At 59.9% G+C, this 56,778-nt stretch carries 56 protein-coding genes, 1 tRNA gene and 2 pseudogenes (1 of these 59 only partly in view); 40 read left to right on the forward strand and 19 right to left on the reverse strand.

Annotation, left to right across the window (positions count from 1 at the left end; translation table 11 throughout):
* Positions 1–10: 10 nt before the first annotated feature.
* Positions 11–472, forward strand: coding sequence for a hypothetical protein (locus tag M8997_RS04130; protein WP_250014004.1), 462 nt, complete (start codon positions 11–13; stop codon positions 470–472).
* Positions 473–601: 129 nt separating this feature from the next.
* On the opposite strand, the gene M8997_RS04135 is transcribed toward M8997_RS04130, so the two are convergent.
* Positions 602–1,057: a carboxymuconolactone decarboxylase family protein gene (locus M8997_RS04135; RefSeq protein ID WP_250014007.1), complete on the reverse strand. Its 456-nt coding sequence runs from the start codon at positions 1,055–1,057 to the stop codon at positions 602–604.
* A gap of 164 nt (positions 1,058–1,221) precedes the next feature.
* Between M8997_RS04135 and M8997_RS04140 the strand changes: the two genes are divergently transcribed.
* Positions 1,222–2,106 carry a sigma-70 family RNA polymerase sigma factor gene (locus tag M8997_RS04140; RefSeq protein WP_250014010.1) on the forward strand — a complete coding sequence of 295 codons (885 nt, stop codon included), beginning with the start codon at positions 1,222–1,224 and terminating at the stop codon, positions 2,104–2,106.
* Between the two features lie 107 nt (positions 2,107–2,213).
* Here M8997_RS04140 and M8997_RS04145 read toward each other — a convergent pair whose 3' ends face one another.
* Positions 2,214–2,642, reverse strand: a complete 429-nt coding sequence (locus M8997_RS04145; protein WP_250014013.1) for a hypothetical protein — start codon at positions 2,640–2,642, stop codon at positions 2,214–2,216.
* Positions 2,643–2,842: 200 nt separating this feature from the next.
* Complete coding sequence (locus tag M8997_RS04150) at positions 2,843–3,022, reverse strand: hypothetical protein (protein ID WP_250014015.1); 180 nt, start codon at positions 3,020–3,022, stop codon at positions 2,843–2,845.
* Between the two features lie 61 nt (positions 3,023–3,083).
* On the opposite strand from M8997_RS04150, the gene M8997_RS04155 reads away from it, so the two are divergent.
* Entirely contained in the window at positions 3,084–3,566 is a 483-nt protein-coding gene (locus M8997_RS04155; protein WP_250014017.1) for a GFA family protein, read from the forward strand.
* A 40-nt stretch (positions 3,567–3,606) separates the two neighbouring features.
* Here M8997_RS04155 and M8997_RS04160 read toward each other — a convergent pair whose 3' ends face one another.
* Positions 3,607–3,843, reverse strand: a complete 237-nt coding sequence (locus tag M8997_RS04160) for a hypothetical protein (RefSeq protein WP_252597182.1) — start codon at positions 3,841–3,843, stop codon at positions 3,607–3,609.
* A 408-nt stretch (positions 3,844–4,251) separates the two neighbouring features.
* On the opposite strand from M8997_RS04160, the gene M8997_RS04165 reads away from it, so the two are divergent.
* Together M8997_RS04165 and M8997_RS04170 are read left to right on the forward strand one after the other, a co-directional pair.
* Entirely contained in the window at positions 4,252–4,485 is a 234-nt protein-coding gene (locus M8997_RS04165; protein ID WP_250014021.1) for a hypothetical protein, read from the forward strand.
* A 366-nt stretch (positions 4,486–4,851) separates the two neighbouring features.
* On the forward strand, positions 4,852–5,028 hold the full coding sequence (locus M8997_RS04170; RefSeq protein WP_250014023.1) for a hypothetical protein: 177 nt from the start codon (positions 4,852–4,854) through the stop codon (positions 5,026–5,028).
* 28 nt (positions 5,029–5,056) lie between these two features.
* On the opposite strand, the gene M8997_RS04175 is transcribed toward M8997_RS04170, so the two are convergent.
* On the reverse strand, positions 5,057–5,308 hold the full coding sequence (locus M8997_RS04175) for a hypothetical protein (RefSeq protein WP_250014025.1): 252 nt from the start codon (positions 5,306–5,308) through the stop codon (positions 5,057–5,059).
* Between the two features lie 443 nt (positions 5,309–5,751).
* Here M8997_RS04175 and M8997_RS04180 point away from each other — a divergent pair.
* Together M8997_RS04180 and M8997_RS04185 are read left to right on the forward strand one after the other, a co-directional pair.
* Positions 5,752–6,033 (forward strand): annotated as a pseudogene (locus M8997_RS04180) (transposase); the annotation flags it as partial.
* Between the two features lie 402 nt (positions 6,034–6,435).
* Positions 6,436–6,867 (forward strand): GFA family protein, encoded by a 432-nt coding sequence (locus M8997_RS04185; RefSeq protein ID WP_250014395.1) that lies wholly within the window; start codon positions 6,436–6,438, stop codon positions 6,865–6,867.
* 103 nt (positions 6,868–6,970) lie between these two features.
* On the opposite strand, the gene M8997_RS04190 is transcribed toward M8997_RS04185, so the two are convergent.
* Both M8997_RS04190 and M8997_RS04195 read right to left on the reverse strand, forming a co-directional pair.
* Positions 6,971–7,267: a hypothetical protein gene (locus tag M8997_RS04190; protein ID WP_371929489.1), complete on the reverse strand. Its 297-nt coding sequence runs from the start codon at positions 7,265–7,267 to the stop codon at positions 6,971–6,973.
* 235 nt (positions 7,268–7,502) lie between these two features.
* Positions 7,503–8,312, reverse strand: coding sequence for an SDR family NAD(P)-dependent oxidoreductase (locus M8997_RS04195; RefSeq protein WP_250014028.1), 810 nt, complete (start codon positions 8,310–8,312; stop codon positions 7,503–7,505).
* 46 nt (positions 8,313–8,358) lie between these two features.
* On the opposite strand from M8997_RS04195, the gene M8997_RS04200 reads away from it, so the two are divergent.
* The gene (locus tag M8997_RS04200) at positions 8,359–8,730 is read left to right on the forward strand and encodes a helix-turn-helix domain-containing protein (RefSeq protein ID WP_250014030.1); all 372 of its coding nucleotides are present in this window, start codon (positions 8,359–8,361) and stop codon (positions 8,728–8,730) included.
* 307 nt (positions 8,731–9,037) lie between these two features.
* On the opposite strand, the gene M8997_RS04205 is transcribed toward M8997_RS04200, so the two are convergent.
* The 3 genes from M8997_RS04205 to M8997_RS04215 form a co-directional block, all read right to left on the reverse strand.
* On the reverse strand, positions 9,038–9,364 hold the full coding sequence (locus tag M8997_RS04205) for a hypothetical protein (RefSeq protein ID WP_250014032.1): 327 nt from the start codon (positions 9,362–9,364) through the stop codon (positions 9,038–9,040).
* 1 nt (position 9,365) lies between these two features.
* Complete coding sequence (locus M8997_RS04210; protein ID WP_250014034.1) at positions 9,366–9,563, reverse strand: hypothetical protein; 198 nt, start codon at positions 9,561–9,563, stop codon at positions 9,366–9,368.
* Positions 9,564–9,796: 233 nt separating this feature from the next.
* Positions 9,797–10,306, reverse strand: a complete 510-nt coding sequence (locus M8997_RS04215) for a hypothetical protein (protein WP_250014037.1) — start codon at positions 10,304–10,306, stop codon at positions 9,797–9,799.
* Between the two features lie 516 nt (positions 10,307–10,822).
* Here M8997_RS04215 and M8997_RS04220 point away from each other — a divergent pair.
* Together M8997_RS04220 and M8997_RS04225 are read left to right on the forward strand one after the other, a co-directional pair.
* On the forward strand, positions 10,823–11,080 hold the full coding sequence (locus tag M8997_RS04220; protein WP_250014039.1) for a hypothetical protein: 258 nt from the start codon (positions 10,823–10,825) through the stop codon (positions 11,078–11,080).
* Positions 11,022–11,522, forward strand: a complete 501-nt coding sequence (locus tag M8997_RS04225) for a DUF2335 domain-containing protein (RefSeq protein ID WP_250014041.1) — start codon at positions 11,022–11,024, stop codon at positions 11,520–11,522. The genes M8997_RS04220 and M8997_RS04225 overlap by 59 nt, the downstream gene beginning before the upstream one ends.
* Positions 11,523–11,665: 143 nt before the next feature.
* Here the strand turns inward: M8997_RS04225 and M8997_RS04230 are convergent, their stop codons facing one another.
* On the reverse strand, positions 11,666–12,217 hold the full coding sequence (locus tag M8997_RS04230) for a GGDEF domain-containing protein (protein WP_250014043.1): 552 nt from the start codon (positions 12,215–12,217) through the stop codon (positions 11,666–11,668).
* 429 nt (positions 12,218–12,646) lie between these two features.
* Here M8997_RS04230 and M8997_RS04235 point away from each other — a divergent pair, with 429 nt between their 5' ends.
* From M8997_RS04235 to M8997_RS04265, 7 genes and pseudogenes are all read left to right on the forward strand, one after another.
* A complete protein-coding gene (locus M8997_RS04235) occupies positions 12,647–13,321 on the forward strand; it encodes a protein-L-isoaspartate O-methyltransferase (RefSeq protein WP_250014045.1) in 675 nt (224 codons plus the stop codon).
* A gap of 139 nt (positions 13,322–13,460) precedes the next feature.
* Entirely contained in the window at positions 13,461–14,861 is a 1,401-nt protein-coding gene (locus tag M8997_RS04240; RefSeq protein WP_250014047.1) for a TolC family outer membrane protein, read from the forward strand.
* 863 nt (positions 14,862–15,724) lie between these two features.
* A pseudogene (locus M8997_RS22225) lies at positions 15,725–15,931 on the forward strand (PopZ family protein); the annotation flags it as partial.
* A 196-nt stretch (positions 15,932–16,127) separates the two neighbouring features.
* Positions 16,128–18,914, forward strand: a complete 2,787-nt coding sequence (locus M8997_RS04250; RefSeq protein ID WP_250014051.1) for a valine--tRNA ligase — start codon at positions 16,128–16,130, stop codon at positions 18,912–18,914.
* 373 nt (positions 18,915–19,287) lie between these two features.
* On the forward strand, positions 19,288–20,580 hold the full coding sequence (locus M8997_RS04255; RefSeq protein ID WP_250014053.1) for an OmpP1/FadL family transporter: 1,293 nt from the start codon (positions 19,288–19,290) through the stop codon (positions 20,578–20,580).
* Positions 20,581–20,832: 252 nt separating this feature from the next.
* Positions 20,833–21,135, forward strand: a complete 303-nt coding sequence (locus tag M8997_RS04260; RefSeq protein WP_250014055.1) for a hypothetical protein — start codon at positions 20,833–20,835, stop codon at positions 21,133–21,135.
* Complete coding sequence (locus tag M8997_RS04265) at positions 21,129–21,923, forward strand: tetratricopeptide repeat protein (protein ID WP_250014057.1); 795 nt, start codon at positions 21,129–21,131, stop codon at positions 21,921–21,923. The genes M8997_RS04260 and M8997_RS04265 overlap by 7 nt, the downstream gene beginning before the upstream one ends.
* 14 nt (positions 21,924–21,937) lie before the next feature.
* Here the strand turns inward: M8997_RS04265 and xth are convergent, their stop codons facing one another.
* Both xth and erpA read right to left on the reverse strand, forming a co-directional pair.
* Entirely contained in the window at positions 21,938–22,717 is a 780-nt protein-coding gene (xth, locus tag M8997_RS04270; RefSeq protein WP_250014059.1) for an exodeoxyribonuclease III, read from the reverse strand.
* Between the two features lie 117 nt (positions 22,718–22,834).
* Positions 22,835–23,170 (reverse strand): iron-sulfur cluster insertion protein ErpA, encoded by a 336-nt coding sequence (erpA, locus tag M8997_RS04275; RefSeq protein WP_250014061.1) that lies wholly within the window; start codon positions 23,168–23,170, stop codon positions 22,835–22,837.
* A 172-nt stretch (positions 23,171–23,342) separates the two neighbouring features.
* Here erpA and M8997_RS04280 point away from each other — a divergent pair, with 172 nt between their 5' ends.
* From M8997_RS04280 to M8997_RS04340, 13 genes are all read left to right on the forward strand, one after another.
* Entirely contained in the window at positions 23,343–24,545 is a 1,203-nt protein-coding gene (locus M8997_RS04280; protein WP_250014063.1) for a deoxyguanosinetriphosphate triphosphohydrolase, read from the forward strand.
* 64 nt (positions 24,546–24,609) lie between these two features.
* Positions 24,610–26,367, forward strand: a complete 1,758-nt coding sequence (gene argS, locus M8997_RS04285; protein ID WP_250014064.1) for an arginine--tRNA ligase — start codon at positions 24,610–24,612, stop codon at positions 26,365–26,367.
* Between the two features lie 99 nt (positions 26,368–26,466).
* Complete coding sequence (locus M8997_RS04290) at positions 26,467–28,947, forward strand: SPOR domain-containing protein (protein ID WP_250014065.1); 2,481 nt, start codon at positions 26,467–26,469, stop codon at positions 28,945–28,947.
* A 129-nt stretch (positions 28,948–29,076) separates the two neighbouring features.
* The gene (gene nagZ, locus M8997_RS04295; protein ID WP_250014066.1) at positions 29,077–30,096 is read left to right on the forward strand and encodes a beta-N-acetylhexosaminidase; all 1,020 of its coding nucleotides are present in this window, start codon (positions 29,077–29,079) and stop codon (positions 30,094–30,096) included.
* A 68-nt stretch (positions 30,097–30,164) separates the two neighbouring features.
* Positions 30,165–30,962 (forward strand): ScpA family protein, encoded by a 798-nt coding sequence (locus M8997_RS04300; protein ID WP_250014067.1) that lies wholly within the window; start codon positions 30,165–30,167, stop codon positions 30,960–30,962.
* The gene (gene scpB, locus M8997_RS04305; protein WP_250014068.1) at positions 30,955–31,668 is read left to right on the forward strand and encodes an SMC-Scp complex subunit ScpB; all 714 of its coding nucleotides are present in this window, start codon (positions 30,955–30,957) and stop codon (positions 31,666–31,668) included. Before M8997_RS04300 ends, scpB begins: the two co-directional genes overlap by 8 nt.
* Positions 31,669–31,851: 183 nt before the next feature.
* Positions 31,852–32,079, forward strand: a complete 228-nt coding sequence (locus tag M8997_RS04310) for a twin-arginine translocase TatA/TatE family subunit (RefSeq protein ID WP_250014069.1) — start codon at positions 31,852–31,854, stop codon at positions 32,077–32,079.
* Between the two features lie 64 nt (positions 32,080–32,143).
* On the forward strand, positions 32,144–32,764 hold the full coding sequence (gene tatB, locus M8997_RS04315) for a Sec-independent protein translocase protein TatB (protein ID WP_250014070.1): 621 nt from the start codon (positions 32,144–32,146) through the stop codon (positions 32,762–32,764).
* The gene (tatC, locus tag M8997_RS04320; protein ID WP_250014071.1) at positions 32,761–33,579 is read left to right on the forward strand and encodes a twin-arginine translocase subunit TatC; all 819 of its coding nucleotides are present in this window, start codon (positions 32,761–32,763) and stop codon (positions 33,577–33,579) included. Before tatB ends, tatC begins: the two co-directional genes overlap by 4 nt.
* A 69-nt stretch (positions 33,580–33,648) precedes the next feature.
* Positions 33,649–34,932 (forward strand): serine--tRNA ligase, encoded by a 1,284-nt coding sequence (gene serS, locus M8997_RS04325; protein WP_250014072.1) that lies wholly within the window; start codon positions 33,649–33,651, stop codon positions 34,930–34,932.
* A gap of 15 nt (positions 34,933–34,947) precedes the next feature.
* Positions 34,948–35,706, forward strand: coding sequence for a 5'/3'-nucleotidase SurE (gene surE / locus M8997_RS04330; RefSeq protein WP_250014073.1), 759 nt, complete (start codon positions 34,948–34,950; stop codon positions 35,704–35,706).
* Positions 35,703–36,356, forward strand: a complete 654-nt coding sequence (locus tag M8997_RS04335) for a protein-L-isoaspartate(D-aspartate) O-methyltransferase (protein ID WP_250014074.1) — start codon at positions 35,703–35,705, stop codon at positions 36,354–36,356. The genes surE and M8997_RS04335 overlap by 4 nt, the downstream gene beginning before the upstream one ends.
* 137 nt (positions 36,357–36,493) lie before the next feature.
* Positions 36,494–37,762, forward strand: coding sequence for a peptidoglycan DD-metalloendopeptidase family protein (locus tag M8997_RS04340; RefSeq protein ID WP_250014075.1), 1,269 nt, complete (start codon positions 36,494–36,496; stop codon positions 37,760–37,762).
* A gap of 70 nt (positions 37,763–37,832) precedes the next feature.
* On the opposite strand, the gene M8997_RS04345 is transcribed toward M8997_RS04340, so the two are convergent.
* Positions 37,833–38,696 carry an ATP-binding protein gene (locus tag M8997_RS04345; RefSeq protein ID WP_250014076.1) on the reverse strand — a complete coding sequence of 288 codons (864 nt, stop codon included), beginning with the start codon at positions 38,694–38,696 and terminating at the stop codon, positions 37,833–37,835.
* 155 nt (positions 38,697–38,851) lie between these two features.
* On the opposite strand from M8997_RS04345, the gene yajC reads away from it, so the two are divergent.
* The 4 genes from yajC (at position 38,852) to M8997_RS04365 (ending at position 42,815) form a co-directional block, all read left to right on the forward strand.
* Positions 38,852–39,193 carry a preprotein translocase subunit YajC gene (yajC, locus tag M8997_RS04350; RefSeq protein ID WP_250014077.1) on the forward strand — a complete coding sequence of 114 codons (342 nt, stop codon included), beginning with the start codon at positions 38,852–38,854 and terminating at the stop codon, positions 39,191–39,193.
* Between the two features lie 57 nt (positions 39,194–39,250).
* Positions 39,251–41,518: a protein translocase subunit SecD gene (gene secD, locus M8997_RS04355; protein WP_250014079.1), complete on the forward strand. Its 2,268-nt coding sequence runs from the start codon at positions 39,251–39,253 to the stop codon at positions 41,516–41,518.
* Positions 41,519–41,908: an Mth938-like domain-containing protein gene (locus M8997_RS04360; RefSeq protein WP_250014080.1), complete on the forward strand. Its 390-nt coding sequence runs from the start codon at positions 41,519–41,521 to the stop codon at positions 41,906–41,908.
* A 70-nt stretch (positions 41,909–41,978) separates the two neighbouring features.
* Positions 41,979–42,815 carry a phytoene/squalene synthase family protein gene (locus tag M8997_RS04365; RefSeq protein WP_250014081.1) on the forward strand — a complete coding sequence of 279 codons (837 nt, stop codon included), beginning with the start codon at positions 41,979–41,981 and terminating at the stop codon, positions 42,813–42,815.
* 96 nt (positions 42,816–42,911) lie between these two features.
* On the opposite strand, the gene parE is transcribed toward M8997_RS04365, so the two are convergent.
* Positions 42,912–44,999 (reverse strand): DNA topoisomerase IV subunit B, encoded by a 2,088-nt coding sequence (parE, locus tag M8997_RS04370; protein ID WP_250014082.1) that lies wholly within the window; start codon positions 44,997–44,999, stop codon positions 42,912–42,914.
* A gap of 130 nt (positions 45,000–45,129) precedes the next feature.
* On the reverse strand, positions 45,130–45,504 hold the full coding sequence (locus tag M8997_RS04375; protein WP_250014083.1) for a helix-turn-helix domain-containing protein: 375 nt from the start codon (positions 45,502–45,504) through the stop codon (positions 45,130–45,132).
* A gap of 150 nt (positions 45,505–45,654) precedes the next feature.
* Here M8997_RS04375 and M8997_RS04380 point away from each other — a divergent pair, with 150 nt between their 5' ends.
* The gene (locus tag M8997_RS04380) at positions 45,655–46,623 is read left to right on the forward strand and encodes a DMT family transporter (RefSeq protein ID WP_371929490.1); all 969 of its coding nucleotides are present in this window, start codon (positions 45,655–45,657) and stop codon (positions 46,621–46,623) included.
* Positions 46,624–46,668: 45 nt separating this feature from the next.
* Positions 46,669–48,681 carry an acetyl/propionyl/methylcrotonyl-CoA carboxylase subunit alpha gene (locus M8997_RS04385; protein ID WP_250014085.1) on the forward strand — a complete coding sequence of 671 codons (2,013 nt, stop codon included), beginning with the start codon at positions 46,669–46,671 and terminating at the stop codon, positions 48,679–48,681.
* A gap of 1,191 nt (positions 48,682–49,872) precedes the next feature.
* Here M8997_RS04385 and lipB read toward each other — a convergent pair.
* Positions 49,873–50,604, reverse strand: a complete 732-nt coding sequence (gene lipB / locus M8997_RS04390; protein ID WP_250014086.1) for a lipoyl(octanoyl) transferase LipB — start codon at positions 50,602–50,604, stop codon at positions 49,873–49,875.
* A 223-nt stretch (positions 50,605–50,827) separates the two neighbouring features.
* Here lipB and M8997_RS04395 point away from each other — a divergent pair.
* Positions 50,828–50,912 (forward strand) — tRNA-Leu (locus tag M8997_RS04395).
* A gap of 93 nt (positions 50,913–51,005) precedes the next feature.
* On the opposite strand, the gene M8997_RS04400 is transcribed toward M8997_RS04395, so the two are convergent.
* Positions 51,006–53,231, reverse strand: a complete 2,226-nt coding sequence (locus tag M8997_RS04400; RefSeq protein ID WP_250014087.1) for a rhamnan synthesis F family protein — start codon at positions 53,229–53,231, stop codon at positions 51,006–51,008.
* Positions 53,232–53,505: 274 nt separating this feature from the next.
* Here M8997_RS04400 and M8997_RS04405 point away from each other — a divergent pair, with 274 nt between their 5' ends.
* Together M8997_RS04405 and M8997_RS04410 are read left to right on the forward strand one after the other, a co-directional pair.
* On the forward strand, positions 53,506–54,222 hold the full coding sequence (locus tag M8997_RS04405) for a class I SAM-dependent methyltransferase (RefSeq protein ID WP_250014088.1): 717 nt from the start codon (positions 53,506–53,508) through the stop codon (positions 54,220–54,222).
* Positions 54,222–54,617 (forward strand): GtrA family protein, encoded by a 396-nt coding sequence (locus tag M8997_RS04410; RefSeq protein ID WP_250014090.1) that lies wholly within the window; start codon positions 54,222–54,224, stop codon positions 54,615–54,617. The genes M8997_RS04405 and M8997_RS04410 overlap by 1 nt, the downstream gene beginning before the upstream one ends.
* A 16-nt stretch (positions 54,618–54,633) precedes the next feature.
* On the opposite strand, the gene M8997_RS04415 is transcribed toward M8997_RS04410, so the two are convergent.
* On the reverse strand, positions 54,634–55,476 hold the full coding sequence (locus tag M8997_RS04415) for a sulfotransferase family 2 domain-containing protein (RefSeq protein ID WP_250014091.1): 843 nt from the start codon (positions 55,474–55,476) through the stop codon (positions 54,634–54,636).
* A 127-nt stretch (positions 55,477–55,603) separates the two neighbouring features.
* Between M8997_RS04415 and M8997_RS04420 the strand changes: the two genes are divergently transcribed.
* Positions 55,604–56,778 carry the 5' portion of a DUF4422 domain-containing protein gene (locus M8997_RS04420; RefSeq protein WP_250014092.1) on the forward strand. The gene runs 685 nt beyond the window's last position, so the window shows 1,175 of its 1,860 coding nt (coding positions 1–1,175); its start codon is at positions 55,604–55,606; the stop codon falls past the right edge of the window.

Here is a 56,778-nt window from a genome sequence, read left to right on the forward strand (position 1 = left end):
AGCGTGTAATGTGAAACTTCGGTGGCAACAACTAAAGGATGATGGCAAGCCAGTTGCCGACCATTTCATCGCGACTGTCCTCCGCGTGCCGGTAGGCTCTATCCACAAGACCCATTCACCAATACTGAAAGAGGCTTGGAGTTGGAGTTTCTGCAGATACGACGTTGGCGCGTTCGCAAGGGACGCCAACGGCGGCATTGAGCCATCCAAACAAGCTGCGGCCGACAAGGTGCGCGAGCGCTTTGAATGCTACCTGAAGACGCCGACGGAGGACGGCGGCGGTATGGGGTTGGAACCGGAAGAATTCGGTTGTGGCTCATCCGTGGACCGGCTGCGGGGAATGAAGAAGCATGATCCTGCTGCATTCTGGAAGCGCATTGCAGACATTCGAGCCGGCAAGGTGGACTGGAACTTTCACAGATGGGTGAACGACAAGTCGCCGCTGCATGAGGTGACGGAGGAAGATTACTGATTGTTGGAACTGCCGCCGTCGAGAGGGTTGAAGGACCGTGCGCGACAAAACCTTGGCGAGATACTGCAAGCAACCGATTCACAAGCACAGTGGCGCCGTCGTGGCTAAGCAAACGGCGCCAGCGCGTTTTCAGGGCTGCGCCTTCACCGGAAGCCGGAATGGCGCGCCTAGACGGTTGAAGGCGTTCATAGCTGCGATCGTGATTGTAAGATCTACCAAATCTTTAGGCTCAAAAACTGCTGAGACAGCAGCATAGGCTCGGTCGGAAGCATGTGTCTCGCTGACAAGCGTCACCTCTTCCGCCCAGGCCAGCGCCGCGCGGTACTGTTCTGAGAAAAGATGCGGCACCTCTTCCCATACCGGGACGAGGGCGACCTTGTCGGCTGCCATGGTCTTCAGCAGATCGCGGGTGTGCATGTCGATACAATGTGCGCAGCCGTTGATCTGCGATACGCGCAGGAACACGAGATGGATAAGTTCCTCATGCAAATTGGTGTTGTGGATGACGTAGTGATGCACACCGAACAGGGCCTTGGCTCCAGCGGGTGCTACCTCGTACCAGTTGAGGCGCGTCGTTTCATTCATGATGGTCTCCTTTCAGTTGCGCCAACAGCCGGCGCTGCTCGAATGACGACGCGGCGATGGAAGGCGTGACATCTCGACCTGATTTTATTTTGGCCTGTGCCATGTCACACTTGCGCGAACTCGCTCGTCCACGGGGCAGGCGATCGAGTGAGAGGGAAAGTGGCATGTGTGAAGCGAGCGCTGATGTGTCGCTTAGCGAGCAAAGAACCGTAGAATTCGAACTGAATCGCAAACGATTGCTGCGTCTGAGCTACCGGATGCTAGGGTCGATCACGGAGGCGGAAGATGTTGTGCAGGATGCGTGGTTGCGTTGGGTACGCGTTGAAGTTGAAGTCCATGCTCCGACCGCCTATCTCACTCGTATCGTCACCCGACTATGCCTTGATCGGATGAAGTCGGCGCGAGCGCGCCGCGAGATCTATGTCGGCCCATGGCTACCAGAACCTTTGGTCGAGCCTCTTGATGCGCAAGAAGCCATTGCTGACGATGTCACTGTGACGCTCATGTTAGCGTTGGAACGACTTTCGCCGCTAGAACGAGCGGCTTTCCTGCTCCACGAAGTGTTCGATGTGGCGCTGACCGAGGTCGCGGTCGTGCTTCATCGTGAACCTGCCGCCGTTCGGCAACTTGCTTCTCGCGCACGCAAGAATGTTCAGAATGCGCGACCACGATACAGCGTCGGGGCGGCAGAGGCTGATGGAATTGCGCGCGCTTTTTTTGCTGCTTCGCGTGACGGCGACGTCACCGCGCTTTCGGCGTTGCTCGCGCGCGATGTTGAGATACATAGCGACGGCGGCGGCAAGGTGCTCGCGTTCCGTGAAGTCATCCGCGGCTTTGAACGTGCACTGCGATTGTTCGTTTCCGCTCAGCGAAAGGCCGCGACTCCGCCCACCCTGCTGCGAACCGCAACTATTGATGGCCTGCCCGGGTATGTAAGCCTTGATCCAAATGGTGTGCTGCAAACAACAGCTCTCGGCATTCGCGACGGTAAGATCTTCGCGATCTACATCGTCAAAAATCCGGATAAGCTGACGCATATTGACGTCTAAGATCGATCACCGCTGCGGCCTTCGAGCGCTCGGCCGCACGGCATCCATCCAAGCGGTGTCCTCTGGCCACTGGCTTGGTTTCTGGCTTATCGGCGTACGCGCAAGGATCACTCGATCCGCTTGAACGCGATCTCGGATGTAACCGAACCTTCTTTTGTTACTGCCAGGGTCAACTCTTCGAGTGGCTCGTACACTTCCTTTACCTGTCGGAATAAATCTAGGAACTGTTGCTCGGTGATCTCATCTGTGCCGTCGTGTGCAAAAGCGTTTCGATGTTTGTTGAGTGTTCTCAGCGGCTGGATTAATCGGTCGCTGACTCCAAATAGACGACAAAGGCGCAAGCGTTCCGTCAAATACTTGTCGTCTTGTGGCTTGTATCGCCCGTGCGTCAGTTTTTCCAGCACTGCTATCGCCGCCCGATCTGCTTCGAATTGACAACGCACCAAGGAACCAATGTCATCGTCACCACGCAAGGCTTTCAAGAGTCGCTGCCCGTTGGGATTGAAGTTCAACGTCATGTCCAAAATGTCTGTCAAAGCGTCCTCCAGCCTCTTAAGTGTCTTTAATGTCTGGCAGCCATTGATTATTACGGCAAACATGATCTTCGTCCGCTGGACACTATTCGAAAAAGATATGTAAAAACATTGAGAGTAAAAATGTCCAGATGTCACGCAAGGTGTTGATTTTCGACAAAATGTACAGTCCGCGTCTGGGCACAATGTGTTAGAAGTTAATTCTAGCAAAGCTTGATCGTTGGGTCTTTAGCCGCGGCGGACACCCCGAACCTGAACCTGTCATAAATTACGCGATGTGCGGTCAGGCGATAGACATGCGCGATCTCAGCGCCGTGTTCCACCACGGCTATCTCGATCATGAGCCGATCGATATACGGCAACGATGGGCGAACAGCGGTCATTGCAGTTCCAACTCGCGGGGTTCAATCTGACCAAAGATTCAATCTGCGAAGGAAGCCCAATATGCTGGTACGCCTAGAGAGAGGGTCCTGTTTTTGTGGAGCGGTAGTAGCGGAACTGGAGGGTGAACCTTTCTGGATTAATTACGATCATGACGACGACTGCAGAAAGGCGATAGGCAGCCCCCTCACAGTCTGGATTGGCTACCCGCAAAACAAAGTTACGTTCACGAACGGAACCCCCAAGACGTTCAGTAAAACTCCTGGTATCAGCCGAGGGTTCTGTCCCAATTGCGGTTCATCCATCAGTTACGTTGATACAGGGCTTAGGGAGGAGATTTGGATATCAGTCGGATTTATGGATCATCCTGAGCGCTTTGAGCCTGTTGCACACGGCTATTGGCGGATGAAGTTGCCATGGGTAAACTTCGCCGACGCCCTTCCGCGCTTCGAGACGTACACTCGAGAACGGGATGCCACCATTGGCTACCCCCTCGAACGAAAGGGTGGGGAGAAAAAGAGTGAGGTGAAAAGGCTTCTGCGCTAAAATTTCTCGCATTGTCGGCTGCCTCACCTAACCCCTTGAACTAAGCATGGCGAAGCTTGCCGTCGCCGTTCCAAGCTCGAAACTCGACCTCGGCGGCAAGAGTGGGCACGACGAACACGTGGTTCTTACCGCGCAGCTTCACCGCCGGCGTCGTCTTTATCTTGCCGTGCTGCTTCTCGATGTCCTTGGCTTCTTGCGATTTGCTCAGGACACTACAAAGGGCTGCCGGGCGATCTTGATTGACTCTGTTCGCTATGAGCGTAGTGTGATTTAGCATCAGAACTCGTCTAACGGCTGATGCATGAGAGATAATTCGCGCTCCCGGGATAGCGGCAGGAGCGGCGACCCGCTCCGGATAGGGAGCGATGATGGTTTACCTCAAGTATGCGAGTCAAAAGCCAGCAAGGCTGTTCGCATTGACGATGGCACACGGTATAATATTGCGAAAAGCGCCTTGCCCGATCTGCGAGGCCACGGCTGTGCACACGGTCTCGTCGAACCTGACCAGGGTCGTCTGCCTCAACTGCGGTCGATTTCAGCTCTGCGATGCGGAACTCCAAAAGATGAGACAGTATGCTCCGTCCGCGCGTGATTTGGTGCTGACGATCGCTCGCGATGCCGCCAAGGCAACAGAATTGCATCCCTTCGTGCGTGCTAGTGAGAGTTCAATCGGCCGGCCACTACCATGACGCAAGATGAAGATTCCGCCAAGCCGCATGTCTCTGGTGACCTGGCTGCCCATATGTCCGCAACTGCGACAGCATTCCAAATGCTTGTGATCTGTCTTCAAAACAATGGTGCACTGGAGCGAGGTCAGTTTTCTCGAGCATTGGGCTCCTACATCGAGGAAGCCGCGGGGCAGACCGACTCTGCGACGATCCGGCTTCTTGAAGACCTAAAGTCGGCTTTGTCCGATTGAGTGCGGCCAGCATGGCGTACCGGCCATGATCAGAGCAGTTACACTTACTTAAACCGCAATGTCGTGGCAGTTGTGGCTATTACTTCATTCATTCGAAGAAATTGCTTCTCCGCACCGAAATCGCGCGGAGAATTTATCACGCATCAATTTGAGGAGCGACTTTATGAAAGCTACGGCAAAACTTTTGGGAACACTGCGTTCCGCCACCAAGGCGACGCTCGCGGGTCGGACTGCTGCAGGGACAAACCAGTTGCGCGTAGCGCGTGACTTGAACCATACGCCTTCAAGCGACTGGACAAAACTTTCGAACATCCTGCGTCGTTCAGGTGGGGGATTCTCCCACTCGAGAACGCGGCCGGAATAATGATGGTAGCACAGCACATTCAAGAGATCGACGCGGCAATAGAAGAGCTTGTTCTGTCTAGACGGCAGGAGATCATTCAGATTGCTCGTAACGGTGCGAATCCTGGCCCGTTGAAGAATCTAATGGATATTCAGGCGGCGATCGATGCATTGATCCGCGTCAAGGAGCAGTCGATTTGATGCGGCTGAGTCCGGCAACGCCTTGAACCTAAAGCTTTCCCCGCTTGTCAGCATTCCGCCGAAATCTCTTCAGTTCTGTTTCCTCAGATAGCAGCTTATTCTCTTGCAAAGCCAGAGCGGTTTTGTCAGCAACATCAACAATCGCTGCGAGTACTTCGTCTCTATCCCAACCCGCCTCGGTTGCTTCGGTTAAGAGAGCGATCAATTCATCTTCGATCGCTCGCTGGCAATCTGAGAAACGATCGGGGTCGCTGCGGGTCCGGCTGGGCGGGAGGATCATGCTGCTACCTTCTTTTGTGGGACGATGAAAAAGACCGTCGTCGCATTTGCAACTCCAGTATCTCTGCGAGCGATGAATGGTTGGCGCCGCTTGCGATCCGCCGACTTACCGCTGCCGTAAGCAGTACTTAGCGACTATCTTCGGTCGCTATAACAGGAGGTTGGAGCCGTTGCGGTTCTGTTTTTCTCGGAGCGTATGCCCAGCCTATGGCCATGGCGCTTGCTGCCAGAATCACGAACGCAATCATGTAGGGCCACGTCGGAGTCAGGTATGGCACATATTCTTCGCGATCGCGCTCTCGAAAATCACGGAAAGGCATATTATCCTCTCGGTCACCCCCGATTATTATACAAGCTGCAGTGTGCTGGCACAACGGGACGTTAAAGGTGCCTCTTTTGACGGGAAATTATGCCGCCACCTTCTCCTGTGGGACAATGACATCCGAGCTTCGCCCCGGCGACATCGTGGTCATGAACAATTTGCCGGCCCACAGGATCGGCGGGTGCGCGAGGCGATCGAGAAGGTGGCGCGGCTCCTGTTCTTGCCGCCATACTCGCCCGACTTCAACCCGATCGAGGTGGATTTCTCGAAATATAAGGCCCTCTGAGAAAGGCTGCAGCCCGAACCATCGACGAACTCTGGTGGGTCGTGGCCAACGACCTCGCAGCTTTCACAGCCGAGGAATGCAGGCACATTTCGAGGCAGCCGGCTATGGCCCGGAGTAAGTCGAATCTGCTCTAGTTTCGGCCGTCCAAGGCAAGAAGTGGCGGCCCCGAAAGCGAACCTCGTAGATGGCCGTCATCAGGATCACATCTGTCGCAGACGGCTGGGTCCGAAACGCCGCTTGATCAGGATTATTGCGGCATGCCCTATTGAGATGTAGTTTGTCACCGGGATGCCCTCAACATGGTCCGGCCGATCTTGCTGGCGGGATGAGCATGAAGAAGTCTGTCGTCGGGATCATAAAGGCGTCATTTGCGGCAGGGGGCGAAATGACACTATAAACGCCCGTATACTCGTGCTGGAATCGACCCTTTGCAGTCGTTGGGCATTGTGCTCAGACAGCTTCTTCAACATCAACAGCGGAGGAAGTTCGATTGACTTCGAAAAAACTAGGGCTGCAAACCCTGAACAAGGATATTGATCAGATCAACGGATCGTGTCACTGCGGCTCAGTTCGCTTCCATGTTCGTCTGACAAATGGCCTGCACTCAGCGCGCCGATGCACCTGTTCCTATTGCCGTATGCGGGGTGCTGTCGCTGTATCGGCGGACATTTCCGACATACAAATCCAGCAAGGCGCAGACATGTTAACGCTTTACCAATTCAACACCAGGGTGGCGAAGCATTACTTTTGCTCGAAATGCGGCATCTATACCCACCATCAGCGACGGTCGAATCCGAACCAATATGGTGTCAATGTCGCATGCTTGGATGGCTTAAGTCCTTTTGACTTCGATGAAGTCCCGGTAAATGACGGAGTTTCTCATCCATCTGACAAAGGAAAGCAGACTGGCCCGGCATTGGCAGGGATATTGAAGTTCTTACCTTCTGTGTGACCTCCCACCCTCTCCAGCCGCGCTCAGCCCGCTTGGCGTCGCCGATGACGGTTACCGGCATCGTTCTGGGGTGGATGGGCTTCACCGCTGCATTCGCGTTCAATCAGATCGCAGCGGTTGCCGTATAGGTCTTCAAAAACGGCAACCTTCCCGTAAGGCTCTGTTCTTGGCTGCTCGTGGAAAGTGACCCCTGCTGCAATATATCGAGCATGATCGCGATCCTGCCGCCGCCCTGTTGTCCAATGGTCGCGATCTGGTGTTCCCCAACAGCTTTGGCGAGAAGCGGCGATGCTTGGCCACCTTTTGGACCAACGACCACCCAACGCGTCTCGGGGGACAATCTCGTGTCTTCTTTAAGTTCGAAGCCGAGCTTGCCGACATAGAAGGCGTCGCCACTCAACACTGGGCTATCTCAGCCCGAACGATTTTGAAACCAAAGTGGGATTAGCTTAACCTCGTGTCCGAAAAACCGGCAGCAGGCCATGTTGACGAAGCTTCTGGAGAAGGGGTTTCCGGTCTATACGATCGACCCGGAAGTGTCAGAATCACTTGGAATGCCGCTCTGGAATACCGATCCTATGCCCTTGGCCGCTTAGATACACGCTGCCTTCAGCCGTAGCGGCTATTTCTGGAGGCTAAAGCCCTGGCCACATTCCGCCATCGAGCCTCAGGTTTGCGCCGGTGATGTAGCTGGCTCTTGGACTGGCGAGGAATGCAATGGCATCGGCGAGTTCTTCAAGCGTTCCAACCCTACCCATGGGAACCTGAGCAAACATGGGCAGCGCTATTTTCTCGATTTCGGTCCATGGTGCGTTGGGCGCAAGGCCTTGGCCGGTTGCGACCTTTCGGAAGCTTTTTTCTAACTTGTCGCTATGAATTGTTCCGGGCGATACCGTATTCGCCGTAATGCCATCCAATGCCACTTCCTTCGCGAGTGAAGCTATCATGGCGATCATCGCGGCCTTGGCGGCAGCATAATCGGGCCTTTTGGATGGAGGCATCAACGCTGCCAAGCTGGAGATGTTGACAATTCGTCCCCATTTGGCGGCCCGCATGCTTGGCAATAGTCGAGCGGTCACCCTTACTGCCGCGAGCACGTTCCGATCGTAACAGGACGCCCATTTCTCGGGGCGTGTCGTGGACCATTCTTCCGGATCGCCCGAACCGCCTGCATTGTTCACCAAAATGTCGACGGGCTTGATGAAGGCCTGTGCATCTTGGACCAGTTCCTCGACCTCGTCGTCGTTTGTCAGATCGCCAAAAACTGCGTAGGCACGTCCACCCTGGTTGACGATGTTATGGGCGACTTCTTCAGTTGCTATCTTGTCGCGGCCGTGGACGATAACAGTGGCGCCTTCACGTGCTAGGCCTTGGGCAATTCCTTTGCCTATGCCCTTGCTGCTTCCCGTGATCAGCGCAATTTTTCCATCAAGTTCCAGATTCATCCGTTCGTTCCTATGTTACCTAGAGAATGGATAAGAGGACACGGCAATGAACGAGGCAATTACGCACTTTAAGGTGCCTGTCGAACGTGAAACCAGAGATGTGTGTCTTGGCCCCGATGGGTCGGTCGCACATGTCGTCAAGGTGCTTCGAATGATCACTGGCCGCTGGAAGCTGCCCATCCTGTTCCGGCTGTTCGCAGAGCCGTCGATGCGAACATCTGAGTTCATGCGGGAAATTCCTGGCATTTCTCAGAAGATGCTGACACAGCATCTACGGGAACTGGAGCATGATGGACTGGTCACGAGGCGCGACTTCGGCGAGCAGCCACCGCGTGTTGAGTACAGTCTTTCGAATGCTGGCCGTGGTTTGATGCCGGTCTTGATGTCAATGCGGGAGTTCTCCCGGGATCATTCGTAGCGAGGGCTGACGCGATAGATATCTTCAAGAAGGGAGCGTGCATACAAACACTCAGCGATCCATGCTGGCGGTGCCAAACATGTTTCCCTTTCTTGTTCTTGCACTTGATGTTCTGGCACACCAGCCTCGATCGAAGGGTGTTTATCTTGGTATTAGAACCGAAGTGCTGGCCCAGGTTGTATTTGTCGAGCCTGGTGCGCCTTTCGCATTCGATGCAGTAGCCGTAGAGCTCTTCCCATTGAGCCAGTCCGGCGAAGGTTGCGCCGTCAAGAACTTTCTTCATGCGCCTGGGTCTGGCCATTTCCCATCACCATCCGCGAACCACTGGTAGCGGCGAGCGCGGCCGAAGGTTGGCCTTCTTCCTGTCTGCCGGCGTGATAAACTCGCCACCGAACATCTCGGCGAAGGTCTCCGCTGCCTCCTTGGTCGGAAAGCAATAGATATCGTAGTAGGTTTTCTCTTCGTCATAATAGACCGAGAAGCCGAGAGCATAAGCGCCGAGCTCGTACTTCGCTTTCATCACGTTGTCGACGCGCTTCCATCGCTCTGACACGTCGTGGTTGAGCATGACCTGAAACGGGAATTGCGCATCAATCATGCTTGTGGGAAGGGCGCCGCGGCTGCGTGAGGCCATCTCAATGCATCCCTTGCAGCAGTTTTGGCTTCCAGCCGCGCGTATAGCCATGTCCCATCGCCAGGGCGGCATACTGCAGTTCCCTGATGAGGAACTCGCGGTCGGACAGCAGCGTCTTAATGGCGGCATATACATCGCCACCATGCTCGGCGATCAGTTCATCAACCTCATTGTCATGTTTCAGTTCTGGTTCGTTCATATTGGCTTCTCTCCTTCGAGACAACGCCTGTCCGCCCCGTCAAAAGACAGGTTTTGTTAGCTCTTCAATTGTCGTGAAACGGCTCGCCGCTGCCGTATGTTCTATATTTGTTCTCGTTTGGCAGGAGAGTCAATATCGGAATAGCTTCAAGGACGCCGTTCAGTGCAACCGGAGCTAAGGTTGTTGATAACTATCCCATGACAGCAAGCACGCCCAATGGGCGAGATCTATCGTCAAGACGACGTTCTGTGGGCAAAGTGTTCAAAGGTGACCTGCCACGGATCACTATCCAACGAGCGCTCTTCGCCGATCCAATGAAAGCTGTTTGCGGTGATCTCCGTGAACCGCCACCGCGCTTTCAGCCCGCGTGAATCCTCGCCCAGTTGAACAATGTCCTTGCCCTCTGCCCGACCAATCTGGCGCGAGTAATCCTGATTGAGCGGATCACTCCAGATGATGTGCCAACCATCGATTTCAGGGTCGAAGACCCGTAACGTCGTGCCATACATGGTGGATGGAGCAGGGCGCTTGGGCCTGATCCAGATGTCCTGAATTGCACGGCCCTCGAGTACCCAGTCGAAATGGATTTCACCCGTCGACGTCTGTGTCGTGCCGTCATGGAGATGATGAATGGTCTCCATTTCCCAGCTTCCGATTAGCCACCCATAAAGCTCCATGTCCTTCTCATGTTCAGGTGTCGGACCGTCTGAACCAAGAGCGGCGAGAAGCGGTGAAATCATCATAGCCAATCCATCGTGTTAAGCGGTGTCCAATTGAAAGCATCTCACAGTCTACCTGACAGCCTCCTGTCACTAGTGGTTTCCCATCCCTCAGAGAGACAGCGCTTGAGCCAACATAGACATTAAAGGAAACGTGTGCGTGATCACGACGTCGCTGCATGAGGTGACGGAAGAGGATTATTGAGCCGCCAAGGTGTGGCAGTGCACCTGCTAAGTCATTGATATTTGGTGCGCTAGTTTCCTGCCACACCCGAGCGTAAGTCAATGATTTTGTTCACTTTGACGACCTCGGGCGAGGCCTCCAAAATGTTTCTTGATAGTATCAATGTAGTATGAGCGACCGCAGACCAGTACGGGAATAATGGCGATCGATTGGATCACGCGGCTTGCCTGGATTGAATATAGGAAATTATTGCTATTAAGATGCACTGATATGGATGCGACGCTGGAAGCATGATGGCCAGTCCGCACAACAAACCTTAATTTGATTTTTACCCCATCGGGGCCTATGTAATGAGCATGGACAAACACAGCGAAAGCAAACCAATAAGAGCAGATGCCTTCAAACAAGGCTTCATGCGCGGGTTTACTGCACCGTTTTTGTTCTTCTCGCCAATAAAAGTCCGGCGCCCAACACAGTTCAATGGAAGTGTTGCCAAGGCATGGGCTGACGTCGGCAAGGCCCTTTCTTTAGCGACAAAAGAACAAGGGTCCTATATTGAGCAAAAAACCGGCAGGCAAATCCCCCGACACAAGTCAAGACGCAAAGCCGCCTGACCAGGCTTTACAAGAGCAAATCGAGCGTGAAATTGGTTCGTTGGTGCCGCAAGGCCAGCGAACTCAGATCGTAGCCAGACTGACCAGGGTCGTCAGCTCGAACGAGAATTTTTCGGGCCCCATCGCTCACCCCAAGCATTTTCGTGAGTATGAGGAAATTCTGCCCGGATCGGCGGAGCGAATAATTTCCATGGCCGAGAGCGCTCAAGCTCACAACCAGGACATGGAACGAGCAATCGTGCAAGGTTCAATTCGTACAAGCAGGGATGCCATGTACCTTGGCTACTCCGTGCTTCTTATTTTGATTTGTTCTGGCTTCTATGCTGGCCTGAATGGCAACAACATCCTCGCTGGACTGTTGCTGGGAACCGGCATCCTCGGGGGCGCTGCTACGCTGATCAGAGGCGGGTCCATCGATAGCTCAAATCCGGATAAAGCCTGATCCGTATTGCCAGTGAATGCCCGCGTTACGCCAACTGGGCAAAAGCCGTGCGCCATATGAACATCGACCACGAGACGGGCGCACACCTGCCCGTTTCGGCCGCCTGTCTCGCCGCCGCCCACGAAATTTCCCTGATGCCGGAATCAGCTCGAACGGCGTTCCGAATAGCGCCGATAGACGCCTCTGCCGGCCTTCTTGGCGATATAGAGCGCGGCATCGCCGCACCAGAGCAGGCTTTCCGGCGTGTCGCCATCGCGCGGGGCGAGCGCCGCGCCGACGGTTACGGTGATGTCCGCCGTCTTGCCGTCGGCAAGCTGGTAGGGGTGGGAAACATAGCCGATGATGCGGTCGGCGATGCTCGCCACTTCATTGGCGGTCACCTGCAGCAGCACGATCGCGAACTCGTCGCCATCGATGCGGTAGACCACGTCGTTCTTGCGCATACATGATTGCAGCCGGTCGGCCACGAGCTTCAATACGAGGTCGCCCTCGGCCCGGCCATGCTGCTCGTTGAATGATTTGAACCCGTCCAGGTCGATGCACAGGATGGCGAATTGCAGCCGGTCGTCGAAATCGCTGTCGGCATAGGAGCCGAAAAGACTGTCGAGATGTTCCTGAAGCGCGGCGCGGTCGGCGAGGCCCGTAAGTTCATCCTGGCTGACCGGAAAGTCGCCAAATCCTCGAGACTCGATCATCGGTTTTGAATTCCTATCGTCCACGAGAACGACTCCATTTCTCCCAGTATAGAATGACAGGAGCAGCGCTTATGTTCAATAGACATTAGCTTCTAGGGTTAAAACTATCGAATTGCTTCAAATTTGAGCAAATCTATAATGAAAATTGCATCAGGTTGAAATTATTCGCCGGATGGTCGCAGCGGCGGAAATCGGCGGCATCCTCCACTGCCGTCGCAGCACCTTCATCTGCCTGGCAGCATCGTCCTCTGCCTGCCAAGTTCTTCCTCTCCTTCATTGACGATGCGACGATTTTTTGCCACATCCTTGATGAAAGTGTGCTGCAGTCAAAATCCGGTTTGCAAGAACCTGGGGGCAATCGCCCGGCGGCAGCGTTTTACCCTGTGCGGCGGTCAAGTCCGGCAGGGCGTTTAGGAAAGCTCGTAGGACATGGTACTGAACTTTGAAGATCTCCGGACCAAGATGGTCGACAATCAATTGCGCACGACCGACGTGACCGACAAGGCCGTGCTGCAGGCATTCCTCGCAGTGCCGCGCGAAAAGTTCGTACCAAGCGTGCGCGAGGCACTCGCCTATATCGATGACGACGTGATGGTCGCCACGGCGACGGCCGAAACGCCGGCGCGCTACCTGATGCAGCCATCGCCCTTCGCCAAGCTCGTCCAGCTCGCAAATGTCCAGCCCGAGGATGTCGTCCTGGATATCGGCTGCGCCACCGGCTATTCGGCGGCGGTGCTCTCCCATCTCGCCACCTCGGTCATCGCGGTGGAATGCGACACCAATCTTGCCGGACAGGCGACCTCGCTCCTGTCCTCGCTCGGCTGTGACAATGTCGTCGTCGTCACCGGCCAGCTCGAGAACGGCTATGCCTCCGAAGCCCCCTTTGATGTAATCATAATTGAGGGTAGCGTTGACTACGTTCCTGGTCCACTATTTGAACAGTTGAAGGACGGTGGGCGTCTGGTGGTCGTTGAGGGTAGGGGAAACTCTGGCAAATCAATGGTTTACGTGAAAAGCGAGGGAATCATTTCCGGTCGTCGCGCTTTCAATTCGGCAGTGAAGCCGCTGCCAGGCTTTGAGAAAAAGCCGGAATTCGAATTCTAGACCGGGTTGTACCTGAGGCATAAGTGCAACGGTCGCCTACTTTGTTTGTGGAATGGGGATCAGGCCTGTAGTCATTTCGCAACCGGACGAGTATTGAAAATTCCGTCGAACCGATTGGTTCGGTCGGCGATTAGAGAGAATGAAGGGGTTTATAGTGTTCATAGCGGGCAAGCGATTATTAACCGCAGCGCTGATGTCAGCCACGGTACTAGCCTCTACGCCTTCAATGGCTGAGACCATCTTTGGCGCCATGGCCAAAGCCTACCAGAACAATTCCACGCTCAATGCCGACCGGGCCGGCGTCAGGGTTACCGATGAAGGCGTCGCCATCGCCAAATCCGGCTACCGCCCGGTCATCAGCAGCACGGCAAGTCTGAGCGTTGCGAATACCCGTTTCGACTCGGGCATCAATGGCACGAGCCGCACCGGTACGTTCGGCGTGTCGATCAACCAGATGCTGTTCGATGGTTTCACCACCAGGAACAATGTCGCCGGCGCCAAGACGCAGGTCCTTGCCGCCCGTGAAAACCTGCGCAACTCCGAGCAGAACAGACTGTTCGCGGCGGCACAGGCCTATATGGATGTCTACGTTACCCGGCAGATCGTGGCGCTGCGCCAGCGCAATATCGAAGCACTGGACGAGCAGTTGCGTGCAGCGCGCGCCCGCTTCGATGTCGGCGAGGGAACGAGGACGGACGTGGCCCAGGCCGAGGCCGGAAAGGCAACGGCCATCGCCGAGCTCAATCTGGCAAAGTCCAACGCCAAGACCGCCGAAGCGACCTATATCCAGGTAATCGGCGACAAGCCAACCAAGCTCGCAACGGCAAAACCGGCCTCCAAGAACCTGCCACGTTCCATGGATCAGGCCTATGAGATCGCTTCCAACACCCATCCGGCCATCCTTGCCACACGTTATGCGGTGGATGCCGCCGGCTACAACGTCAAGGCGGTAGAGGGCGAATTGCTGCCGCAGGTCAGCCTCACCGGGGAAATCTCCCGTGATGAGATCTGGGAGACGCCGAGCTATTCCACCTCCGCAGGAGACGATTCCGTGACGGCAAGCGCGGGTTTGAGAGTGACGGTGCCGATCTATAGCGGCGGCCGGACCTCGGCACGCGTGCGGCAGAACAAGGAAACCGTTGCGCAGCGCCGTATCGAAGTCGATGTGACGCGCGACAGCGTCCGCCAGGCCATTGCCTCGTCCTTTGCCGAGTTGGAGTCCGCAAAGGCCTCCACCATTGCGCAGCGTACTGCGGTCTCTGCCGCGCAGCTCGCGCTCAACGGCGTCATCGAGGAGCGCAAGGTCGGCCAGCGCACGACGCTGGACGTGTTGAACGCCCAGAACGATGTGATCACGGCGCAGATCCTGCTGGTTCAGGCCGAGCGCGATGCGGTCGTCAGCAGCTATGCCGCCCTGTTGGCGACGGGTCGCCTCTCGGCGAAGCAGCTTGGTCTCCAGGTCGCCGAATACAGGCCGGAAGAGCATTACGATGCAGTCAAGGACAAGTGGGGCGGTCTGCGCACGCCGGACGGTCGCTGATAGCAGGCTGATTTTCATTATCGGGCAGGGCCGCCGGAGGCAATTCGGCGGCCTTTGCTTTTGCACGGCGCGTCATCAAAAGTCTGTGGGTTAGTTTCAATCCCGCAATGCAGGGATTCTCAAACGACACGCCAGCCACTACACTCCATGCAGATTCGCTGCACAGCACCGAAACAAGATGTAGTAGGCATTATCTCATGGCACAATCATCCAGCCTGGCGCGTGAACCCTCGATGGAGGAGATTCTCGCCTCCATCCGCCGCATCATCGAAGAAAGCGATACGGGCAAGCCGGACGATCTGCCTCCGGTGGCTGTGAATTCCGATGCGCCGCGTTTCGCCAGAGCCGACGATCTGGAGAGGGGCGAGGAGCCGGAGGCAGAGCAGGAATTGCCGCCGCGCGAGGGTATTGCGCTGTCGAGGCCGTTTACCCAGCCGGCCGAACCGGCCGCGGAAGCAATATTGACGGACGCGGTGTTGAAGCCTGCCATCGACGACGAGGCGGTGGAGGCGGACGAACTGCCATCCGCTCCGGCACATTCGGCCCCGGCACCAGTAGCCCCGGCACCAGTGGCCAAGGCTCCGGAAGTCAAAGCTCCGGAAGTCAAAGCTCCCGAAGCCAAGGCGCCTGAAGACGAGATGCCCGAACTGGCTGAAGACGAGGCTCCCACGGCTCACCCCGTCAGCGAGGCGGTGCAGCCTCCGGCCGAGAAGGACGAGCAGCCGTCGCAGCCGGAAGCCGTCAGCAAGCCGCCTGTTCCCGAAGCGACGCAGCAACCGGCGCCCGGCCGTCCGGAGATCGAAGACGAGCTCAATCACGCCGTATCGAGCAATCTGGGCCAGGCCCTGGAACCCATCCTTTCGGCGGCGGCGGAGCGCCAGGTGAGCGCGGCATTCGATGATCTGTCCTTTGCCGTCCGCAGCGAGCCGCGGCGTTCCTTCGACGAGATCGCACAGGACATCATGCGCCCGCTGCTGCAGGAGTGGCTGGACGACAATCTCCCGACCCTCGTGGAAAGGCTCGTGCGCGAAGAGATCGAGCGGGTCGTCCGTGGCGGCGTGAAGCGCTGAACCTCTCCTGCGCCCGTGATACGGCAGGCAACGCCCGGGAACTGCCAAAGATGCCGGCCTGAGCTATCCGCCAAAGACTGACGCGTAGCGCGGCCGCGCAGAAACGGCCGGGCCGAATATAGTCGGCATTGACTTATCTCCGTCGTTTGGGTTTACACCAGTACAACTCCCCCTTCCGCAAATGACGGACAATTAAATGCTTGATAAGACATATGACGCCGCTGCCGTAGAGCCAGAGATCGCCAAACGCTGGGACGAGGCCGGCGCCTTCAAGGCCGGTGCGGGTTCGAAGCCGGGCGCCGATCCTTTCGCGATCGTCATACCGCCGCCGAACGTCACCGGATCGCTGCATATGGGCCATGCGCTCAACAATACGATCCAGGACATATTGGTGCGCTTCGAGCGCATGCGCGGCAAGAACGTGCTCTGGCAGCCGGGCATGGACCATGCGGGCATCGCGACGCAGATGGTCGTGGAGCGGCAGTTGATGGAGCGCCAGCAGCCGGGCCGCCGCGAGATGGGCCGTGAAAAGTTCATCGAGCGCGTCTGGGAGTGGAAGGCCGAGTCCGGCGGCATCATCGCCGGGCAGCTGAAGCGCCTCGGCGCATCCTGCGATTGGTCGCGGGAGCGGTTCACCATGGATGAGGGCCTGTCGCGGGCTGTCCTCGAGGTGTTCGTCACGCTCTACAAGCAGGGCCTCATCTACAAGGACAAGCGGCTCGTCAATTGGGATCCGAAGCTTCTGACCGCCATTTCCGACGTGGAAGTGGAACAGCACGAGGTCAAGGGCAATCTTTGGCATTTCCGCTACCCGCTGGAGAATGTCGCCTTCGACCCGGAAAATCCGCACACCTATATCGTGGTGGCGACGACGCGGCCCGAAACCATGCTCGGCGACACGGGCGTTGCCGTCAATCCGGACGATGCGCGCTACCATGCGCTGGTCGACAATAATGTGGTGCTGCCGCTCGTCGGCAGGCATATACCGATCGTCGCCGACGACTATGCCGATCCGGAGGCTGGATCGGGTGCGGTCAAGATCACGCCGGCGCACGATTTCAACGATTTCGAGGTCGGTAAGCGCAACAATCTGCGCCAGATCAATATCTTCAATACGGATGCGTCGGTCTTCCTCAAGGACAATAATGATTTCCTTGAAGGGCTGGAGCAGTCGAGCAAGCTCGACCAGCTGATCCATGCGCTCGATGGCAAGGACCGCTTCGCGGCGCGCAAGCTTATCGTCGCGATGATGGAGGAAGGCGGCTATCTCGAGAAGATCGAGGACCATGTCCACTCGGTGCCGCATGGCGACCGGGGCGGCGTGCCGATCGAGCCCTACCTCACCGACCAATGGTATGTGAATGCGGCCGAACTCGCCAGGCCGGCCATTGCCAGCGTCAGGGAAGGCAGGACGAACATCATCCCGAAGAACTGGGAAAAGACCTATTTCGACTGGATGGAGAACATCCAGCCCTGGACCATCTCGCGGCAATTGTGGTGGGGACACCAGATTCCCGCCTGGTACGGGCCTGATGGCCAGGTCTTCGTCGAAAAGAGCGAAGAAGAAGCCTTGAGCGCGGCGGTGCAGCACTATCTGGCGCATGAGGGCCCGATGAAGGCGCATGTGCAGTCGCTGCTGGAAGATCTGAAGCCCGACCAGATACTGACCCGCGACGAAGACGTGCTCGACACCTGGTTCTCATCGGCGCTCTGGCCGTTCTCGACGCTCGGCTGGCCGGACAAGACGCCGGAACTCGCCACCTATTACCAGACCGACGTGCTCGTCACCGGCTTCGACCTCATCTTCTTCTGGGTCGCCCGGATGATGATGATGGGCCTGCATTTCATGAATGAGGAGCCGTTCCACACCGTCTACATGCACGCTCTCGTTCGCGACAAGAACGGCGCCAAGATGTCCAAGTCGAAGGGCAATGTCATCGATCCGCTCGAGTTGATGGACGAATACGGCGCCGATGCGCTGCGCTTCACCCTGGCGATCATGGCGGCGCAGGGCCGGGATGTTAAGCTCGATACCAGCCGCATCGCCGGTTACCGCAATTTCGGCACCAAGCTGTGGAATTCGACGCGCTTCGCCGAAATGAACGGCGTCACGGGGGATCGCGCCTTCAGGCCGGAAGACGCGAAGCTGACGGTCAACCGCTGGATCCTGACCGAGCTGACCAATACGGTGCGCGAAGTCACCGATGGCATCACCTCCTATCGTTTCAACGAGGCGGCAGGCGCGGCCTATCGTTTCGTCTGGAACCAGTTCTGCGACTGGTACATCGAATTGCTGAAACCGGTCTTCAACGGCGAGGATGCGGACGCCAAGGCGGAAGCGCAGGCATGCGCCGCCTATGTCCTCGACCAGATCTACAAGCTGCTCCATCCGTTCATGCCGTTCATGACCGAAGAGCTCTGGGCGCGGACCGCCGGCGAGGGCAATCCGCGCGAGACATTGCTGTGCCATGCGCCATGGCCGGTGCTCGATTTCGCCGATGCGGAATCCGCGGCCGAGATCAACTGGCTGATCGACCTCGTCACCGGCATACGCTCCGTGCGGGCGGAGATGAACGTGCCGGCCTCGGCGGTTGCGCCGCTCGTCGTCATCGATGCCAATGAGGCGACCAGGGCAAGGCTCGAGCGCCATGACGCTTCGATCAAATGGCGGGCGCGGGTGAAGTCGATCGAATTCGCCGACGCAGCGCCCAAGGGCTCGGCGCAGTTCGTCATCGGCGAGGCAACCGCATGCCTGCCGCTTGGCGATCTCATCGATATCGAGGCCGAAATCGCCCGTCTCAACAAGGAAGCCGGGAAGATCTCCGACGAAATGGAGAAGATCGGCAAGAAGCTCGGCAATGAGAAATTCGTCGCCAACGCCAAGCCCGAAATCGTGCAGGCGGAACGCGACCGGCTGGCCGAACTGGAACAGGCAGCGGACAAGATCGGCACCGCCATCCGGCGGGTGCGCGACGCGGGTTGATTCCTTTCGGCTTCGAAAGCGACATGGGATGGCGGCAAGGCCTTGAAACCGGGCTGCCGCCACCCTATTTAAGCCCGTTAATAGCCCCAATTTCGTCATTTTTGATGCTCGTTGCATTTGCGCAACATTGACGTTTTTCGGCCGAAAAACCCTGTTTTTCGCTCCTAATTCATTCTGATTAGGCCGGGAATTTCGGATTAGCTTCGAAAATTTCTACAAAATCGACGTTTTTACGTATTCGTCAATTCCGGGTGCCGCGCGGTGCCCAGACAATGCGGTTGCGCGCCTCTCGCTCTCTTGGTTACCTGTTACGTATTGGTAATAAATGCACGAAATTTTAGCGCAGGCGCATTTCGTTGGGGAGGAGAGACTTATGGCAAAAACGGTATCAACAGTCCTGGGTGGAGCACTGTTGTTGACCAGCATCGCCACTGCAGCACAGGCCGGAGGACTTGAGCGCGGGGGGTATAACTGGGATTTGCTGTTTAGCGAGGAGCGTTTCGCATCGGAAGCTGGCGTCATCTACGTCATGCCTGACCGGCGCATCAAGAATGCGCGCGATACGGACCCGACAGACGGCATGGGCGCCAATGGTGCCGGCGGCGGCGCGACGTCCGTGGACGAGACGGAAGACTACGCCATTCCGCGCTTCGGCGCCAAGGTCGGTCTCACGCCGGAATTCGACTGCCTGGCATCCTACAGCCAGCCATGGGGCGTGCATACCAAGCCGGGCAGCGGCTGGGTCGGCGCCAATGAAAACATCGAGACCAAGGTCGAAAGCCATGATTACGGCCTGACCTGCTCCTACAAGTTCGATGTCGGCAAGGGCTTCGTCCGTGCCATCGGCGGCGTGTCCTACCAGGAAGTCGAGGGCTTCAAGGAGCGTCTCGTTCTCGGCCAGGTCCTGCAGACGCCATATGCCGCCGCGGGCTTCGACGGCACCGGCGTTCTCGACCTTGAGGGCGACGGCTACGGATGGCGCATCGGCGCGTCCTACGAAATTCCCGAAATCGCCCTGCGCGCCAGCCTGATCTATAATGCCGAGGTCGATCTCGGACAGGTGAACGGCACGGTCGACGTGACGGAAGTTCCAGCCGCCTTCGCCAATCCCAAGCTGCCCTTTGCCGGCCGGGTCATCGACGTCTACGGCACGGCAACGATGCCGCAATCCGTCGAATTCAAGTTGCAGAGCGGCTTCGCCCCGAACTGGCTGGCCTATGGCTCGGTCAAATGGGTGGATTGGAGCGTGCTGGACGTGATCGCCTTCTGCCCGACCTCGAGCAAGGGCGCCGTCGCCTGCGGTCCGAGCTCGCCGGCCCGCGTGACATCCCTCGACCTGATGTTCCGCGACGGCTGGACGGTGACCGCCGGCGTCGGCCACAAGTTCAACGACCAGTGGAGCGGCTCGGTGCAGGTCAGCTGGGATCGTGGCACCTCCACGGGCCTGACGACCCAGACCGATACCTGGCTGCTGTCTTCCGGCGTGGCCTGGTCGCCCAACAAGAATGTCGAACTGCGCGTCGGCGGTGCCGTCGGCATCCTGACCTCCGGTTCGTTCGGCCCGACGGAATGCGTCGGCAATCAGCCATGCGGCACCAAGGTCCGCTACGATTTCGACGATGATTTCGTCTCGGCGCTGTCGATTTCCGGCAAGGTCAAGTTCTGATCTGACGTCCAGACCCGATAATGGCGAAGCCCGGCAGAAATGCCGGGCTTTTTGCATGTCCGGGCGGGGCGGCGTTACGGCCGGTCCGGCGCGCATGGCGCTTGTGTTGATTCGGCAACAGTGTTGCAGGATGAGTCGCCCGGTGGCCGCCAGACGCCCAATTTGCCCATTTTGCGCCACAAACCCGGAGCACCTCGATTGTGCGGTAACCTTTTGACGGTATGAATGACTGGTTGACCGCTTGGGGAAATGATGGAAGCGACACTTTATTCGCATGTCTTCTTTGCTGGCCGCCGTGGGGCGTCGGGCAGCGATTCAAACAGGACCAGCGCGCGCTACCGCACGAGCGCTGCGCCGGACGGCATTCTTGCCGGCCCAACTCTTGCCGAAATACCGCCCAAAGATGGCTCCATTAATGTGAAAGAATTCACATTACTGCCAAAGAGCGCGATCCGTTCGCCCGTATTGGCGTTGAATTCTCCGGCCATTCGCTCGGCGCGATCCGTTGATGCGACAGCGATGGCATGGTCCCAGAAAGACGTGCTGCCATGCTGATCGCTGATCGTTTTCTTGCATCCTTTACCGGAATGGGCCTGCTGCTTGGCGCCATGACGCTGCCTTGCCACGCCTTCGATACCAAGACCGAGATGAATGAGGACTCCAGTCCTTTCGCGCTCTTCAAATTCGGCTTCTCCGCCTACAAGAACGGCCACAAGGACGAGGCGGTCAAGGCCTTGCGCTTCGCCGCGGAGAAAGGGCACCAGGGCGCCAACTGGAAGCTTGCACGCATGTATGCGGAAGGCGACGGCGTCGAGGAAGACGATTACGAAGCCTACAAGATGTTCGAGCAGGTGATCCAGGAAGGGGCCGACCAGGGCACCCAGAACGAGAGCTATGTATCGGACGCGCTGGTGGCGCTTGCCGGCTACATCAAGCGCGGCATCCCGAATTCGCCGGTGCGCTCCAATCCCATGGCTGCCCGCGACCTCTATATGCAGGCGGCGTCCAATTTCGGCGATCCGAATGCGCAGTTCGAGCTTGGCAGGATGCTGATGAAGGGCGAGGGCGGCCAGTCCAGCCCCAACCAGGCGGCGCGCTGGTTCCGTCTTTCGGCCCAGAAGGGCCATGCCGGGGCGCAGGCCATGCTTGGAAACCTGCTGTTCCAGGCCGGCAAGACCGTGCGCGGCCTCGCGATGATGACGGCGGCGCTCGAACATGCGCCCAAGCAGGATCGCACCTGGATCAGCGGCCTGCAGGAACAGGCATTCTCACTGGCCGACGAGGCCGACCGCCGCACCGCCATGGTGCTGGCGCAGGATATCGTCCGCACCGGCGACTTCTAAGGCTCGACTTCGCCTCACGCCAGCGAGATGGCGACGGGCACGTGGTCGGACGGTTTCTCCCAGCCGCGCACATGTTTTTCGACAGAGGCCGAATCCAGCATGTTGGCGGCTTCGGGCGAAAGCATGAGATGATCGATGCGGATGCCGTTGTTCTTCTGCCATGCGCCGGCCTGATAATCCCAGAACGTATAGGTGCCGCCGGCATCGGTGACGCTGCGCAGCGCATCGGTGAAGCCGAGATTCTCCAGGCGGCGGAATGACTGGCGCGTCTCCGGCTGGAACAGCGCGTCGTTCACCCAGCTTTCCGGCGTCCTGGCGTCGATCGGCTCGGGAATGACATTATAGTCGCCCGCCAGCACCAGCGGCTCCTCCAGGGCCAGCCGCTCCTCGGCCCATTTCTCCAGCCGGGCCATCCAGCGCAGCTTGTAGGGAAATTTCTCGGTGGTGATCGGATTGCCATTGGGCAGATAAAGCGAGACGACGCGCAGGACGCCCTTTTCGGTCGAGAACACCGCCTCGATGAAACGGGCATGCTCGTCGGTATCTTCGCCGGGCAGGCCGCGATTGACCTCCTCCGGCGTGGATTTCGACAGGATGGCGACGCCGTTGAAGCCCTTCTGGCCATGCGTCTCCACATGGTAGCCCAGTTCCTCGATCTCGGCGCGCGGAAAGCCCTCGTCGACCGACTTGATCTCCTGGAGGCAGACGATGTCGGGGTCCGATTCGCGCAGCCATGCCTTGAGCACGTCGATGCGCGCCTTCACGCCATTGATGTTCCAGGTGACTATCTTCATCGAGTCGGAGATCCCATTGTTCTGATGCGGAACGATACAAGCCCGACGGATGGCGGGTCAAGGAAGGACAGGCTTCCATCAACCGACCGAGTCACGGGCGCGGATGCAGGAGGGGGATCAGATCGAGAAACTGGTTCCGCAGCCGCAGGAAGCAGTGGCGTTCGGATTGCGGATCTGGAACGACTGGCCCATCAGGTCATCGACGAAATCGATCTCCGAGCCGCCGATATAGGGCAGGGAGATGGAATCGATCAGCACCCTGGCGCCGAGTTTCTCGATGACGATATCATCGGCATCCTGCCCGTCCACCAGATCGTACTTGTAGGAAAAGCCGGAGCATCCGCCGCCTTCGACCGAGATGCGCAGGGCGGTCTTGTCCGGTTCGGACTGCAGAATGGCAGAAATTCGCTTTGCCGCCGCGTCAGACACAGAAACATTTGCAACTTCGCTCATCGTCATCATCCCTGAAGTGCGCGGCCGCAGAGGCCATAATGATCCGCGCGCACCTTGCTAATCGTCATACAGCATAGCTAAGAATTGGGAAACCGGAAGTCAACGGCCCCCCATTCACGATATCGAGGGTCCACGACAATCGGGTCCACGAATATTGGAAGGCAGCTTTCGTATGTCCATAGAGGGTTTGGGGTTTGGCTACAGGGAAAGGGCGTCCTATGCCAGCGATCCGCGCTCGAGCCGGGGTCGCCTCGTCGTCGAGATCGAGAGCCCGACGCGGACGGTCTTCCAGCGCGACCGCGACAGGATCATCCACTCCACCGCCTTTCGCCGCCTCAAGCACAAGACGCAGGTGTTCATCGCCCATGAGGACGATCATTTCCGCACCCGGCTGACCCATACGATAGAAGTGGCGCAGATCGCCCGGGCGCTGGCGCGCTCCATGTTCCTCGACGAGGATCTCGCGGAGGCGATCGCGCTCGTCCATGATTTCGGCCATACGCCCTTTGGCCATACGGGCGAGGATGCGCTCGATGCGAAGATGGCGGAATTCGGCGGCTTCGACCACAATGCGCAATCGCTGCGGATCGTGACCAAGCTGGAGCGGCGCTATGCGGAATTTGACGGGCTCAACCTCTGCTGGGAGACGCTGGAAGGGCTGGTCAAGCATAATGGACCGCTGATCGGGCCGCATGCCGCCTCCCAGCCCGTGCCCCTGGCCGTGCTCGAATATAATCGCCGCAACGATCTGGAACTCGATCGCTTTGCCTCGCTCGAAGCCCAGTGCGCCGCCATCGCCGACGATATCGCCTATAATGCGCATGATATCGATGATGGGCTGCGTTCCGGGCTGCTTTCGCTCGACAGGCTGGCGGATGTCGCCATCATCGGCGATATACTGCGCAGCGTCCGCGAAAAATACCCCGCGCTCGACGATACGCGCACGACGCACGAGATCGTCCGCCGCCAGATCACCCTGATGGTAGAGGACGTTATCCGCCAGTCGCAGGCCAATATCGCGGCGCTGAAGCCGCAGACCATCCGCGACGTGCATGAGGCGGGGCGCAAGATCGTGGATTTCTCGCCGGAAATGCGGGAGGCGGAAAAGGCCTTGAAGAAATATCTCTACGCCAATCTCTATTTCCACGAGAGCGTGGTGCGGGTGCGCAAATCCGCCGAGCGCATTGTCGCCGAACTCTTCGACGCCTATTTTGCCGATGTCGGCAACATGCCCGAGGGCTGGCGCGAGGGGCGGGAAGGCGCCAGTGAGGCGCAGCGCGCACGGCATGTCGCCGACTTTCTGGCCGGCATGACCGACACCTATGCGGTGCGGGAGTATCGGAGGCTGTTTGACCGTACGCCCGAATTGGCTTAAGCGTTCGCCCAGCTATGGACCGGGTCGCCGGTCCTTCTGATAACAATCAAAGAGTACAATCGTCATGAATATCTTCGCTGACTTCGATGCGCGGATTAAGAACGCCCTGCAAGCCCTTGATTTGAAAAACTCGGAAGGTGTTGCGGTTGATCTCTCTCGCGTTGGTGTCGAGCCGCCGCGCGATGCGAGCCATGGCGATATCGCGACGAATGCCGCGATGGTGCTCTCGAAGGCAGTCGGCCAGAATCCGCGCGAACTCGCGGCGAGAATCGGCGAAGCACTGAAAAACGATCCGGATATCGGCGCCATCGAAGTGGCGGGTCCGGGCTTCATCAACCTTCGGCTGAAGGACAATTACTGGCAGCGGCAGTTGACGACGATGCTGACGGCGGGTCTCGACTACGGCCGCTCGCAGCTCGGCTACGGCCACCGGGTCAATGTCGAATATGTATCGGCCAATCCGACCGGGCCGATGCATGTCGGCCATTGCCGTGGCGCGGTCGTCGGCGATGCGCTGGCGAACCTGCTTTCCTTTGCGGGCTACGACGTCTGCAAGGAATATTACATCAACGATGCCGGCGCCCAGATCGACGTGCTGGCGCGGTCCGTCATGCTGCGCTACCGGGAAGCGCTCGGCGAACAGATCGGCGAGATCCCTTCGGGGCTCTATCCGGGCGACTATCTGGTGCCGGTGGGACAGGAACTCGCGACCGAGTTCGGCACCAGGCTGCTGGCAATGCCGGACGAGGAGGCCCTTGCCATCGTCAAGGACAGGACCGTCGATGCGATGATGGCGATGATCCGCGACGATCTCGCTTCGCTCAACGTCCACCATGACGTGTTCTTCTCCGAGCGGGCGCTGCACGCCAACAATGCGAAGCTGATACGGTCGGCCATCAACGACCTCACGTTGAAGGGGCATGTCTACAAGGGCAAGCTGCCGCCGCCCAAGGGGCAATTGCCGGACGATTGGGAAGACCGGGAGCAGACCCTGTTCCGGTCCACGGATGTCGGCGACGATATCGATCGGCCGCTGGTCAAGTCGGACGGGCAGTTCACCTATTTCGCCGCCGACGTCGCCTATTTCAAGGACAAGTACGACCGGCATTTCGACGAGATGATCTATGTGCTCGGCGCCGACCATGGCGGCTACGTGAAGCGGCTGGAATCGCTGGCGCGGGCCGTTTCGGGCGGTACCGCGAAGCTGACGGTGCTGCTCTGCCAGTTGGTGAAGCTCTTCCGGGATGGCGAGCCCGTGCGGATGTCGAAGCGGTCGGGCGAGTTCGTCACGCTGCGCGACGTCGTCGAGGAAGTCGGCCGGGATGCGGTGCGGTTCATGATGCTTTACCGGAAGAACGACGCGCCGCTCGATTTCGACTTCGCCAAGGTCACGGAACATTCGAAGGACAATCCGGTCTTCTACGTGCAATACGCCTCGGCGCGTTGCCACTCGGTGTTCCGGCAGGCGGTCGAGCAACTGGGCATCGGCGAAATCGACCTGGCGGCGAGTTCCAGGCACTTCGGCCTGCTGACGGAAGAGAGCGAAATCGCCTTGATCCGCAAGCTGGCGGAGTATCCCCGGCTGGTCGAAACGGCGGCTCAACATCAGGAGCCGCACCGGGTCGCATTCTACCTCTACGACCTCGCCAGCGCCTTCCATGCGCAGTGGAACAAGGGTACCGAAAATCCGGACTTACGTTTTATTAAGGTTAACGATCCAGACTTGTCCCAAGCCAGGCTAGGGCTGGTTCAGGTTGTTTCGAAGGTTTTGGCGTCCGGTCTTGCTATCATAGGTGCGGACGCCCCGACCGAAATGCGCTGAAAGCGTTGAAAACCCTGTCAACTTTTGCCCACATTGCGCTGGTATGGCCAATGCGCGACGTCTTCGGGCGTCCACAGTTGAGAGTACAGGATAAACGCCATGGCGGACAACTACCTTCAGCGTTCTCACCGGCAGGATGATTCGCAACACGGGAATGACGATCCTTTGATGGAGCTTTCCCGGATCATGATCGACCCGGCCGGAACGAGTGATGATCTCGCTCTGGATCTGGAGCGGGAATTGATGGGAGGGCTGGACGACGAAGCCCCTGCCGCTGCGGCACCCACCCATGCGGTCAGCAGTCTCCAGCAATCGCTGCAGCGGGAGTTCTCTCCCGTTCAGGCCACGCCGCCGGTTACGGCCTATGCCGAGCCTGACTATGCCGACTACGAACCCGAAGACACATTCCCGGACGCCGAGGCAGGCGAGGGGCCAGAAGCCTCCGCACAGCAGGCGGGAGCCTCCGGCGAGCCGTCGCTCAGCCTGGAAGACGAGCTGGAAAACCTTCTGGCCGGCGCAGCGCCTCAGGTCGAGCCGACGCCGCAACCGGAAGTCACACGCAGCGCCAACGCATCCTGGGGTTACGGCTCCCGGTCGAATGTGGCGGGCCGGCCCGAACCGGCGCCGATCATTGCCCGTTCGGCCAGCCAGCAGCCCGTACAGCCTGCTGCCGCCGAGGCGCCCGTCGCCTACCAGCCGCCTCCCGCACAGCTTGCCTATTCGGAGCAGCCGGCAGAGGAGAAGCATCAGTCCACGGCCTATGCCGCTCCGTCCGCGGAGCCGGCGGAAGTCGATGCGTTCGACGCCGACGAACTTGCCGCTGCTTTCGATAATTTCGATTTCTCCGAACAGGAGACGATCGCCGAGGCCCCGGCTCCCGAGCGGCAGATGCCGGAACCATTGCAGGTTCCCGTCGCGACGCCTGTTTCGAGCGCGCCCAGCGTTCCGGAAGTGCAGGCGCTCAATCAATATGCCGATGAGCTCGATCGCGCCGTAGCCGCAGAACCCGTGCGCTCGGCGCCCGTGGTCGAGACGGTGCCGGTCACCGAAAGCCGCGTCGACTACACCGAAGCGCTGGACCTGCCCAAGGTCGAGTACGAGGAGGATACGCCGGTCCATTATGCGGTGGACGATATTGCGAGCGAATTCACCGAAGTGTTCGGAACCCTGGAGCCCGAGCCGGCACCTGCGCCTGCGCCAGCACCAGCAGCGCCGATAGAGGCTGCCGCGCCGGCCGAGAAGCCGAAAGACGATTATTCGGAGATATTCTCCGATGTGTTCAGCTACAATTCCGGGCAGAACCAGTCCAGTGCCACTGCCTATGCGGCGGCGGGCGCGGCGGCTGCCGGCATGGCCGCAGCGGCGAGCCAGGGCGCTCGCGCCACCTATCAGCACGGCCCCGAACACGATGCCGATTTCGGCTATGATCCGCGCCATGACGGCGTCGACATGGCGGCGGTGCCGCCAAGTGCCGCGACAAGGAAGACCGGCCGCAGCCCGCTTTTCGTGCCGGGTGTTGCCGCCGCCGTCATCCTCGTCGCCGTCGGCGGTGCGGTCGCCTATAAATGGGTGGGTTCCGGCAGCGGCGAACCGGTGGTGATCATGGCCGATACTGCGCCGACCAAGGTCAAGCCTGAAACGAACAATGCGCCTGTCGTGCCGAACCAGGACAAGGCGGTTTACGACAGGGGTGCGACGGCGACGCCCGAAGCGCCCAAGCAGGAACAGCTGGTGACCAGCAGCGAAGAGCCGGTCGATCTTGCCGCCGCCGATGACGATGCCGGCGTGCCGATCATGGAAAAGGCCGATGCGCGCATCGATCCGATCCAGCAGGACGCCGCGGAAAACCAGCCGGCCGAGCGCAACAGCGCCATTGCGCCGCGCAAGGTGCAGACCATGGTCGTTCGCCCGGATGGCACGATGGTGGCTTCGATCAACGATGACGCCGCCCCGGCCAATGCCGGCCCGGCAGCGGCACCGGCGGAGCGCCCGGCAGCGGTCGCAAGTTCGCCGGTCCAGGCCGAGAACGATGATGATGCGATCGGCGCACTGGTGGATTCAGTCCCGTCCGATGCGACGCCGGCAGCACCCGAGGCCGCAGCGCCGGCGGCACCGGCACCGGCAGCCACAGCACCCGCCGCACCGCGGGCCACCGCCGCCGCCGCACCGAAGCCTGTCCAGACCAGGAAGGTCACGCCGGAAACGACTGCGGCGGTAGCGCCGACCAACGTGCCGCTCGGTGATCGTCCGGCCGAACAGCCGCTCGACATCGTCGATCGGGTACCGCCGAAAGCCGCCGCCGCGGGCCAGCAGGTCGCATCGGTAGCGCCGGCCGCCGGAAGCTACGTTATCCAGATTGCTTCCCAGCCGACGGTCGAGGGTGCGCAGAAGTCCTACGCGTCGCTGTCGCAGAAGTTCGCAGGCGTGATCGGCGGACGCGGCGTCGATATCCGCCAGGCGGAAATCGCAGGAAAGGGCACCTATTACCGGGTTCGCATTCCTGCCGGCTCCAAGTCCGACGCGATCAACCTCTGCTCGAAATACAAGTCTGCGGGCGGCAACTGCTTCGTCACCCGGTAGACCGGCACAAATCTTGACGGGAGCCCCGCATCGCGCGGGGCTTTCGTCGTTTCGGGCGCCCGCCTGGCTGCCGCGGGCGTCATGGCGAAATCGCTTCAACAATTGGCTTCAGCCCGATAGAATCGGATCATGAGCGAATCAAAAGCATGGATTGCCGGCACGTCCGGAACAAAACTCACCCCGGACGAGATCGCGTTCTTTGCGGACGAGCGGCCCTGGGGCTTCATCCTTTTCGCGCGCAATGTCAGCGAGCGGGCGCAGATCGAGGACCTTTGCGGGCATCTGCGCCATGTGGTGCGCCGGGACGATGCGCCGATCCTGATCGACCAGGAGGGAGGCCGCGTCCAGCGGCTGCGTCCTCCGCTGGCTCCCGACTATCCCGCCGGCGCGGCGCTTGGCGCGCTCTACCGTTCGGACGAGGAGCTTGGCCTGCGCGCTGCCTGGCTGCTGTCGCGCCTGCATGCCTTCGACCTGTTGAAGCTCGGCATCGATGTCGATTGCCTGCCCGTGCTCGACGTGCCGGTGGAAGGCGCCAATGACGTGATCGGCGCGCGCGCCTATGCCAAGGAGCCCGCCATCGTCGCCGCCATGGGCGCCGCGGCGGCGGAGGGGCTGCTTGCGGGCGGCATGCTGCCGATCATGAAGCACATTCCGGGCCATGGCAGGGCCTTTGCCGACACGCATCACGAGCTTCCGACTGTGACGACGCCATTCGACGATCTGGCCGAGCATGATTTCGCCCCGTTCAAGGCGCTGGCGCATCTGCCGATGGCGATGAGCGCCCATGTCATCTTTTCCGCCATCGATCCGCAGCTTCCGGCGACCACGTCGGGCAAGGTGGTCGAGGAGGTCATTCGCGGCCATATCGGTTTCGAGGGGCTTTTGATGAGCGATGATGTCTCGATGAACGCACTTTCTGGGGATTATGTCGATCGCAGCAAGGCAATCTATGCTGCGGGGCTGGACATGGTGCTTCATTGCCATGGCATCATGGACCAGATGCGGGCGGTAGCCTCCGTTGCGCCCGACCTGCAGGGCAGGACGCAGGAGCGGGCAAGGCAGGCGCTGGCCTGTCGCCGGAAGCCGGATGCTTGCATCGAAGAGGAATTGCGCGAAGAGTTCGGGCAGATGTTTGAGGCCGTGGCATAGAGCGAGAGAATTTGACAGCGGAACAGACAGGGACGACGGCAAACAAAACGGCGCGGATGGACGCGCCGATGGATGCGCTATGGGACAACGCCACCGATCGCGGTCTCAGCGAGCCGACCTTCGTCATCGACGTCAACGGCTTCGAAGGCCCGCTGGACCTGCTCCTGCATCTGGCGCGCAACCAGAAGGTCGATCTCGCCCGGATTTCCGTCGTCGCGCTGGTCGATCAATATCTGCAGTTCATCCGCCAGGCGCAGGCGCTGCGTCTCGAACTTGCGGCCGATTATCTCGTCATGGCCGCCTGGCTTACCTACCTCAAGTCCAAGCTGCTCATCCCCAAGGCTCCCGGCGATGCCGGCGAAAGCGGCGAGGAACTGGCGGCGACGCTGCAATTCAGGCTCAAGCGCCTGGAGGCCATGCGCGATGCGGCCATGAAGCTGATCAACCGCAACCGACTCGGGCGCGACGTTTTCGCCCGCGGCATGCCGGAAGCGGTCATCGTCGAGCAGACCAATAGCTATTCCGCCACGCTCTACGAACTGCTGACCGCCTATGCGTCGCAACGCCAGAAGCGCGCCGTATCGCAGGTGCAGATCGCGCGCCGCAGCGTGTGGTCGCTCAAGGATGCGCGGACCATTCTCATGCGGCTCGTCGGCGAGTTGAAGGACTGGACGGCGCTCGACCAGTATCTGATCCAGTTCATCGTTTCGCCGGCCGAGCGCAGGACCGCCATTGCCAGTTCCTTCGCCGCCAGCCTCGAAATGGTGCGCGAGGGGCATCTGGAGATAAGGCAGACCGGCGCTTTCGAGCCACTTTACCTGCGCAACCCTCCGGAAGTGCGCGTCAAGGATGCGGTGAATGGCTGAGATGGACGAAAACAGCGTCGACGAGCAGGACCAGGAGGACTGGAACTCCCGCGTGCCCGTTTCCGAAGCCCTGCGCATGGCGGAGGCAGTCCTTTTCGCCTCGGTCGAACCCGTTTCCGAGAAGGCACTGAAGGAACGGCTGCCAAGTGGCGCCGATATTCCGGCCATTCTCGGCGAATTGCAGGAAATCTACTCCAAGCGCGGCATCAATCTGCGCCAGATCGGCGGTTCCTGGGCGTTTCGCACGGCTGCCGATCTCGCCTTCCTGATGAACCGCGAGGCAGTGCAGCTGAAGAAGCTTTCGCGCGCTGCCTTGGAAGTCCTTGCCGTCATCGCCTATCACCAGCCGGTCACGCGCGCCGAGCTCGAGGAAATCCGCGGCGTCGAGACTTCCAAGGGCACGCTCGACGTGCTGATGGAAACGGGCTGGATCAAGTTTCGCGGCCGGCGCCGCACGCCCGGGCGGCCGATCACCTATGGGACGACCATCGCGTTCCTGGACCATTTCGGCCTGCAGGAGGTGCGCGATCTGCCCGGAATCGACGAATTGCGCGGTGCGGGCCTGCTTTCGGCGCGCATGCCGACCAATTTCGCCATACCGGTTCCGGCCAATGACCCCGACGAACTGACCGAGGACGAGGACCCGCTGACGGATATCGACCTTGCCGAGCTCGGCCTGCTGACGCCTCTCGATGACGGCGATTAGCGGCGCGATCTCCCCGGCAATCAGTTCGCCACATTCTCCGGCGAATATATTTTGACGCGCGCTTTTCGATTGCCACTTGCGCTGAGAACGCGTGAATGTGAAACAACAAGTGCGACTTGTGTTTGAAACGCACGAGCAAAAAGCTTAAATCAGCTCAATCGATTGGGTGAATGCGAGGAAAAAATGGGTAGTTTTTCAATTTGGCACTGGCTTATCGTGCTGGCCGTGGTGCTTCTGTTGTTTGGCCGTGGCAAGATCCCGGAATTGATGGGCGACGTTGCCAAGGGCATCAAGAATTTCAAGAACGGCATGAGCGAGGATGACACCAAGGCTGCCGACAACGCCAAGACCATCGACAATGAACCGAACCAGCCGGTGAATTCGGTCAAGGAAAAGACAACAAAGTCCTGAGCTTTTTGTCATGACCTGCATTCCGCGCGCGGCGCCCGAGCCGCGCGGCGGCTGGAGCTAATAGATGTTTGAAATCGGTTGGTCGGAAATTCTTGTAATCGCCATCGTCCTGATCGTGGTGGTTGGCCCCAAGGATCTGCCGAAGATGCTGCGGGCCTTTGGCAAGGCCACGTCCAGATTTCGCGCCACTGCCGGTGAGTTCCGCCGTCAGTTCGACGAGGCCTTGAAAGAGGCCGAGCTCGACGATGTGCGTGAAATCATCAATGACGCCAAGAGCCTCGATCCCCGCAACGACATCCGCAAGGTGTTCGATCCGGTAAGGACGATCGGCGAGGAAATCCGCTCCAGCCTCAACGATCCGGCGCCGGGGGCGAAGGACAATGTCGCCATTCCGGACCCGGGCGCTCCCGGCGCGGAGCCGAGCCAGCCTCAAGTCGCCCAGCCGGTAGCGGCCGCCGGGCAGGCAGCAGAGCCGGTAGCGGCGACCGGACAGGCAGCAGAACCGGCTGCACCGGCGAAGAAGCCGGCGGCAAAGGCAACCGCCAGGGCTGCTGCAAAGACAGCCGCAAAGCCCGCGCCAGCGGCAAAGGCCACGGCAAAGCCGAAAGACAAGCCGGCAGGTGCCGCTTCCACCCGGACGGCGAAGCGGCCTGCCGGGGCAGGCAGTGCGAGGAAGAAACCGTGAGCCATTCCGACGACGAAATCGACAAGAGCTCGGCGCCCCTGATCGAGCACCTTATCGAACTGCGCCGCCGCCTCATCTGGGCGCTGCTGGCGTTCTTCGTGGCGTTTCTCGGTTGCTTCCACTTCGGCAAGCAATTGTTCAACCTCCTGGTCATTCCCTATCAATGGGCCGTGGGCTGGGCCGGATTCGATCCGGCCAAGGCACAGCTCATCTATACGGCGCCGCAGGAATTCTTCTTCACGCAGGTGAAGATCGCCATGTTCGGCGGGCTGGTCATCGCATTCCCGGTGATCGCCTCGCAGGTCTACAAATTCGTGGCGCCCGGTCTCTATCGCAACGAGCGCATGGCGTTCCTGCCGTTCCTGATCGCATCGCCGATCCTGTTCCTGATGGGCGGCGCGCTGGTCTATTTCTTCTTCACGCCGATGGTGATGTGGTTCTTCCTGGCCATGCAGCAGCAGGGCGTGGCGGGCGAGGTGCAGATTTCGCTGCTGCCGAAAGTATCGGAATATCTCAGCCTGATCATGACGCTGATCTTCGCCTTCGGCCTGGTGTTCCAGCTGCCGGTGGTGGCGACGCTGCTGGCGAGGGTCGGGCTGGTCGGCTATGAGGGCATGAAGTCCAAGCGCAAATATGCGATCGTCATCGCCTTCGTCGTCGCCGCCGTGATCACGCCGCCGGACCCGGTGAGCCAGATCGGCCTTGCGCTTCCAACGATCCTTCTCTACGAGATTTCCATCTGGATGGCGCGCCTGGTCGAGAGGAAGCGTGAGGCGACCAAAACGCAAGCCTCGCCGAGCGAACTCTCGTCCTGAAGCTCCCTTCAGTCCGCAGGGCCTCCGCGCCCATGAGTTCCAACAATTCGACTAAACGGCTTTATTCCCATGCTCGATATCAAATGGATACGTGAGAACCCGCAAGCGCTCGATGCGGCCCTGGCAAAACGCGGTGTCGCGCCGGTCTCGTCCCATTTGATCGATCTCGACGAGAAGCGCCGGCAGCACATTGCCAGGCTGCAGGAGGCGCAGGAGCGCCGCAACGCCGCCTCGAAGGAGATCGGCAAGGCCATGGCCGCCAAGGACCAGGCGACGGCCGACAGGCTGAAGGCGGAAGTGGCGGAGATCAAGCAGTTCCTGACCGGGGCCGAGGAAGAGGAGCGCCAGCTCGACCGGGCGCTGGGCGACGCGCTTTCCGTTCTGCCGAACGTGCCGCTCGCCGACGTGCCGGTCGGCAATGACGAGAGCGGCAATGTCGAGGCGCGAAGGGTCGGCGACCTGAAGAACTTCGCCTTCGAGCCGAAGGAACATTTCGATATCGGCGAAAAGCTCGGCTATATGGATTTCGAGCGGGCGGCGAGACTGTCGGGCAGCCGCTTCACCGTGCTGAAGAGCCAGCTAGCGCGGCTGGAGCGCGCGCTCGGCCAGTTCATGCTCGACCTGCATACGAACGAACATGGCTATGTGGAAGTCAGCCCGCCGCTCCTGGTCAATGACGAAGTGCTCTACGGCACCGGCCAATTGCCTAAATTCGCCGAGGACCTGTTCAAGACCACCGATGGCCGCTACCTCATTCCGACCGCCGAGGTGCCGCTGACCAATCTCGTCCGCGAAGAGATACTCGACATCAGGGACCTGCCGCTGCGCATGACCGCGCTGACGGCGTGCTTCCGCTCGGAGGCGGGCTCTGCCGGCCGCGACACGCGCGGCATGCTGCGCCAGCACCAGTTCATGAAGGTCGAGCTTGTGTCGATAACCGATGCGGATTCCTCGCTCGCCGAGCATGAAAGAATGACCGCCTGCGCCGAAGAAGTGCTCAAGCGCCTCGATCTTTCCTTCCGCACGATGGTGCTCTGCACGGGCGATATGGGCTTCGGCGCGCAGAAGACCTATGACATCGAGGTCTGGCTGCCGGGACAGCGGGCCTACCGCGAAATTTCGAGCTGCTCCGTCTGCGGCGATTTCCAGGCGCGGCGCATGAATGCGCGCTACCGCCCCGAGGGCGAGAAGGCGACGCGCTTCGTGCACACGCTCAACGGGTCCGGCACGGCGGTCGGCCGGGCGATGATCGCGGTGATGGAAAATTACCAGAACGAGGATGGCAGCATCACCGTGCCGGCTGCGCTCGTGCCTTACATGGGCGGGTTGACGCGGATAGAACGGGCAGTTTGATCGAAGGGGAACGGCATGCGCATACTTTTGACCAACGATGACGGGATTCATGCGGAGGGTCTGGGCGTGCTGGAGCGGGTTGCCCGCCAGCTTTCCGACGATGTCTGGGTCATCGCGCCGGAGACCGACCAGAGCGGCCTTGCGCACTCGCTGACGCTTTCCAATCCGCTTCGCCTGCGAAAGATCGACGAGCGCCATTTCGCCGTCAGCGGAACGCCGACCGATTGCGTGATCATGGGCGTCAAGCAGGTCATGCCCGAGCCGCCCGATCTCATCCTCTCCGGCGTGAATTCCGGTTCGAACACGGCGGACGACGTCACCTATTCGGGGACGGTCGCGGCCGCCATCGAAGGCACGCTGCTCGGCATAAAGTCGATCGCGCTTTCGCAGGAATACAATCTCGATGGCGGCACGCGCGTCCTGCCATGGGAGGTGGTGGAGGCCCGGGCGCCGGAGCTTCTGAAGAAGGTCCTTGGCGTCGAGCTCGACCGGGGCGTGCTGATCAACATCAATTTCCCGAGCTGCCAGATCGCGGACATTGCCGGCACCAGGATCACCGTGCAGGGGAAACTTTCGCACGGCCTTGCCATCGAGCAGCGGCATGACGGGCGCGGGCTGCCCTATTACTGGCTGAGGTATGGCCGCGGCAAGGACGAGCCGGCGGAGAACAGCGACGTCGCCGCGATCCGCAAGAACTATATCTCGGTCACGCCGCTGCAGCTGGACCTCACCGCCCATGACATGCGCGCAGTGCTGGAGGAATCCTTCGCATGAAGCCAAGTCTGTCGGAACGGGAAGGATTCGCGGCTTTCGTTTTGCGCATGCGTTCCATCGGCCTGACGGACCAGCGGCTGATCGGGGCGTTCGAGACCACGCCGCGCATGAGCTTCGTCAATGGCAGCCTCGGCAATGTGGCCTATGGCAAGGGCAGCCTGCCGATCGATTGCGGCGAGTTCATCGAGGGGATCGATCTCCAGGCGCGGCTGATCAAGGCGCTGGAGCTCGAACCGACGCACCGCGTATTGGAGATCGGCACCGGCTCCGGCTTCACCGCCGCCGTCATGTCGCGGCTGGCGGGCAGGGTGCTTTCGCTCGAGCGCTACCGCACGCTGGTGGAGGCGGCCCAGCAGCGCATCCAGGCGCTGAAGATCGAGAATTGCATCCTGAAGCAGGCCGATGGCCGGCAGGGATCGAGCCATGACGGCCCGTTCGACAGGATCATCGTCTGGGCTGCCTTCGAAACCCTGCCGAAGCCGTTCGTCGATCTTCTGTCGTCGAACGGCGTGCTGATCGCTCCGATCGGGCCGACGGATGGCACGCAGACGATTTCGCGCCTGCTCAAGGTCGGCAGCCGCTTCGAGCAGCAGGAATTGATGCCCGTGCGCTTCCTGCCGCTGGCCGAGGGAATGGCCGCCGCGCTTTGAATTGCGGCCGGTTTCGGTCATTCCCCTAAGAAGATTGGTGAATCTTTTGCAAATTTTTCCCGGTTTTAACGGTCGGGTAACATTAACGCGATCTAATGCGTCCAATATTCTTTGTGTGAGTACGGGCGGGATTTGCGATGCGTTTGAGTAGATTGGACAAAGCGTCACGGCGGTTGGCACTGAATGCCGCCATCCTTACGGTAGCTGGTCTGGCTGCTGGGTGCAGCTCCGGCGTTGCTCGGTTCTCGAGTGCGGATTTCGGCTCGGGCTATAGCGACAACCAGCGCTCGATGATGCAGGCGCAGAACACGGCGGGGCCGAGGCCCTATACGCCGCCGGTCGATTCGACCTATACGGCCTCGGTGCCGCAATCGGGCGGCGTCCAGCGCGGCAGCCTGCCGCCGGTCGGCGCAAGTTCTTCCGCGCTGCCACCGGCATCGGCGCAGCCTTCGCGGCCGGCATTGGCGCCGGTGGCGAGTTCCGCTCCCGTTCGCCAGCAGCAGGTTGCTGCCGCTCCGATGCAGGCGGCGCCGATAGGTTCGGCTGCCGGCACCCTGCGTACACCCGATGGCGGCGAAGCGCGGATGCCGGCAAGGGCAGCGGCCCAGGCGCCGAAGGCGGCGGCCGTGGCAGGCAGTTCCTATACGGTGCAGAGCGGCGATACGCTCCATGCGATTTCGCGCAAGACCGGCGCCAATATCGATGCGATCAAGGCGGCCAACAACATGCAGGACGGCACCGTCCGCATCGGCCAGTCGCTGACCATCCCGCCGTCGAACTCTTCGCTGGCCCAGAATGTCGCGACGAACATGAAGCCGAAGACCGCGGCCCCGGCCGCTCCGGCCGCTGCGCCGGTGAAAGTCGCCGCCGCGCCCGCAGTCGAGCAGGCGAAGCCGGCCGTCGCAACGACGGCGCAGCCGGCAGCAGCCGCAGCACCGGCCGTGGCAGGCTCCAGCGAGGCGGCGAAGCCCTATACGCCGCCGGCCAAGGCCGCCGAAGACACGCAGGAAGTCGCCTCCGCACCCCAGGCTGCAGCAGGTGCCAGTGCCAAGATGCGCTGGCCCGTCCGCGGCCGGGTCGTCGCCAATTACGGCAAGGGCAGCGACGGCATCGATATTTCCGTGCCGGAGGGTACGCCGATCAAGGCGGCCGAAGGCGGCGTGGTCATCTATTCCGGCGATGGCCTGAAGGAGTTCGGCAATACGGTGCTGGTGCGCCATGATGACGGCCTTGTCACCGTCTATGGCAATGCGAGCAAGCTCAATGTCCAGCGTGGCCAGAAGGTCAAGCGCGGCGACGAACTCGGCCGCTCGGGCATGACCGGCAATGCGACGACGCCGAAGCTGCATTTCGAGGTCCGCAAGAACTCGACGCCCGTCGATCCATCGAAATATCTGGAGCTGTAAAGCTTCCAGCCACGGCACATTCGAAAGCCCGCATCCGCAAGATGCGGGCTTTTTCGCTAGAGCCGAACCACTAGAGCTTGCGGCCGAGGCGTCCCGCCAGATCCTGCGTGAACTGCCAGGCGACGCGGCCCGACCTTGAGCCGCGCGTCGTCGCCCATTCCAGTGCCTGGGCATGGAGCTGCTGCTGGTCGAGTTCGAGGCCGAAATGCGCGGCATAGCCGTCGATCATCGACAGATAATCGTCCTGGCTGCATTTGTGGAAGCCGAGCCAGAGGCCGAAGCGATCCGAAAGCGATACTTTCTCCTCCACTGCCTCGGACGGGTTGATCGCCGTCGAACGCTCGTTCTCGATCATGTCGCGCGGCAGCAAATGGCGGCGGTTGGACGTGGCGTAGAAGATGACATTGTCCGGCCGGCCTTCGACGCCGCCTTCCAGCGCCGCCTTCAGCGATTTGTAGGACGTGTCGTCATGGTCGAAGGAGAGGTCGTCGCAGAAGAGGATGAAACGGTGCGCCGTATCCTTGATCGCGGCCATCAGCGCCGGCAGGCTGTCGATGTCCTCGCGGTGGATCTCGACGAGCTTGACCGGCAGCGCGTCGTTCTTCCTGTCTACATTCACCGAAGCATGCACGGCCTTGACCAGCGACGACTTGCCCATGCCGCGCGCGCCCCACAGCAGGACGTTATTGGCCTGGAAGCCGTCGGCAAAACGCTTGGTATTGTCGAAAAGTATGTCGCGGACCGTGTCCACGCCGCGAATGAGCGAAATGTCGACGCGATTGACCTTGGCCACCGGGTCGAATGCGAGCCGGGCGGGGTTCCAGACGAAACAATCGGCGGCGTCAAGATCGATGGGGCGAGGGGCGGGCGGCGCCCAGCGCTCCAGAATGGCAATCAGTCGATCCAGTTTTTCGCTCAGTACTTGTTCGGACATTCTTGGCAGCCTCTGAATTGAATTGCCCGACGTGACTATCATGTCGATCCAAAATCGAAAAGCAGTGGGGCAAGTTTTGCGCTGTTGCTTTTAGCCGCTCAAACATTGTATTGCGCAGGCATGATCATTCACAAACGATACTATCTGGAGGTTCCATGTTCGTAACTCCCGCATATGCGCAGGCAACAGGGGCCGGTGGCGCACCCGAAATGCTGATGAGCATCCTGCCCTTCATCCTGATCTTCGTGATCATGTATTTCCTGATCATCCGGCCGCAGCGCGTCCAGGCCAAGAAGAGGGAAGAGCAGCTGAAGAACATCCGCCGCGGCGACACCATCATTACCGGCGGCGGCTTCATCGCCAAGGTCACCAAGGTGCATGAAGAGACCGGCGAACTCGAAGTCGAAATCGGCGAGGGCATCAAGGCGCGCGTGTTGCGCGGAATGGTTGCCGACGTTCGCGTAAAAGGCGAACCTGTTGCCGACGCCAAGAAATAAGGCATAGTTGCGGGGCGGCCATGAGCCGCCCTTCTGATTCTTTGGGGTTCGCGACGCATGCTCTATTTCAGCCGCTGGAAAACCATACTCATCTGGTCCGTGGTTCTCGCCGGTATCATCATATCGCTCCCCAATCTGTTTTCGCAGAACCTGCTTGCAAGCCTGCCCGACTGGCTGCATGCAAGGCAGGTGCCGCTCGGGCTCGATCTCCAGGGCGGCTCGCGCCTGCGCCTGCAGGTCGACAAGGAACATCTCCCGGATACCGAGGCCACGGTTGCGGTCATCAATCGGCGCTTGGGCGAACTCGGTTATGCGAGCCCGCTGGTCGAGAGCGATCGCGGCGGGCGCGTGCTCGTCGAGGTGCCGGGCCTTTATGATTCCCAGCTTCTGAAGGATATCCTGAGCGTTGCCGGCCGGCTGAGCTTCCGGGCGGTGGATGATTCCATGCCCGTGCAGGACGCCATCGATACCGCGCCGCCGGAAGATTCGCAGATCGCCTATTCGCTTGACGATCCGCCCGTCGCCTATCTCGTCAAGAAGACGCCGCTGGTGTCGAACGAGAATTTCGTCGATGCGCAGGCCGGCATCGACACGGCGACGCAGCAGCCGGTGATCACGTTCCGCCTCGACAGTCTCGGCGCCGACAAATTCTCGAAGTTCACGCAAGGCAGCGTCGGCAAGTCCTTCGCCATCGTGCTGGACGACCAGGTGCTTTCGGCGCCGGTCATCCGCGAGCCGATCCCCGGCAATACCGGCCAGATCGCCGGCAATTTCGATATTTCCGGCGCAAGCAATCTGGCGCTGGTCATGCGCGCCGGCGCACTGCCTGCCGCGGTGACGGTGCTGGAGGAACGGACGGTCGGCACCGATCTCGGCGCCGCCTCGGTTTACTCCGGCAAGATCGCAGCGCTGATCGGCGCAGTGCTGGTCATCGCCTTCATGGTCGTCTCCTACGGCCTGCTCGGCGTCATCGCCAGCATCGCGCTGGTGGTCAACGTCATTCTCATCCTTGCGGTGCTGACATTGTTCGGCGCGCCGCTGACGCTGGCCGGCGTCGCCGGCATCGTGCTGACGATCGGCATGGCGGTCGATTCCAACGTCCTGTTCTACGAGCGTATCCGCGAGGATCGCCGGGCCGGTTTCTCGGTCATCCAGGCGATCGATTCCGGCTTTGCAAGGGCATTGGCGACGATCGTCGACGCCAATGTCACCACGCTCATCGCGGCGCTCGTGCTGTTCACGCTCGGCAGCGGGCCGGTGCACGGCTTCGCGCTGACGGTCACGATCGGCATCGTGACAACCCTGTTCACGACGTTCACGCTCACCCGGCTGCTCGTCTCGGTCTGGGTGCAGCGCTCGAAGCCGAAGGAAGTGCCGGCGGGCTGGGTGAAGCTCGTTCCCAACGACACCCGCATCGGCTTCATGAAGATACGCGGCCTCACGCTCGGTTTCTCGGCCCTGTCGAGCATCGCCGCGGTGGCGCTGCTTGTCACTGTCGGCATGAATTTCGGCATCGACTTCAAGGGCGGCACCATGGTCGAGCTGCAATCGCAGGAAGGGGCGATCGACCTTGACGACGTCTATAGCCGCCTGGACGAACTGAATATCGGCGATGTGAAGATCGAGCGGTTCAAGTCGGACGACCGCGCGCTCATCACCGTCGGCAGCCAGGGCGGCGGCGAGGATGCGGAGCAGACCGTCGGCGTCAAGATCCGCAACGAGTTCCAGGACGAGTATAATCTGCCGAGGGTGGATGTGATCGGGCCTTCGGTGTCGAGTGAACTGTCGCAGGCGGGCATCCTCGCGGTGGTGCTGACGCTGGTGGTCATCTTCGCCTATGTCTGGTTCCGCTTCGAATGGCACTTCGCGCTCGGCGCCATATTGGCGACCATCCATGACGTGCTGCTGCTGATCGCGATCTTCATCATCTTCCGCATGGAGTTCAACCTGTGGAGCATTGCGGCGCTGCTGGCTATCGTCGGCTATTCGCTGAACGATACGGTGGTGATCTATGACCGGGTGCGCGAGAACATCCGCCGCTACAGCAGGAACACGCCGCTTTCGGTCATTCTCGATGCCTCGATCAACCAGACGCTGTCGCGCACGATACTGACCTCGGTGGCGACGTTCCTGGCGCTGGCGGTACTGTATTTCTATGGCGGCGAGGACGTGCAGTCCTTTGCCCTGACGCTGGTGCTCGGCATCCTCGTCGCCACCTATTCGTCGATATTCGTCGCGGGGCCGTTGCTGCTCCTGTTCGGCCTCAAGGGCAAGGATGCAGGCGCATCGGCGCCGCTCGAAGCCGGCAATAGCGGGGCGGCGTAATTGGCCAGGGGCATCGAAATCCGCGAGGCGCATTTTCCGGGGCGGGCGCCGATCGACGCCTATGGCAATGGCGGCTTCCGCTTTGCCGACATGTCGCACAAGGGTTCGATCCTGTGCCTGCCATCGGGTATCCATGGCTGGGAACCGCAATCGCCGCCGGTGCTGACGGTGCAGGACCTCGCCATGGTGGTGGAGCAGGCTTCCGATATCGAGATATTGCTGGTCGGGACAGGCGTGGAACTGCGCCGCCTGCCGGCCGAACTGCGCGATCTGCTGCGCCAGCACGGCATTTCCTCCGACCCGATGAGCACCGGCGCGGCCGTGCGCACCTATAATGTGCTCCTCGCCGAGGACAGGGCGGTCGCCGCCGCGCTCATCGCCGTCGACTGATCCTCCGGCCGCTCAAAATCGCTCCAGCGGCGGGCTTGGCGTCGGCCAAACATCCTATATAAGTCCGCTGATGAATATTAACGAAACGCACTGCCTGCAACTGCTGCGAACCGCAGATCCGGACCGCTATCTTTCCGTGCTCTATGCGCCGGAGGAGAAGCGGGGCGCGCTTGCCGCGCTTTATGCCTTCAATACGGAAATAGCGCGCATCCGCGACCTGATCCGCGAGCCGCTGCCCGGCGAGGTGCGGCTGCAATGGTGGCGCGATCTCGTCAACGGCACCGAGCATGGCGCGGCCTCGGCAAATCCCGTCGCCGCTGCGCTGCTCGAAGCGATAGAGCGTTTCGACCTGCCGCGCGATGCCTTCGACCGCTATTGCGAAGCCCGCATCTTCGATTTCTACGATGACCCCATGCCGAGCCGCAACGACCTCGAGGGCTATTGCGGCGAAACGGCGTCGGCGATGATCCAGCTCGCATCGCTTATCCTCGATGCGGGGCGGGCGAGGGAGTTCAGCACCGGCGCCGGCCATGCCGGCGTGGCGCAGGCGACGGCCGGGCTGCTGCGGCTGTTGCCGATCCATCGCAGCAGGCGGCAGGTCTATATTCCCGTCGATATCCTGTCGGCGGTCGGATGCAAGCCGGAAGAACTGATCGACGGCTCCAACCTGCCGGCGGCGCGGCGGGCCATCTCCGCCATGGTGGCGCTGGCCGAGGAGCATTTCAGCAAATACCAGGCGGCTGCCGGGCAGATGCCGGCCTCGCTGCGGCCGGCCTATCTGCCGGCGCGCCTGACGCCCGTCCACCTGCGGCAGATAAAGCGCATGGGCGAGCGGGTCATGTCGGAGGTGGCGGAACTATCACCGCTCGCGCGGCACTGGACGATGCTGAAGGCATCGTTGAGGTAAGACGCACGATGCTGAAGGCATCGTTGGGGTAAGACGCACGATGCTGAAGGCATCGTTGAGGTAATATTGCACGATGTCTGAAGGCCGGGTCCGGCGTCAGATGTCGAGTTCTTCGACGAAGGCAGCGCGATCCTGGATGAAGCGGAAGCGGGCGTCCGGACGGGTTCCCATCAGGTCATCGACGGCAACCCGCGTCAGGTCGGCCCATTCCTCGTCGATCTGGACCCGCAGCAGCGTGCGCTTTCTGCGGTCCATCGTCGTTTCCTTCAGCTGGTCGGCGCGCATCTCGCCGAGGCCCTTGAACCGGCCGATCTCGACCTTGCCCTTGCCGGTGAAGAGGGTCCGCAGCAATTCGTCCTTATGCGCATCGTCGCGCGCATAGGCGACCTTGCCGCCCTGCGCCAGGCGATAGAGCGGCGGCACGCCGAGGAACAGGTGGCCGTTGCGGATGAGGTCCGGCATTTCCTGGTAGAAGAAGGTGATCAGCAGCGAGGCGATGTGAGCACCGTCCACGTCGGCATCGGTCATGATGATGATGCGATCGTAGCGCAGGTCCTCATCGCGATATTTGGAGCGGGTGCCGCAGCCGAGCGCGAGGACGAGATCGCCGATCTGCTGGTTGGCCGTCATCTTTTCCCGGCCAGCGCTCACCACATTGAGGATCTTGCCGCGCAATGGCAGCACCGCCTGCGTGGCGCGGTCGCGCGCCTGCTTGGCCGAGCCGCCGGCGCTGTCGCCCTCGACGATGAACAGCTCCGCCCCGAGCGAGCCGCTCTGGGTGCAATCGGCAAGCTTGCCCGGCAGGCGCAGCTTCTTGATCGCGGATTTGCGGTTGACTTCCTTTTCCTGGCGGCGCTTCAGCCGCTCGTCGGCCCGGTCCAGCACCCAGTCGAGCAGCTTGGAGGCTTCCTGCGGCGAGGCGGCGAGCCAATGATCGAAGGGATCGCGAATGGCGTTTTCGACGATGCGCTGCGCCTCGACGGTGGCGAGCTTGTCCTTGGTCTGGCCGACGAATTCCGGCTCGCGGATGAACACGGAGAGCATGGCGGCAGACGAAATCATCACGTCGTCGGTGGTGATGATCGACGCGCGCTTGTTGCCGGTCAGCTCCGCATAGGCCTTCAGGCCGCGGGTCAGGGCGATGCGCAGGCCGGCCTCGTGGGTGCCGCCTTCGCTGGTCGGGATCGTGTTGCAGTAGGAATTGATGAAACCATCGCCGCCGTGCCACGCGACGGCCCATTCCATCGAGCCATGGCCGGCGGATTTCTCGGTCTTGCCGGCGAAGATCTCGCGCGTGACCTGGAATTCCTTGCCGAGCGATGCCGCCAGATATTCCTTCAGCCCGCCCGGGAAATGGAACACCGCCTTGTCCGGCGTCGGGTCCTTCGGATCGAGCAGGGAAGGCGCGCAATTCCAGCGGATTTCGACGCCGCCGAAGAGATAGGCCTTCGACCGCGCCATCTTGTAGAGCCGCGCCGGATCGAATTTGGCGCCCTGGCCGAATATCTCGGCATCGGGGTGGAAGGTGATGCGTGTGCCGCGCCGGTTCTGCACCTCGCCGACTTCCTCCAGCGGGCCGAGGGCCCTGCCGCGCGAGAAGCGCTGCCTGTAGAGGCGCCGGTTGCGCGCCACCTCGACCTCGAGATGGTCGGACAGCGCATTGACCACGGAAACGCCGACGCCGTGCAGGCCGCCGGAGGTCTCGTAGACCTTGGAGTCGAACTTGCCGCCGGCATGCAGCGTCGTCATGATCACTTCGAGCGCCGACTTGTCCTTGAACTTCGGATGCGCGTCCACCGGAATGCCGCGGCCATTGTCGGTGACCGAGAGATAGCCGTTCTCATCGAGCTCGATGTCGATGAAATTGGCATGGCCGGCCACGGCCTCGTCCATGGAATTGTCGATGACTTCGGCAAAGAGGTGATGCAGCGCGCGCTCGTCGGTGCCGCCAATATACATGCCGGGACGGCGGCGCACCGGCTCCAGCCCCTCGAGCACCTCGATATCGGCGGCGCTGTAGCTGCCGCCGCTGTCGGGCGCGGCGCGCGCCGGGGCCCTGGCCGGCTTTGGCGCGCTTTCCCGCGCGGCGGGCAGCGGCGGAGGCACGACGGCTTCAGGCGCCGCCGCATTGCGCTCGTGGGCGGTTTTCACAATCGCTGAGAAGAGGTCGTTATTGTCATCCATGGTATTCACGGCCGAAATTCATAGCTATCCGAATCATCCCCGATCTTGGCATGGATCAGCGGCGAAGGCGATGGGCGTTCGCCATATGTTCCGGAACCCATCGCCTGTCTAGACGATGAATCCCCATGTTTCAAGCGGCCTTGACCGCCTGGAGCAGTGTCTCCAGCCGCTCGATGCGCCGGATCATTTTATTCTGGCGCTCCTTCAGCGCCTCGACTTCCGCCCGCAATTCGGGCCTGGGGAGATTTTCCTCGTCCGGCGCCTGGCCGACGCCGTGGATCAGCCATGTCGGCGTCACGCCGAGAAAGCCCGCGAGCATCACCAGCCGGTTGGCGCGCGGCTCGGACCGATCCGCCTCCCAGGCCTGGATCGTCTTCAATGTCACGCCGATATGGCCGGCGACGGCGGCAACGCCAAGTCCTTTTGAATCACGAGCCCGCGAGAGCCGTCCACCCAGCGTGTCCGTGTCGGGTGTCTCGGTCATGATATTGGGCTGAGAGTTCATGAGATTCTCCGTTCTTCTGACTTTTTTGGGTGCTTGGGAGGGGGTGTTGCACCATTTACGGCCCCAAAAGTCAAATTTCGCCGGGCCGGCCGATCGAATGCCGGCAAGTTGCGATTGATTTTTCCAGTGGAGGAGATATGCCAGTTGCACTTGCCCAAGACGGCTCCCGGAAAGGTATCGGCGATGGAAAACACGACCGCACAGCAAGTGCGAGGGGTCTCGCTGATGGCGAGCGCCATGTTCTTTCTGCCGATGATGGACGCCATCGCCAAATGGCTCGCCACCGTGGACACGCTGCCGCCCGCCACCGTCACGCTGTCGCGCTTCGTCGTTCAATCGGCGCTGACGGCCGTGATCATCATTGCCCTGACCGGCCGGCAGAGCCTGCGCCCCGTGAAGTTCTGGGGCAACATGTTGCGCGGCGTGCTGATGGGGCTCGGCAGCCTCTCATTCTGGGCGGCGGTCAAATACATGCCGCTTGCCGATGCCATTGCCGTGTTCTTCGTCGAGCCATTGATGCTGACCGTGCTTTCGGCGCTCATCCTCAAGGAGAAGGTCGGCTGGCGCCGTTGCCTCGCGGTCTTCGTCGGCTTCGTCGGAACGCTCATCGTCATCCAGCCGAGCTGGGCGCTCTTCGGCTGGGTTTCGCTGCTGCCGCTGGCGACGGCCGCGCTCTTCGCCTTCTATCTCATCCTCAACCGCCGCTACGGCACCGCCGACACGCCGCTGATCATGCAGCTCTATTCCGGTCTCGGCGGCGCCGTCACGGTGATCGTCGCGCTGGCTGTCGGCGCCATTGCCGGTATCGACGACATGACGCTCGGCGCACCCGGCGGCGGTCTCTCCTGGGTGCTGATGTTCATGATCGGCGTCATCGCCACCGGCGGCCATCTGCTCGTCACCCAGGCTTCGCGCCTTGCGCCCGCATCGCTGCTGGCGCCGTTCCAATATCTCGAAATCGTCATGGCCGTTCTCATCGGCCTCGTGGTCTTCGGGGAGTTTCCGTCGATCTCGAAATGGTTCGGCATCGCCGTCATCGTCGGTTCCGGCATCTATCTCATATGGCGCGAAGGCAAGGTGCGCGAGGCATCCACAGCCAAGGACAGGCTTGCCGCTTGAGCTGACGCCAGGTTGGCAATAATAATCGGACCCGGAGGACCAGCATTGTTCAAGAAAATCCTGATTGCCAATCGCGGCGAAATCGCCTGCCGGGTCATCAAGTCCGCCCGGAGGATGGGCATAGCCACGGTCGCCGTCTATTCCGATGCGGATCGCGATGCGGTGCACGTCGAAATGGCCGACGAGGCCGTTCATATCGGCCCGGCGGCGGCATCCGAAAGCTATCTCGTCGCCGAGCGGATCATCGCCGCCTGCAAGGAGACCGGCGCCGAGGCGGTGCATCCGGGCTATGGCTTCCTGTCCGAACGCGCTTCCTTCTGCGAGGCGCTGGAGAATGAGGGCATCGTCTTCATCGGGCCGAAGCCCAGGGCCATCATTGCGATGGGCGACAAGATCGAGTCGAAGAAATTCGCCAACGAGGCCCGGGTGAACACGGTGCCCGGCGTCCTCGACGTCATCAAGGATGCGGCGGAGGCCGAAAGGATCGCCGCCGGGATCGGCTATCCGGTGATGATCAAGGCATCGGCCGGCGGCGGCGGCAAGGGCATGCGCATCGCATGGAACGCGGCGGAAGCGCGCGACGGCTTCGACCGGGCGACATCGGAGGCGCGCAACTCCTTCGGCGACGAGCGCGTATTCATCGAGAAGTTCATCGTCGATCCGCGCCACATAGAAATCCAGGTGCTGGCCGATGCGCACGGCAATTGCATCTATCTTGGCGAGCGGGAATGTTCGGTGCAGCGGCGCAACCAGAAGGTCGTGGAGGAGGCGCCGTCGCCATTCCTCGATGCCGCGACGCGAAAGGCAATGGGCGAGCAGGCGGTGGCGCTGGCCAGGGCAGTGGAATACCAGAGCGCCGGCACGGTGGAATTCATCGTCGACAAGGACCGCAATTTCTACTTCCTCGAAATGAACACGCGGCTGCAGGTCGAGCATCCGGTGACGGAGCTGATCACCGGCGTCGATCTGGTCGAGCAGATGATCCGCATTGCCGCGGGCGAGAAGCTGGAGCTGCGCCAGGACGATGTGAAGCTGAATGGCTGGGCCGTCGAAAGCCGCCTCTATGCGGAAGATCCCTATCGCAATTTCCTTCCCTCCATCGGCCGGCTGACCCGCTACCGGCCGCCGGTCGAAGGCCCGTCCGGCAATGCCGTCATCCGCAACGATACGGGCGTGACCGAGGGGGCGGAGATCTCGATGTTCTACGACCCGATGGTGGCGAAGCTCTGTACCTGGGCGCCGACGCGGCTCGAAGCCATCGATGCCATGGCCGATGCGCTCGACAGTTTCGTCGTTGACGGGATCGAACACAACATCCCCTTCCTGGCGGCGCTGATGCAGCATCCACGCTGGCGGGAAGGGCGGCTGTCGACCGCTTTCATCGCCGAGGAGTTCCCGGAAGGCTTCAAGCCGGTGGCGCCCGCTGCGGACGAGCTGCGCCTGCTCGCCGCCATTGCGCTTGCCGGCGAGCTGGTGCGCAAGGAGCGCCTCGACCGGCTTGGCGACCGGCTGCGGCCGCATTCGGGCAATACCGGCGGCGAGTGGGAGGTGCGTATCGGCGACGATTATATCCCGGTCACCGTCGGCAACGGCAGGGCGCGGCCTCCCGTCGATCTGGAGGCCATATTGGCCGATGGCACGGGAATGCGCATCCGCAGCGACTGGAAGCCCGGCGATGCGGTCTGGTCCGGGACCATTGGCGACAGGCGCATCAAGGCGCAGCTGCGGCCCGTTGCAAACGGCATGCGCATCGACTGGAAGGGCATTTCGGTGGTGGCCCATCCGATGCAGAAACACGTGGCGGCGCTGGAGCGGCTGATGCCGGTGAAAATCCCGCCGGACACGTCGAAGCTGCTGCTCTGCCCGATGCCGGGCCTGATCGTTTCGATCAATGTCGCGGAGGGGCAGGAGGTCAAGGCGGGCGAGACGCTGGCGGTGGTCGAGGCGATGAAGATGGAGAATGTGCTCCGCGCCGACCGGGATCTGGTGGTCTCCGCCATCAATGCGCGCCAGGGTGACAGCCTCGCGGTCGATGCGGTGATCATGGAATTCGCGTGATTGGCAGGCTCCACTTGCCTCACCTCCTCGTGCTGAGCTCCATAAGAGACTGCATCACTGTTGCTGCGTGCTTCGTGGTTCGTGGTTCGGCAGGCTCACCAGGCTCACCAGGCTGACCAGGCTCAGCATGAGGGAGGTTAGCTCAGCATGAGGGAGGTGGGTGTTTGGCAGGGTTGTAGTTCTGCAAGTTCTCAACACCTGCCAACATCTCAGAACCACCACCCTGCAAAACTCTACTCTCCCTCATCCTGAGCTTGTCGAAGGGCGCAGCAACGTTTGTGCAATCCCTTATATGGTCGCATCGAAATAGTGCGTGCTTCGTGGTTCGGCAGGCTCACCAGGCTCAGCATGAGGGGTTTTGTTTGATTGCAAAAAGGTTGGGAGCTTGGGTTTGAAGCCTTGCAGAACTAGAACCCTGCAAACCCCTACCTCCCTCATCCTGAGCTTGTCGAAGGGCGCAGCAACGTTGGTGCAATCCCTTGTGCAGATGCCGGATACGGAAAATCCGCACCACGCCCGCGAAATTGCGTCTGGTCATTGAAATGGGGGGAGACGGGCGGTCTTCAGCGCGTCAGTATGGTATCAGGGTCGAGGTCCGAAGACCGCCCGCGACGTCTTTGCCTGCTGTTCCTGCGCTTGTCAGACGCAACAACCCGGAAAACGAAGCGCCACCTCCGTTTCCTTCTGCAGTTTGCTGGATAATCGGGGTTGTCACTTCCGATCTTCCGGCAACGCCATCCTTCCCCAGCAATCGAAACAGCACCGGAAGCTGCTCCCCCACTGGAAAGGACCGAATCAAAATAACCCGGTTTCAAAGTGGTGGGATAAGTCTGTGCAATTTATTTTGGTTGCCGGAAGAAAAAAGAGCAAGATCAGTGGCTTGCAGGGTGAAATATTTTTTGCGGCCGAAAATCCATCCCACAAAGAGGGTCGTGCGTTGCATAAATAGAGCGCGTGCTTCGACAGGCTCAGCATGAGGGAGGTTGATTTGATTGCAGAAAAGCAGGGAACCCAGGTTTGAAACCTCGCAGAACTATCCCCCTGCCAAACTCTACTCTCCCTCATCCTGAGCCTGTCGAAGGGCGCAACAACGTTTGTGCAATCTCTTTTTTGGTTGCATCAACATAGTGGGCCCTTCGACAGGCTCAGGATGAGGGGACGGGTCGGGTGGCAGGGTTGTAGTTCTGCGAGCTAGTCCGTGCTCGCCTTCTGCTCCAGCGCCCCGAAGACGGGTTCGAATGTCTGCAGCAGCGCCTGGTCGAGATCGTGCATCTCCACCGGCAGGCCGAGGTCGACAAGGCTGGTCACGCCGTGGCCGCGCACGCCGCAGGGCACGATCCCGTCGAAATGGGCGAGGTCCGGTTCGACATTGATCGATATGCCGTGGAAGCTGACCCATTTGCGCAGCCGGATGCCGATGGCGGCGATCTTGTCCTCGGCCGGCGTGCCATCGGCCAGGGGCGGGCGCTCGGGACGCGTCACCCAGACGCCGACGCGATCCTCGCGCCGCTCGCCGCGAATGTTGAAGGTCTCCAGCGTGGCGATGATCCACTGCTCCAGGCCGGTGACGAAGGCGCGGATGTCCTCCTTGCGCCGCTTCAGGTCGAGCATGACATAGACGACGCGCTGGCCGGGGCCGTGATAGGTATATTCGCCGCCGCGGCCGGTGGCGTAGACCGGAAAGCGGTCGGCGGCGAGAAGATCGGCGGATTTCGCGCTCGTCCCGGCCGTATAGAGCGGCGGATGCTCGACCAGCCAGATGAGTTCCGCCGCGCTGCCTTCGCGGATCTGCGCCACGCGGTGCTCCATGAAGGCGAGCGCCTCGTCATAATCCGTCAGGCCGTCGGCAATGCGCCATTCGACGGGCGGCGAGTCCTCGGTGGGCAGGAAGGACGGCGTGAGGGAATCGCGGCTAAGTCTCATGATCTGAAGTTCTGGTCCGTGCCTGTCTCGGCTCTGCGCGAGCTCATGATGGGTCTGACGCATATGGACTTTTCCGTGGGAAAATTCCAGTGGGCTCTTGGGCCCGGTTCTGGCGGGCAGGGGATTTTGACAGGCATGTGAAAAACAATCGCGATAGGGCTTGTGTCCCTCATACCTATTTGCTACATGCGCCGTGCCGACACGGTTCGGCTTCTACCACAGTGCGGTCGTGGCGGAATTGGTAGACGCGCAGCGTTGAGGTCGCTGTGTCGCAAGACGTGGAAGTTCGAGTCTTCTCGACCGCACCATTTTCTCTCTCAGTTCGTATAAGCGGCTGAATTTTCAGCAGGATGCCTCGGCTTCGCGAACGAGTTCTTCGTCACTGGGCCATTGCTTTTGGGCTATTGCTTTTGGAACTGCGGCCAGATGTGCGCCAGAGCAGCGCGCGGATCGAAATATTCGGCGTCGATCGGCAAGTCCCTGATCTCCGTGCGGATCGGGCTCCTGCGTCCGATCATCGACTTCTCAGCCTCGTTGACATTGTCCTCCAATGCTTTGGCTATGAGTTCCGATGTCGGCAGTTCTATGCTTGAGATGAACGGAGACCGGCGCGACAGGTCCTTTCCCGTATATTTGTTCGTGATCGTCCGCAGCCCGGCATAGGCCATCTCCAGCGGCGGGTAGCTCGGATGCGGAGAGATCATCAAGGACAGGCCGACGGACGCCCGGCTCAAAAGCGACGCATATTCTTCCAACGACATTTTGCCCATGACGGCGTAATTGGGCAGCGAAGAGGCCAGGGCCGAGTCGAATGCTTCGCCGATGCAGCAGACCTTCCATTCGGCGGCCTGCATGGGGTTTCTGCGTGCCCAAAGGGTCAAACCGTCGATCCCGGATTCGAAGCAATTGCGAACCGCCGACGGGCGGGAGTAGAACAGGATGATTTTTTCGCGCAGCGCGTGGCTCAACGCCGCGTCGACCTTGGCGTTTACCTGATAAGGAATGACCATTCGCACCGGATGGGAATATTTGCTTTCGAAATGTCCGAGCAATTCCTCGGAATTTATCAGGGCGATGGTATCCTCGCCGCGAAGATAGGTGGACTCGGCAAGAGCGTAGCGCGTGGACCAGCCATAGAAATCCGGCTCGAAGTCCTGCATCAGGTACACGACCTTCGGCGCGCCGCCAAAGAGAACCTTCTGCGTGTCGTGGAGGCGAAACGCGTTCAATGCGGTCCACCATGCGGTGGCAACGAATACATCCGTTGGCCGCATGTCCAGGCGATTTTCAGTGCGATCGGTTGCATCGAGCAAAACGCGTTGCGCCGGCTGTTCTGCTCCAAGTTTCTGCACGCTGTAGTCTTTCAGACCGTCAGTGACCGCCGATACCGGTGCGTCGGTTACGACTATCCGGAGGTCCAGGCCGGCACCATGGGCCTGGGCGATCTGATCGAATATCTTCAACGCGGTGGCGATGCCGCCGAACACGTCCTTGGGATTGACGGTCGGCAGAAGCAGATTCAATCGCGGCCTGTTGTCAAACTGCGGCGCCGCAAGCAGCCGATAGGATTCCGGGATCCGTGACGAGGTGATATCCGACGCGCTATGTTCCGAGCCCAGCAATGGGATGAAGCGCCTGCCTGCGTGAGCCACCGGCCGCTCCGTCTGCTTTGTGGTCACGCGCGCCCAGCTGAACCTTGCATGCTCCGCGAACAGGAGCAGGGATCGCTCCAGCGCGTGAGCGAGGGTACCATCGATCTGGCCTTCTTCTTTGGGGAAATCGTCGAATGTGAGGTTCAGTTCGCGAATATGCCTGATGGCCTCCGATCTTCCCCAGAACATCGATCCGGACGGAAATTCGAGGATCGTATTCGCATCTAGCGTGATTCCGGCCCTGGCTGTGATCTCCTTGGCAATGGGGAAATCATAGCCCCAGTTTATCTGCTCTTTGATCTCGTCGTGATGTTCCGCATAGACGATGCCGATATTGCCGGTCGACAGGATGCGAAGATTGGTCTCGGCAATTTCCTTGCTGCCGATCAGATTGGTAAACAGGTATTTGCGCCAGATGTTGCCCAGCCCGTCCGTATGCAATGATTTTTTCGAATGGAGGTGGAGAAAACATTCGTAACGGTCGTAGACTTCGCTGAATCCGAGATATTTAGGAGCGATATCGCGACCGCGGTTAGGCGTGACACGAACTTCCGTTTCAAGCGCGTGGATATCGAGTCCGGCGATGGCCGACAATATCGCAGCCTTCTTTTCCTCGGTGTCGGTCGTAATGAACAGTCCGAACGGTATTGGAATGTTCTTGATGTAGCCGACCATCTCGGAGGTCAGTTCAGGATAGAAGATATGGGCAATGACGGCCACTTTGCCGAATGCGATATCGCCACCGTAATCGGCAGTCGGTATCGCTATGGCGGGATTGACATCGTCGGGTATGGTCCGGGCCGCGACGGCGCCAATGGCGTTCAGCCGCCCCGGCTTTACTTCCCCTTCCAGCAGATAATAGGGGATCTCCCTTGGGTCGATCTTGTGGGCGATGAACCTCAAACTATGGGCCGCGAACGACCGCGGTCCCCGGCGTCGAAGTATTTTATAGGCGCGCGATGCGTAATGTAACATGACAAAAGAACCTATCTATCGTGCTCATGGCTTGTAGACAGGCATGCACCGGGCAGTCAACCAAAGAGCCATGGACGCGCAGTGCGGGTCAGTCCCGGTACCGTGAGCTTTGTACCGATTGGCCCGCAATCGGGGCAGTTGCGATCAGCGCCGGTATTGCCATCGCCGGGCTTTCCGCTTACACGAATTGTCAATTGAACAGGTACTGTACCGAAACTGCGCGCGCGGGCATCATGCGCAGGCAGATTGATGGGCAACACTAAGGAACCGGCTGTTGAATCGCGATAAGTCCGACACGGAAAAGACAGCAAAGACGTTTGACGAATATGGTTTGAGCTACGCCGAGAGCGTAACGAAAGCAGTCGAGTTTACAGGGCTATCGCTCGATTTCGTTACAAGGGTGAAGGGGGACTATATCGTTGATCTCGCTCGACATCATGCCGGCGACGCATCAAAGCTTTCTGCACTGGACGTTGGATGCGGAATTGGAAACTTTCACCCGTTGCTGGTGCCCGCTTTCCGCAGTGTTTCGGGTGTAGACATATCCGGCGTCTCCATCGACGTAGCGCGCGCGAACAACCCGGACGTCGACTACAAGGTGTATGATGGGCAGGTGTTGCCATACGATACCGATTCATTCGACGTTGCGTTTACGGTATGTGTGATGCACCACGTGCCGCCGTCGCTTTGGCCGAACTTCGTTCGCGAAATGCAACGGGTGTTGAAGCCTGGCGGGCAAGCGCTGGTATTCGAACATAATCCCTTGAATCCTCTGACCATGCGGATCGTGAACTCTTGCCCGTTTGATGAGGACGCGGTGCTGTTGCGACAGGGGCAAACCAAGAAGCTGTTTGAGCAGGCCTCGTTCAAGGATGTCTACAGTAGAACCATTTTGACTGTACCACCCAAGGGAGGCGTTCTGAGGGGCCTGGATCGGGCTCTGGGTGTTCTGCCGCTCGGTGCTCAGTATTATGTTTCGGCGACCAAATAATGCGTGCGATACTGGCGCTCCTCTCTCGCTTCGGCACAGTCGGAATTGCCGCTACCCTGTTGTACCTGATCGTATCGAACATCTTGATATTCCTTGGCGCAGAGCCAATCGCGGCATCCGTCGTCGCCTATATTGCCGGCATGGTCGTTTCCTTTTTCGGGCAAAGCCTCTTCACCTTTCGGGTTCAGGGGCTGAAGCTCCACCATGGTCTGCGATTTTTCGTACTGTCGGCCGTCGGGTTGTTGATGAGCTATGGCACGGTCTACGCGGCAATGGCCAATGAAATTCCACCGATGGTGGGCACTGTCGCAACCGCGCTGCTCGTTCCGGTCATCAGTTTCCTCGCAATGAGATTTTGGGTCTTTCCGGACGGATCATCCGGTCCGACGACCTAGATAATCGGCAGCAGCGTCAAGTCTCCACGAACGCTTTGTCGGGCTCAGGAAGCGGCGATGTCTGCTCCCCAGAAGACGAGCCATCGAAAGGCAGGTTCTCATTCGTCGGGGTGAGCGGCTCCATTATCTCGGCGTATTGATGCAGGCAACTCCGGTATAACTCCAGATCCAAGGCATTTGCCTCATAGAACCTCTCGATGAAGGTGTCGGAAATGTCTTCCCGCCCGAATTTCTTGTCGCCGGGAGAGAGCTCGAGTTCGTTAACCTTGACGCTGTCGACATGTGGCTTATCGGTGAATGTCGTGCGGATGACGTCCATGTAATGATCCAGGAATGGCAAAGGGCACAAGCCGAAATAGAGCCTGTTCACCGCCGAGATCAAGGCAGCTCGATCATTCTGGACGCCACACAACCAATATGACTGTTCATTGGGTTCCAGTGTGGCCTGTCCTACGAACTGTTGAAGGCTCGCGTACTCTTCGCGGAATTCCCGGTGTTGGGGATGAATAACCGAGCGGCCGTAATTGTAGTTCGAGATCACTCGATCCAGTGGCTCGCGAACAACTGAAACGAGCATCAGCCGTTTGGTAACCAGGTCGATCTCGGAGGATACCTGATCCAGCCTGATGTGTCCGGTGTTGAAAGGCCGGATCAGGCCAGATTGACATAGATCACGCCAGTCTTGACCCGCATTGTCCCAACTAAGATGGGAATGCAGCGGAAACAACTCTTTCATCACTGTAAGAAATGATGTGCCGGCGGTTCTAGGTATGTGAATATGCAAGAGTCTGAAGGCTTGATTAAACTCAAGCGGACGCTGTCGCATCGCTCGAACACGATCCATGGCTTCAAATAACACTCAACTTCCTTTCAACCAGTTTCTCCATTTTAGTTATAGTGTGGATGTTGTCTCCGCGCGACAACGGCGTTGCACCGCTTACAGAAAGAAGCTAAAGCCAGACCCGTCAAGCCAAAAGGTGCTGTCTGTGGTTACCATCTACCTAAGTTATTTCAACGCTGCTCAAATCATCGAGAACTCCGTTCTCAAGCCGATACAGGTGGGGAGGGCGCTGTCGTCTGTTGAGCTTCCGATGCTGGGTGACGATGAAGGTGATAACATCTCCGAAAAGAACCCCAGCTATTGCGAACTGACCGGCACGTATTGGGTTTGGAAGAACGATCATAGTTCCGACTACCTCGGTTTCTTCCACTACAGGCGTTTCCTCGACTTTGACGTCGCTCGGAAGCGATCAATGACCCCTCACGGAATAATCGAGAAGACGTTTTCTGATGGCTTTATCGAGAAATTTGCGCTGACCGAACACCAAATCGAAGATATCGTCAAAGACTATGATGCGGTCGTTCCCGAACCCCTTGATGTGAGGTCGGTCGGATCAAAATCTGTTTGGCACCAATATGTTTCAGATCCCTTTCAGCACGTTGGTGACTTGAAGTTAGCCAGAAAGGCAGTCGAGGAACTCCATCCCGGCGATGTAAAATACTTTGACCGGGCGATGGCGGGGTACAACCTTTATCCCGGCAATATGTTCGTGTTCAAGCGGTCACTCTTCGAAGAATATTGCGAGTGGCTCTTTCCGCTACTCAAGAGCATTGAGCTGTCTGTCAACACGACCAATTACAACGCTGCAGAGAAACGCGTGATCGGCTATCTCGCGGAGAGACTCCTTACAGTGTTTGTTGTCAAGAAGCAGATGGAAGATGACGCGTTCAAGATGCGGACTTTGCGCCGGGTGTTTGTAGAGAATACCACTCCTACGCCCGTCGCGCCTCCGTCGCCGAAGACCGAGCTTCCGGTCGTTTCAGTAGCAGCCTCAACTGACGCAGCCTATCTGCCTCACATGGCAGCACTCGTCACGTCGGTGCTTTCCAACGCTTCACGCGAGCGCTTTATCGAATTCCTCGTTCTGGCAGGCGGTTTGGGCGAGGCCGACAAGAAAATGTTGCAAGGCCTGGAATCGCTGCACCCCCATTGTTCGATAACTTTTTTGGACATGTCCGGAGCGTTTCTGGAGCTTCCTCTGCAATCATACTTTACGCGGTCCACATATTTCAGGCTGGCTATTCCAGAATTGTTCAAAAACCATGACAAGATCGTGTTCTTGGACACCGACATGGTTGCAAATGCCGATGTAACCGAACT

It is taken from the genome of Phyllobacterium sp. 21LDTY02-6 (assembly GCF_023554255.2).
In the GTDB taxonomy this organism is placed as follows: domain Bacteria; phylum Pseudomonadota; class Alphaproteobacteria; order Rhizobiales; family Rhizobiaceae; genus Phyllobacterium.

Coding starts and splice junctions, on each gene's coding strand:
- M8997_RS04290 (WP_250014065.1), top strand. CDS start 26,467: ATGGCGGACAACTACCTTCAGCGTTCTCACCGGCAGGATGATTCGCAA.
- M8997_RS04160 (WP_252597182.1), bottom strand. CDS start 3,843: ATGCTAAATCACACTACGCTCATAGCGAACAGAGTCAATCAAGATCGC.
- M8997_RS04205 (WP_250014032.1), bottom strand. CDS start 9,364: ATGGCCTCACGCAGCCGCGGCGCCCTTCCCACAAGCATGATTGATGCG.
- nagZ (WP_250014066.1), top strand. CDS start 29,077: ATGAGCGAATCAAAAGCATGGATTGCCGGCACGTCCGGAACAAAACTC.
- M8997_RS04195 (WP_250014028.1), bottom strand. CDS start 8,312: ATGAATCTGGAACTTGATGGAAAAATTGCGCTGATCACGGGAAGCAGC.
- M8997_RS04250 (WP_250014051.1), top strand. CDS start 16,128: ATGCTTGATAAGACATATGACGCCGCTGCCGTAGAGCCAGAGATCGCC.
- M8997_RS04410 (WP_250014090.1), top strand. CDS start 54,222: ATGCGTGCGATACTGGCGCTCCTCTCTCGCTTCGGCACAGTCGGAATT.
- M8997_RS04345 (WP_250014076.1), bottom strand. CDS start 38,696: ATGTCCGAACAAGTACTGAGCGAAAAACTGGATCGACTGATTGCCATT.
- M8997_RS04235 (WP_250014045.1), top strand. CDS start 12,647: ATGGTACTGAACTTTGAAGATCTCCGGACCAAGATGGTCGACAATCAA.
- M8997_RS04150 (WP_250014015.1), bottom strand. CDS start 3,022: ATGACCGCTGTTCGCCCATCGTTGCCGTATATCGATCGGCTCATGATC.
- M8997_RS04210 (WP_250014034.1), bottom strand. CDS start 9,563: ATGAACGAACCAGAACTGAAACATGACAATGAGGTTGATGAACTGATC.
- serS (WP_250014072.1), top strand. CDS start 33,649: ATGCTCGATATCAAATGGATACGTGAGAACCCGCAAGCGCTCGATGCG.
- M8997_RS04280 (WP_250014063.1), top strand. CDS start 23,343: ATGTCCATAGAGGGTTTGGGGTTTGGCTACAGGGAAAGGGCGTCCTAT.
- M8997_RS04170 (WP_250014023.1), top strand. CDS start 4,852: ATGGTAGCACAGCACATTCAAGAGATCGACGCGGCAATAGAAGAGCTT.
- M8997_RS04215 (WP_250014037.1), bottom strand. CDS start 10,306: ATGATGATTTCACCGCTTCTCGCCGCTCTTGGTTCAGACGGTCCGACA.
- M8997_RS04230 (WP_250014043.1), bottom strand. CDS start 12,217: ATGATCGAGTCTCGAGGATTTGGCGACTTTCCGGTCAGCCAGGATGAA.
- M8997_RS04240 (WP_250014047.1), top strand. CDS start 13,461: ATGAAGGGGTTTATAGTGTTCATAGCGGGCAAGCGATTATTAACCGCA.
- M8997_RS04155 (WP_250014017.1), top strand. CDS start 3,084: ATGCTGGTACGCCTAGAGAGAGGGTCCTGTTTTTGTGGAGCGGTAGTA.
- M8997_RS04260 (WP_250014055.1), top strand. CDS start 20,833: ATGGAAGCGACACTTTATTCGCATGTCTTCTTTGCTGGCCGCCGTGGG.
- M8997_RS04300 (WP_250014067.1), top strand. CDS start 30,165: ATGGATGCGCTATGGGACAACGCCACCGATCGCGGTCTCAGCGAGCCG.
- M8997_RS04175 (WP_250014025.1), bottom strand. CDS start 5,308: ATGATCCTCCCGCCCAGCCGGACCCGCAGCGACCCCGATCGTTTCTCA.
- secD (WP_250014079.1), top strand. CDS start 39,251: ATGCTCTATTTCAGCCGCTGGAAAACCATACTCATCTGGTCCGTGGTT.
- M8997_RS04200 (WP_250014030.1), top strand. CDS start 8,359: ATGAACGAGGCAATTACGCACTTTAAGGTGCCTGTCGAACGTGAAACC.
- scpB (WP_250014068.1), top strand. CDS start 30,955: ATGGCTGAGATGGACGAAAACAGCGTCGACGAGCAGGACCAGGAGGAC.
- M8997_RS04375 (WP_250014083.1), bottom strand. CDS start 45,504: ATGAACTCTCAGCCCAATATCATGACCGAGACACCCGACACGGACACG.
- M8997_RS04165 (WP_250014021.1), top strand. CDS start 4,252: ATGACGCAAGATGAAGATTCCGCCAAGCCGCATGTCTCTGGTGACCTG.
- M8997_RS04310 (WP_250014069.1), top strand. CDS start 31,852: ATGGGTAGTTTTTCAATTTGGCACTGGCTTATCGTGCTGGCCGTGGTG.
- xth (WP_250014059.1), bottom strand. CDS start 22,717: ATGAAGATAGTCACCTGGAACATCAATGGCGTGAAGGCGCGCATCGAC.
- lipB (WP_250014086.1), bottom strand. CDS start 50,604: ATGAGACTTAGCCGCGATTCCCTCACGCCGTCCTTCCTGCCCACCGAG.
- erpA (WP_250014061.1), bottom strand. CDS start 23,170: ATGAGCGAAGTTGCAAATGTTTCTGTGTCTGACGCGGCGGCAAAGCGA.
- M8997_RS04220 (WP_250014039.1), top strand. CDS start 10,823: ATGGACAAACACAGCGAAAGCAAACCAATAAGAGCAGATGCCTTCAAA.
- M8997_RS04400 (WP_250014087.1), bottom strand. CDS start 53,231: ATGTTACATTACGCATCGCGCGCCTATAAAATACTTCGACGCCGGGGA.
- M8997_RS04340 (WP_250014075.1), top strand. CDS start 36,494: ATGCGTTTGAGTAGATTGGACAAAGCGTCACGGCGGTTGGCACTGAAT.
- tatB (WP_250014070.1), top strand. CDS start 32,144: ATGTTTGAAATCGGTTGGTCGGAAATTCTTGTAATCGCCATCGTCCTG.
- yajC (WP_250014077.1), top strand. CDS start 38,852: ATGTTCGTAACTCCCGCATATGCGCAGGCAACAGGGGCCGGTGGCGCA.
- M8997_RS04265 (WP_250014057.1), top strand. CDS start 21,129: ATGCTGATCGCTGATCGTTTTCTTGCATCCTTTACCGGAATGGGCCTG.
- surE (WP_250014073.1), top strand. CDS start 34,948: ATGCGCATACTTTTGACCAACGATGACGGGATTCATGCGGAGGGTCTG.
- M8997_RS04135 (WP_250014007.1), bottom strand. CDS start 1,057: ATGAATGAAACGACGCGCCTCAACTGGTACGAGGTAGCACCCGCTGGA.
- parE (WP_250014082.1), bottom strand. CDS start 44,999: ATGGATGACAATAACGACCTCTTCTCAGCGATTGTGAAAACCGCCCAC.
- M8997_RS04365 (WP_250014081.1), top strand. CDS start 41,979: ATGAATATTAACGAAACGCACTGCCTGCAACTGCTGCGAACCGCAGAT.
- M8997_RS04255 (WP_250014053.1), top strand. CDS start 19,288: ATGGCAAAAACGGTATCAACAGTCCTGGGTGGAGCACTGTTGTTGACC.
- M8997_RS04335 (WP_250014074.1), top strand. CDS start 35,703: ATGAAGCCAAGTCTGTCGGAACGGGAAGGATTCGCGGCTTTCGTTTTG.
- M8997_RS04140 (WP_250014010.1), top strand. CDS start 1,222: ATGTGTGAAGCGAGCGCTGATGTGTCGCTTAGCGAGCAAAGAACCGTA.
- argS (WP_250014064.1), top strand. CDS start 24,610: ATGAATATCTTCGCTGACTTCGATGCGCGGATTAAGAACGCCCTGCAA.